Origin of the sequence: Flavobacterium araucananum, assembly GCF_002222055.1 — a bacterium.
In the GTDB taxonomy this organism is placed as follows: domain Bacteria; phylum Bacteroidota; class Bacteroidia; order Flavobacteriales; family Flavobacteriaceae; genus Flavobacterium; species Flavobacterium araucananum.
In genome coordinates this window covers 57,598-115,268 of record NZ_MUGS01000006.1, presented here as the reverse complement: position 1 = coordinate 115,268, position 57,671 = coordinate 57,598, and the positions used below count along the sequence as shown (strand labels likewise).

The window sequence follows — 57,671 nt, the reverse complement described above, 5'->3', positions numbered from 1 at the left end:
AACCGGTGCATCACCTTCTGTTTCAATAATCGCAATGGTTTGTCCTACCTGAACTAAATCGTCTTTACCAAACAATTGCTCAACCAAAACACCTGACACTTCGCTAGGTACCTCACTATCAACCTTATCAGTTGCAATTTCGAGTACAGCTTCATCAGCTTCAATTTTGTCTCCCACTTCTTTCAACCAGTTTGTAATAGTTGCTTCAGCGACACTCTCTCCCATTTTAGGAAGTTTTAATTCAAATCTTGCCATATTATTAATCTAAAGGATGATTTTGATTTTGTGATTGCGAAATTACTGAATATTTTAAATATAAATTACACTTAATATAATTTTTTACTCAATTTTTATAATTTGCCCTCTATCATTTCGGGAATCGCTCCCAATAATAAAATTTGTGTTTTTGGGGAAAATCTTAAAAGTAATGTTCTTATCTTTAAGAGTTTCTATGATTTTGATACATTTTTTGAATGAAACATACTGATTATCCAAAATAATCTCCACTCTTTTGCCCTTAAAAATCAGGGACGAATTTACCATTTTTTCTTTTTTGAAATCGAAAAACAAAGCTTTATTTTTCAAAATATAAGGTAATTTTTCAGACAATTTCTTATTCAAAGAATAAAAAATGACACTTTCAGGTAACGGTTTTGTCTTCGTTTTTCCCTGAAACATCTTTATAAAAGAAAAAAACCAAATACCGACTTGAATAAAAAACTCAAAAAACCATGATTTCCTGAAATGCTTTTGATAGAAAAAATTCATCGCTTCCTGAAACCGCTTCATGTATTTTTCATCTTTTACCGTACTTTCTCCTTTATAATGCAAAACAGTAGTTTGATGAAAATAATAATTTGCCTTTTTTTGCTGCAACACCCGATACGACAGATCGATATCATCAGCATACATAAAACACTTTTCATCAAAACCATGAAGTTCAAGATACAAATCGCGTTGCATAAACATAAAAGCGCCCACCAGAATATCAACCTGTCCCGTTTGATTTTGTCCTAAATGTTGCGCATAATATTGATTAAAAAGATTCCAGTTTGGAAAAACTTTATACAAACCAAAAATCTTTGTAAAGGCAACCCAGGGTGTTGGGATTCCGCGTTTGCTTTCCGGCAAAAAATTTCCTGTTCCATCAATTAATTTACAACCAACGATTCCGAGATTAATTTGCCTTTCGGCGAAAGCCAAGATTTTTACAAATGTGTTTTCTGCAACTACGGTGTCGGGATTTAAAATGCAAATATATTTTCCTGAAGCTTGCTCTACCCCTATATTATTTCCTTTCGGGAAACCAAAATTGGACTTATTCTCAATTAATTTTACGTCAGGAAATTTATTTTTCATCATTAAACAACTGTCATCAGATGAATTATTATCGACAACAATAATTTCGGCATCAAGTGTCGAAAGGGCGCTTTGAACACTTAAAACACATTGTTCCAGAAAGTAACGTACATTATAATTAAGGATAATTACCGATAATTGCATGAAAAATAAAGGAATTGATTTTTTCGAAAGTTAGAAATTTTCTGCCAAACCTAATCGCAATGACCAATCGTTTTTGCTAACTCCAAAATCAAGCACCAAATTGCTATTGTTTTGCTTGTTCCATTTTATGCGTAATCCGGTTCCAACAGCAGGATTCCATTTTTTAAAGTCATACGTATCTAACTTTGAAACTGAGGAGATATTGGTAAAAAAAACTGCTCCAATAAAACCATTTTTAGTAATGTCAGTTCTGTATTCGGTTTCGAAATAAATCAAGGCATTGCTTCTAAATCTATTTCTGGTAAACCCCCTGCCTGTTTTTCCATCCCGATCCCAGCCAATACTTGGTAAATCGAGATAATGGGGCTTTCCGCCAAAAGTAGACCAATAAAAAGCTCTCGAAGCCAGCACTCTGTGTTTGTTTTTATTAAAGGAATAGTATTTTCGGGCATCAAAATAAATTGATTTCCATTTTTCACCTTCTACTCCGCTTGTGTTAATCCTGTAATCTGCTTCGACATATAAACCTTGTTCCGGATTTACATTGTTTTTTCTGGAATCGTATAATGCCTGAATTGCAACACCAAAAGAATTTTCATCGGAAAAATCCCCTTTCATGTATTTTGAATAATCAGTCTCCTCCTCTATATAGGATTTCTCCGAAATATTCTGGTAATTATCTAATAACAGTCCCAGCCCTAAACGAAAATCACCAATCACTTTTCTGGTTGCAAATTGATACAAACGCCATTGTTGATAATCAAGCGTCGACATTTTTTTATCTGTATTATGTCCGCCCAAACCATAAGTGTCCTGCGGATAAATCATAAAACGATAATCACCAATAAAATTCCACTTATTGTCTTTTGTATAAATGTAAGACTGAACAGGAAAAACATATTGTTTGGTAAAACTAAAGTAAGGAGAAAATGAAACCTGCGACATTTTTGTAGTTTCTTTATCACCAAGGTAAAAAGTTGTTAAGAAAGAAATTACTAATCCTGCATTTTTATTGGCATCTACAGGAACCGGAAGCAAAGAAAAAGCGATCTTTTTATCCGGATTTATGCGAAGTGAATCATTTTTATGAAAAAGCTTGTACAAAACATCTAAAATATCTTTTTCATGATTTGCTACTGAATCATTTTGAGAATAACAAAATGGTATCAGAAAAAAGAAATACAAAACAAATAGCAATTTTAGTTTTTTCATTTCGTAAGTTTTTCAGAAACAAGTTCTTACAAATTTAAAATTAAAATCAAAACGGAAGCAGATTTTACAAATAATAAAAAAAGAACGCTTTCAAAGATTCTAAAAAAGCCTATTTTTGATTGGAATAAAAAATCATTTACATGAAATACAAAACAGTCTTTAAGCTTTTAACACTAACAATTGTATTTTTCATAATTGGATTTACATCTCTAGAAAAAGAATCTACTATAAATTTAGTAAAAACCTCAACTTGGTATATCGCAGGTCCAGTTATAGAAAGTCAGGAGATAATTAATCAGGTTCGTCGGGAAAAAAAATTGATTAAGGTTACAGCAAAAGATAATCCTGTTGGCGAAATTGAGTTGAATGTTTTGATTACAGATTCAAACTCCAATGATGGTGCTCCGACAAGTTTATCTCAAAATTCTAAATTTGTGAGTATTACGTATCGATCCTCTCATTTAATAAAATTGCAAGCCCGACAGGGAAATCAAGAAGGAACAGGTTGTGTGCATGGAGGCTCACATCCAAGAGTAGATCTACCGGCTTCACCAAAGAAATTTACAATACTTAAAATTCCATGGTCTGATTTTAAACAAGACGGATTACCAGATGGCAAACCTTTGGACATTCATAATCTTTGCAAATTTAATTTTGTGAATTACAATCCCGTTTCAGGAGCATTTTTAGAAATAAAATCAGTTGTAATTTATTAGAATTCTTTTAGGTCTAAAATTGAAATGAGAATAGTTAACGGCAAAGTTTGTAAAGTTTATTTATTATCTGATTCCTTACTAAAAGCACAAAGATCGCAAAGCTTTGTATTTATAAGCTTTGCGATCTTTACTTAAATCTTAATGTACTTTGCGGTTAAAAAATCATTACAACTGCAATTGAATTTTATACTTGTTGCATAATTTCATTACAAACAACATGATCGTAGAAAATATCAGGGACCAGATAATTCCGGGAACTCCTACTCTAAAATATCCGGGGATAATATGTATTTGAAATGCTTTACAGAAATAATAAATTACGCCGGGTAAAATATAAATCAATAACGGATTTGCAGCTGCAGGCATGAAAAAATTACTCCATTTGGTGTGTTTTTTTATCTCCATTAACCAATATAGAAAATAGAATAAAATGGTACAAGTTGTAGCCGAGAACATTGTCCAGGAAGGTGTTCCTTTTATTTTTGAGATTCCGTAATATGGTCTTAGTAAATACCCTGCTACAAAAAACAAAATAGCAAAACCTATTACTGCCCAATTTATTTTTGCAGCTACTTTTCGATCAAAAAATAATAATGAAATTACGACTCCTGCGGTAACTACTGCAGCATGTGTTAAATGTCCGGCAATAAAATTAAACCAAGGCAAGTGTTGCAATGGAGCTCCCTCTGTCAAATTTACTGCATTACCAACAACACAAATTATCAAAAAGGCGATCATTGCCCATAATCTTCCGCAAGCCAACCAGTAATAAACTACCGTAAAAAGATACGCCCAACCAATTAATCCCAAGATTCCCCACCATTTTGGTGTCATGCCAATTTCGCCGGTATCCTGAACATATAAAAAATATAGCGCAACCAAAACTAACATTCCGCCATATTGCAGGGTATATTTTAACCAAACCGGAAAATCCCGAGCATATTTATTCCAGACCGGTATTGGCATTGCATAAGCTAAAAGAGCCCAAAATACGGGAGAAATTATCATTTTTGAGGCATCAAAACCATATTCGGCATTGACCATAAAAACACCAATTATAATTAATGCCAGCGCTCTTTTTAAGGTGTGCGTCCAAATCGTTCTGGCGCTATCTCCTTTGAGTAAACGTGCATTGAAGGCAAACGGAATCGACATTCCTACAATAAATAAGAAGGCAGGAAAAACAACATCTACAAAGGTCATTGCATCAGCATCAGCCGGCATGTGTCTCATCCATTGTGGAACTTCTTTTATACTGGCAAGTTCATTTACAAAAATCATTACAAAAATTGTAATTCCGCGTAAAGCATCAATAGAAATAATCCTTTGATTGTATAAATTTTCTTTAATTTTCATAAAATATTATATTTTCAGCAATGCAAATTAAAACATAATTAATAAAGCGCAAAATTATTATTGAATAAGTATATTAATATTAATTCCACCATAATAAAACCACTTGAGGGTAAGAGAATCCCAACGAATGCTTTACTTTTGCAAAATGTCAATATTTTTCAAATCTAGACCTTATTTAAAAGACCTTCTCACAGATCATTATGTAGATATTCATTCGCATTTATTACCGGGTATTGATGATGGTGCAAAAACGATTACTGAAACAACAAAACTTATAAAAGCATTTCAGGAAATTGGTATCTATGAGTTTGTAACTACACCACACATTAGCCATTATATCTGGAATAATTCGCCTCAGTCTATTATTGCAAAACAGGCAGAAACTACTCAATTATTGGATAATGATATTCTTAAAATCCCTTTTAGGGTTGCAGCAGAATATTTTATGGACGATTGGTTTCAAGCTCATTTTAAATCAGAAAAACTCCTGACTTTAAAAGACAATTATGTTCTGGTCGAAATGTCGTATATGAATCCTCCCGTACAACTTTACACCCTATTATTTGATCTGCAAGTTGCGGGTTATATTCCGGTTCTGGCGCATCCTGAACGATATTTGTTCTATCATAAAAATTTTGATGAATACGAAAAACTTAAAAAAGCAGGATGTTTGTTTCAACTTAATTTACTGTCTTTGGTAGGTTATTATGGCGAAAGGATTACCAAAGTTGCAGATCTACTTCTAAAAAAAGGGATGTATGATTTTGTTGGAACTGATGTGCATCATAAAAAACACATCGACGCGCTTCATCAAAAAATAAAAGTGAATCATATTTCTATGTTAAAAGAAGTGATAGCCAATAATACGTTTTTCAAATTTTAAAGAAAAAAGGAGTCTACTAATAGGCATTTTCTTCTCCTTTAAAAACATTCATAACAGTACGTACAATAATTTTCATATCCAGCAATAAACTCCAGTTTTCAATATACCAAATATCATAATCTACCCGATTTTCCATATCAATAAGTTCTTTTGTTTCGCCACGATAACCATTAACTTGTGCCCATCCGGTTATTCCGGGCTTGGCATATTGACGAACTAAATAATTATTAATTAAATCACTGTATTCTTTTGCCAGATTTACCATGTGTGGTCTGGGTCCTACAACGGACATATCTCCCCAAAAAACATTGAAAAATTGTGGCAATTCATCGATACTTGTTTTTCGGATAAAAGCGCCAAATTTAGTAATGCGACTGTCTCCTCGTCCTGCTTGTTTTTTATGTGCCAAGTCATTGACATACATACTTCTAAATTTAAAACAGATAAAAGATCGATTATCACGTCCTGAACGTTCTTGCTTAAACAATACTGGTCCTGATGATTCCAGTTTAATAATAATCATAAGTATAGGAAACAACCACGGGAATATAAATAAGATTACTGCTCCGGAAAAACAAACATCAAATACTTTTTTAACAAGTCTGTTTATTGCAAATTCTAAGGGTTCGCGACGAAACATTAAAACTGGTGTATTGTCATAGAAAGTAATCTCGACTTTGCTGGATTTTGTATACAATTGAAAATCAGGAATAAATTTTATCCGCACCATGTTCTGCTCACAGATTTTTACCAACTGGTTAATGATTTCAATATTATCAATATGCAATGCTACATACATTTCGTCTACTTTTTCTTTTAAAATAAATTCCTGGATAGCATCGCATTTGCCCAAAACGGGACTCAGTAAAATAGGTACTGAATCTACATTATCATCAAAAAAACCTAAAAATCTATATCCGTAGGTTAGATCTTTTGATAACGTTTTTCGCATTCGTTCTCCTGTTTCATTGGCTCCAACAATAATGAAGTTTTTAAAATTATATCCTTTGGCTCTTATCAGTTTTAAAAGTTTCATGAATATATAGCGCGAAATCATGATTAATACAAAGAAAAACAAATAAAAATAGAATAATTGGAGCCTTGAAATATCAGAATATTTTAAGAACACAACAAAGGAAACAATCAATGCAGCGTGCATTAATATTTTTTTTATAGTTCTCCTTAATATCGATTCTATATATTCTATTCTAATTATCCTGTAAGAATCTTTATGAAGCAGTAAACCAATCCATACTAGATTTACTAATAGTGAAATTGTTTTTTCTTCTTTAAAAAAAAGTACATCCAGATTTCCAAATCTTGCGTATACGGAAAGAACGATTGCTGTATTTAGCAAAAAAACATCGAAACAAACAAATAAAAGTTTGAAATAACGGGAGATACGGAAACGAGATAATTCTTGTAAAAGCTTCATATTTAAGAACTCTGTTTAATGTTTAAACATTGTTGCTGCAAAATAACATTTTAATTATATTTTAACGCTATTTTAGTGTCAATTCTTTTAAAATTTACATAACGATGGTGAAGCTCGAAATTCAAATATTGATAAATAAAAAAACGACTCAAGTATTTGAGCCGTTTTTAATCTAAAAAATTGAATTGGTTTATGAGATGATTTTTTTTAACCATGATTTTTTCTCTTCTTTTTCGCCATAACCATAACTGTAACCATTTGAATGGGTATCATTAAGTACAATACACATGTTTGGCAGTTTGTTTTCTTTATAAAAGGCATTTGCAATAGATAACATTCGTTTTTCTAGAAAATTTGCACGCATCACATATACAAATGTATCTGCATTTTTAGCTACTAACAAAGTATCTGTAACTAAACTCACCGGTGCTGTGTCAACAATTATATAATCATACTCTTTTTTTAATTTTGTAAAAAGCTGATTTACTTTTTTATTCATCAGTAATTCTGTAGGATTGGGCGGAATAACTCCTGACGGAAGAATAAATAAATTTTGATATTCTTTGAATTTGATAATATAATCGTCAATCTCTGCATTAGGTAATGATAAATAATTCGTTAAACCTAAATTAGGAACATTAAGAAATGTATCAAATTTTGGATTTCTAATATCTAATCCTATCAATAAAACCCTGGAACCTGATAATGCAAATGTGGCAGCTAAATTAGCCGAAACAAATGTTTTTCCTTCTGATGCCAACGTAGAAGTAACAAATATAGTCTTTGCTGTATTTTCGGCTACTTTATTGAGCATAAATTCAAGATTTGTTCGAACAATACGAATGGCTTCGGCTGAACTGGTTCTGCTTTCTGATTTTATTAATTTAGCTGTTTCATTAGACGTAGGAATGTCTCCAATAAACGGAATTCGCGTTTTTCCTTCTAAATCGAGTCTGCTTTTAATCTTTGTATCAAGTAAATCGCTGGTATAAATAAAGCCAAAAGGAATTATTATAGCCATTAATATTGCTCCCAGATATATTATTTTTTTCTTTGGTGCTGCTATTTTTTTATCTGCTTTCGCTTTATCAATTACTCTGGCATTTGCCTCTGTAACAGATAAGGATATTGCAATTTCTTCTCGTTTTTGTAACAGATATAAATACAATTCTTCTTTTACTTTTTGCTGTCTTGCAATTACTCTGAACTGACGTTCCTGCACCGGAATTTTGGCTATTTTAGTGTTCATAGCTCCTTCCTGATTTTTTATATCCCGGTTCTGAATTGCTAAATTGGACTGTGTACGTTTTAAGCTGGTTTCTACATTAGCTTTTAAAGACGTTATTTGCTGATCTAATTTTACTACGGCAGGATTCTCTGTTGTAGCTGACTTTAGTATTCTGTTTCGGTCCAAGACCAACTGATTGTAAGAAGTAATAAGCCCGGAAGTATCACCTTTGTCTGTAATCATATTAGAAGGTAATAAATCTGAATTGGTACTTTTTTTAATAAAATCTAACATCGAAGAGACAATATTTAATTGAATTTCTGTTTCGACATCTTTTTTATCATATTCCGCTACACCTTCAATAAAAAGTTTTGCTTCTGAATCAATGTCTGTCAAATTATTAGATTTCTTAAAGTTCTCAACATGTTTCTCAACCCCATCTAACTCTTGCGTTATTAATGCCAGACGATGGGCTATAAATGCCGAAGTGTTTTCTGAAATAAAATTTTTATCCTCAGCCGCTTCTTTATTATAAATTTCTATCATTGTATTTAAAAAATCCTCCGCCTTTTTAGCAACCGGATCTGATATCGAAACAGTAACAACACTGCTCATTTTACTTACAGGCTCTACTTTTAATTGTTTTTTAAAAACTTCTGATATATCATCCAGAGGTTTTACAACGATAAGAATAGTTTTAAAGCGATCTGTATGATTTTGTTCGTAGTTAACTGTTTTATTAAAAACTAAGTTTCCTAATGTCGTAACGATTATTTCTCCATATTTAAATTCTTTTTTTGGAGATAAAATTATATTCTTCGCATGCGCTTTATCTTTTGTTTGCTCTTCTAAACTAAAGGTCGTCTCGTTTAATAGATTACATTTTAAAACAGTCTTGGCAGTATTGCATAAAGTTGTTTTATTCAAAAAATCAATTTTTATTGGTGTATCGGCATAAATATCACGATCTGTTATATTGCCGTCAAGAAATAAAAACACATTCAGATTTATTTCCTGAATAGTACTTTCAAGTAATGTTCTCGATTTTAAAATTTCAATTTCATTATCAACATTACTTTTTATATTTCCTCCTATTCCTAAATCAGCAAAAGCTGATAACTCAGATAGTATTCCTCCCTTTTTTTCATCCTTAACCAATATTGTTGTAGAAGCCTCATAACTTGGTGGCGTATATCGCAAGTATAAAAAAGCTAAAATAAAACCTATACCTAAACTAATTAAAAACCATCGCCAGTGAACTACATAGGTATTTATTTGTTCTCTAAAATCAATCTTTTCGACCTCATTATCTATAATATCCTTATAATAATTTTTCTTTTGCATTTTATTATTTTATTTAAAAATTAAGACACAAAGCGATACTAGAATAGAAACCGCAGATATGATTACTGAGGTATTTGGACCAACTGCAGATGCATTAACCTTTGTTTTATTAGGTTCAACATATACTACATCATTTTGCGCTAAATAATAGAAAGGGGAATTGATAAAATCAGATTTTGTAAGATCAATTCTGTTATATGATTTTTTGCCATTGTTTTCTCTAATGACCAAAATATTGTCTCTTTTACCATAAATGGTGAGGTCTTTTGCCATACTTAATGCTTCAATTAAGGTAACTCTTTCTGAATTTACAGGATAAGTTCCGGGCAGGTTTACCTCTCCCTGTACTGAAACTTTAAAATTTGTAATACGTATGTTAACAATTGGATTTTTGATATAATTGCCAATTCTGTCTTTCAATAACTGCAATACTTCGCTACGTGTCAGCGCACCAACATGCAGTTTCCCCAATACAGGAAATTCTATATAACCAGCCTGATCGACCAAATATAACTGAATGGTTTCCTGACCACGGGCAACATCTAATTTGCTGCTGGAAATACTATATGTTTTTAGATTGAAAGGAATGGATACCTCCGGATCATCAGCAGAAACGATAATCATTAATAAATCATCAGGCTGAATTTTAACCTCGTAAAAATTTGCATCCTGTGATGCTGAAATAGCCTCTATATTTTGATAATAGACGACATCATGTTTAGAAGCACATGAAAAAAATAAAACCAAAAGTGGTATAAAACCAATTGTTTTTATTCGGGAAAAGTATTTGAGTTTCATTCTATATAATTTTAAAGAAAAGGTTTATTACTAGTAAAACCTTTTTGTTGTAAATAATTTTATTTTAAAAAGTGAAGGGATTTAATTATTAATAGGCATTTTTTTCACCATGCAGGACATTCATAATAGTTTTCAAGATAATTCTCATGTCTAATATTAAACTCCAATTTTCGATGTACCAGATATCAAACTCCACCCTATTTTCCATATCAATAAGTTTTTTCGTTTCACCTCGGTAGCCATTTACCTGAGCCCATCCGGTAATACCCGGTTTTGTATATTGACGAACCAAATAGTTATTGATTAGCTCACTATATTCTTTGGTATGATTGAGCATGTGCGGTCTGGGACCAACTACAGACATGTTTCCAATCAGGACATTAAAAAATTGTGGCAACTCATCGATACTGGTTTTACGCATAAAAGCACCAAATTTTGTAATACGACTGTCCCCTTTTTTAGCTTGTTTAAAATCTGAAAGCTTATTTACGGTCATACTTCTAAATTTAAAACAGGTAAAAGATCTATTGTCTCTGCCTGATCGTTTTTGCCTGAAAAAGACAGGACCGGAAGATTCTATCTTGATAATGAGAATTATTATGGGAAACAACCAAGGAAAAATCAAAATGATGACTGCTAATGAAAAGCACACATCAAATATTTTTTTTATAAACCTGTTCGAGACAAATTCCAAAGGTTCTCTTCGAAACATTAATACAGGTGTATTTTCATAAAAAGAAATTTCGACTTTGCTTGATTTCGTATAAAGCTGAAAATCAGGCACAAATTTAATTCGTACCATGTGATGCTCGCAAATCTCTATTAGCCTGTTTATGACATCTATAGCGTCTATATGCAGCGCAACATACATTTCATCTACTTTTTCTCTGCTGATAAATTCTTCGATGGAATCAAATCCCCCTAAAACATTTACAAAAGCTGTATTTGAACTGTCTATTTCTTCATCAAAAAAACCAAGAAATTTGTAGCCAAAGGTTAAATTTCTGGACAATGTTTTCCGAATCTGTTTTCCGGTAGTATTAGCACCAACAATTATAAAACTTCTAAAATTGTACCCTCTTGCTCTAATATATTTTAGAAGCTTCATTGATAAGAAACGAGAGATCATCAACATTGCGAAGAAAATCAGGTAAAAACAAGTTAAATACGTACATGAAATTTCGGTCTCTTTTAGTACAAAGACAAAAATTGTAACTATAGCACCATGAATGACAATTTTTTTTATGGTTCTTTTCAATATTGTTTCTATTGTTTCTGCCCTTATAATCCCGTATGAATCTTTATAGAATAATAATCCAATCCAGATCAAACTACTTGGTAACGCAATAGTTTGAATTTCTTTTAAGAAAAAAACATCCGGATCTCTATACGTAATAAATAAGGAAAGGAGAGTAGCTGCGTTTAACAAAACCACATCCCAAAGTGCAAACATAATTTTGAAATAACGTGAAAAACTATATTGCGATAATTGCTCTAAAATTTTCATGATAAGGGAATATTATTTTTAATTTTTACAATATCTGCGAAGTGATTTGCATATTGATCTACAATGATTTCCCAATCGTAGGTATTGGTTATTTTTTGGCTATTTTGCGCCAGCATTAACTGGTATTTATCATCCTCATATTTTATATTCAATAGATGATGAGCAACCTCATCTGCATCATTAAAATAAAGGGCATCGTTCGCCAAAATATATTTATTGAAATCGTTATTATTGGCACAAATCAAACTATTGGATGCCATAGCTTCAAGCAAGGAAGGATTTGTTCCTCCTACTGTATGCCCGTGAAAGTATAGGTTAGAGTAATATCGTAAATTGTTTAAAAGATCGATATCATAGATACTACCCATAAATTGAATTGGAGAGTTATCTCTGTACTTTTGTTTTAAATAGTTGCCGTAGGGAGTTTCATGATTCCCAATTATTAAAAACGGACGGACTAGATTTGCTTTTGCAACACCATCTAAGATAATTTCAATGCTGTTTTCAGGTTCTAATCTGGCAATAAGCATATCATATTCGTAGGGTTTCAAATTATAATCTGATAGGACTTCGCTACTATTATTTGTAAAGAGAGCGGCTCCGTATGCAATATAAGTGGAGGATGCTCCATATTTATTTTGCAAATAATTCTGAATCCCAATCGAATCTGAGATAAGATGATCGCTATATTTTACGCCTAACGACTCTGCATATTTCAGGAATTTTTTTACTCTTTCTGAATATTTGGTTCTTTTCCATTCAAGACCATCCATATTGGTAGTCAATATTGCTTTTTTAGGCATTAGAAAACCCCAGACAGAACTACTTGTATAGCCTAATTGCAGAATAATATCGCAGTTGCGTTTTCTAACATCCAGAATACAATTGAAGTCATAAATAAACTGACCTATAGTACCTAATTTATGTTCCGGATCGTACTGATGAATGATCTGAACACCGTTCCATTCTTTTTCCTGATAAGGATGATTGTGGGAATTATAAACAATAACTTCAAAGCCTCTTTTTACCAAACCTAAAGCAAGGTATTGGGCGCATTGTTCAAAACCTCCGTAATGATTAGGAATTCCTCTTGTTCCTATTATTGAGATTTTCATTTATTTAAAATTAAATTATATGCTTTAAATGTGTAGTAAACTATTTAGTTCAAAATAGTCTGAAACAATAGATATGAAAAAGGGATATTAATTTGATACTGTAAAAGCATCGTTATAAATTGTTATCAAATTTTGATAATGTACTTCTGAAGAAAATTCTTGATTAGCGTATAAAAATGCATTATCAGACATTATTTTATATTCTAACTCTGAGAGATTATTTGCTCTCTCTAACTGTTTAATCAAATCTTCTGAATTTCCAGATTCAAATAAAAAACCAGTTGTTCCATTTCTAACAATTTCAGGAATACCTCCAATATTTGCTGCAATTACAGGTTTACCAATACTGTAGGCTTCAATTATTGCCATTGGATTATTTTCATACCATTCTGATGGTACTATCACAAAACTCGCATTAGCAATTGTTTCTCTAAGTTGTTCTCCTTTTTGGAATCCTAAAAAAGCAACATTAGGTGTGGCTAATTCTTTATATTCGATAATATTTTCACCCGTACCAACTATTTTAAGGTTAATGTTAAATAAAAAACTAGCTGCTTTTATTAATGTTTTAATACCCTTTTCTCTAGAAATTCGTCCAGCATATAAAAAATACTCCCCTTTATTTGAGTTATGTTTTTTTAATCCTAAAAGAGGATCAAAATTGTATAGATGTGTGGTGATATTACTTAATTCAGGTTTATATATACCATGAATATTAGCCGAAAATTTACTTACAAATATTAATTTATTAAACATTTGATTTAGCGGAAAAAAGTAATCCCTATAATAAGCTTCTAAAGCAAATATCGAACTAAAAGCATAGCTATTTTTAATGCACTTGTTTCTTATTGCGTTAAAATAATTCTTGCCTTTACAATTTTCACAAACTCTATTTTGACCATCTATTAATATATAAGAAGGACAAATGAATTTGTAGTCATGTACAGATACAACAGTGGGTATTTTTTTTTCTTTTAAAATTTTTAATATAGAAGAAGTCAAACTACCGTAAAAAATATGTAAATGTGCAATATCAGGTTTTTCTGTCTCAATTAAACTCAGTAATTTCTTCTCCGCATTTTTATTGTAAAAAAAAGAAGGAAGATTAGCAACTTTCTTTCTTAACGATGACGTTGAAAAATCTTTATTTTCTGCAAAATATTTTTCTTCCGAACAGGAAACATTCTCATCGAAATTCATTGCAAAATAAATAACTTCATGACCTTTTTTTTTAAGTAATTCTCCTGAATTGAAATAGACACTATCTGAACCTCCTCGTATATAATGATATTTATTTATTTGTAATATTTTCATAGCTATTTATTTAGTATTCTTATCGATGTAGCCAAGCAGAAGCAAAATATTATGACTGCAAAAAAATTATAAAACAAATTTTCTGTAAAAAAGTAAATAAGTATTGACAAGTAAGGTATTATATACTCGGTTTTGCTTAACTTTTTAAAACCAGACCAAACTCCATACACAATTATGCAAAAACCAGAAAACCCCAAATCGACTAACCAAGTCAAATAATCATTGTGAGCGACCAATCCGAAACTATTTATCTGGGGAACAGAACGAAAACCAAGACCAAAGATTAGATTAAAAAAATCTTGATTAAAAAAATAGTAAATAATTTCGGTCCAGATTTTAATTCGAAAAAGGAATGACAAATTACTATCATCTTTTGAATTAGACATCAAAAGCGCATCTTCAAAACTTACACTTGATAAGTTTCCAACAGAACCTTCATTTAGTAAGGATCCGAAAACTGTTATTGAATTTCTTAATTTTTCAAATATGTATATATCTGAATATGTAATAAGAAATACTATTACTATAAGTAAAAAACTTGAACTAAAAATATACTTTAATCTAAAAATTTTGCTTCTAAAATAATAACATACAGCAATCAAAACACTCAATAAAGCACCTAACGTAGTAGTTATTAGAAAACTTATTATTAAAAATGTAAGTATGTATTTTTTCTGAAAATTATAAATCATCATTAACCATACACAACAAATATTATACAATACATAATTATTTGAATTTGGAAAAATAGATATTGAGTATACCGATTCTTGAAAACCTATAATTTTATCAAAAACAAAAATTAATAAGGGCAATAAGGATATTATGCCAACTTCAATTTGATTTTTTTTTGAAATTACAAATCCATTTTTAAATGAGTATAAGGATGCCGAATAAATTGCAATGCCTCCAAATATTTTAAATGCATCATCAATTTTGTTATGTTCATTTAAAAAAAATGTACATGAGACAGATAAAACATAAATTATTAAGTAGGTCATGTTTGCCATACCTTTTTTTGTTTCCTGAATCACAAAATTTAAAGAAAAAAGAATAAATAAAATTTCACATCCATATAGCAATAACTTAACTGATTCTGCCCCTGTATAATGAAAAACAATCTCAATCAAAAGAAAGAGAATTAACAACCGTAAAAAGATATTTTTATTAAACACTAAAAATTATTTTATCTCTTATTTCCATGTCTATTCTAGCAAAGAAGGAAAGAAAATTGAAATTGTTAAATTGCTGTTTTTTGCTAATTTTTGGATACACTATTCAAAAATATTTTCATAATGATCCAATAAAAAAACATTTAGTTTGTGTATCGTTTTAAACAAAGCAATAGGAAAATAGGTACTTAGATAATATAAGCGCCAAAGAAATATTTTTACACCCATTTTGCGATATTCAAAAATGGCAATACGAGCATTTAAAGCGCTATTGGTTTTTAAAATTTCTTTTACATCTTTTATGACTAATTCATTAATATATCTTATTTCAGACTTTTTTGAAAAATTTGCATTTAATTCAATTTGGAAATCATCAATTATTTTTGAAAAGAAATTGTAATTAATATTTCGCTTTACATTACAAATTCTATCATTAGCATCTTGGCAATAAGTAGCACCAATAAGCGGAGTAAAAGCAATATGATATTTTTTTGCTATTCTGTACCACATTTCGAGATCAGGTCCCATAGTAATATTCACATCAAAATCAGAAACTTCCAAAAAAACATTTTTACGAATTACAGCTGTATTTGAAGTTATAACAGGAATATTTCGAGATAATTTAAAGTAGTCCTTAAGTAGCATACATTTATTAAAAATTTTACTTTTCAATGCAATTAATAATTCATTCTGATTATTTTGTATGTAATAATTGCTTGTATATATACCTGCTGCAGGATACTTTTTTATTATTTCACAAATTTCAAATAAAAATTTAGGATCCCATATATCATCTGCATCTAAAAATGCAACAAAGTCATATTTAGCATTTTTTATCCCTAAATTTCTCGCCGAAGATTCTCCTCCATTTACTTTATTTATTAAGGTAATTCTGTTATCCTTAATATCTTTTACAACTTCTTCGCTTTTATCTGTTGACCCATCATTAATAACTAAAAGCTCAAATTCAACTAAAGTTTGATTTAAAACACTTCTTACACTTCTTTCTATATAATTTTCTTTATTATATAATGGAATTACGACAGTAAACATATTTATTCGTATTTAATTAAAGGAAAAGCTGATATATTACTCAAGAAATTCTATTTTGGTTGCATGAAATTCACGCTTATCTTTAGGAGGAATTGTCATAAAATCACCATACTCATCAATTAGATATTGATCAACATTATGCGGTGCATTAAATTCATAATCTTCAAACTTAATTTTACTAACAGGTAAACAAGTCGAAAATTTATGGGGGGCATAAAATCCGATGCCATAACCATGCGAAAATTTATCGTTCGTGAATTGTCCAAATAATCGTAGCACTGGTATGATCAATGATACAACTGAAAACATAAAATTTGAGATTAATTTCCATATAAACCCGGGTCTTGATTCATATTTTAACTTACAATATCTAACATCTAACGCAAGTTTCCATTTTTTCCCCAAGCAGATAGATTCAAATGGAAATATGTCAATAAATAGCCCATTATATTTATACTTCCTAGCTGAAGCTTGATTTTCATAAACAATAGATTTCAAATCTCTTATTTTAGAAAAAAAGAGAGGATAATTAGAATCTGTTTTTCTTGTTTGTAATTTAAGATTTCCAGTCAATTCTCTTTCTAAACAAACTAATAATGCATTATAATCTTCTCTTTTGACTCCAACATCAAAATCATCATCCCAAGGAATAAAACCACCATGACGTCTTGCTCCTAAAAGAGTCCCAGACATTAACCAATAGGTAATGTTATTTTTTTTACAAATTTGATCGAATTCTTTTGCTATTTCTAACATTCGTAACTGCGCTCTTCGCAAGTCAGATCCCTCTGGATTGTAATTTCTTAAATCTTCCATTTTAATTATTTAAAATAAATTTATATACACGTCTGGCTCTTAATACCAAAACTAAAAATTCTGTTATAACCACTAAACCAGCTACTGAATAAACAGTAATAAAATCAAAGAATATTAATGAGACTAAAATTGTGACATGAAATATAGAGGAAATAATAACTGTCAAATTAGTATAACGAGCTTGTCCAAAAGCACCTAGAAGCGGATAGCCTAATAAAATTGATAGTACCGAAATAAGGCATACCCCAAACAGTATTTTTAGCGTAACAACACTTTCAAAAGCAACATTTTTATAAATTAACTGCATTAAAAAATCTGCGTTATACATACAAATGGGTAAACCAATACAATTTATTAAAACCACATAGCCAAATATTTTTTTGAACATACTAATATCTTTATGCTTAATCATGTATGGATAGAGTGCATTGTTAAGAGGACCGTACATACTTTGAACAGCCATATATAATTTCTCTGCTGCTGCATAGTAACCAACCGCAACATTTCCAGCGACCAAACCCAATACAAAAGTGTTACTTACGGTATATATAGAAACCGAAATTCTGGAAACAAAAAAATCAGAGCTATCTTTCATACATTTTTTTATTCCTTTTAAAGATGCTTTCCCAAAATTAAAATCCACATCAAATCGATTACATGCAATATAAAGAGCTATTGAACCGGAGGCTATTGATCCCAAGCCGTAGAAAAGAGGTACTAACAGATAATCGGCATCAGATTTTACAAAGAAAAAAATAGGAATAATAGCTAAACTACGTGTTACAATATTGATTTTAGTAACGTACTTCATTTGTTCCATACCTTGAAAAAACCAGGTTGGTAAGAGTACCGATCCGAGTACTGTTCCGTAAGAAAGTATATAAATCCATTTATTTGCTGCGAACTTATCAATCGAAAATATCAAAATAAGTAAGAATACTAAGCCCGTAATAAATAAAAAAAGTTGTGCAACAACTACATTTACAAGAAAAACATCTCGTAACTCTTTATTATCTTTGTTTATAGAAATAAATTGTACTCCTGACAGATTAAATCCAAAATCAGTTAGAATAACAAAGTATTGCGCAAATGCTGAAGCAAAACTTATTAAACCAAAAGTATCAACTCCAAGAGTTCTAAATAAGTACGGAATTGTTAATAATGGAAATATGTAATTAGCCCCTTGTAATATTACTAAAGAAAAAAAATTAGATATTAAAGTAGAATTTAAATTTATTTTTTTGAAAAGCATTTTTTCAGTTATATATGATAAGTAGCAGTTAAATTTTTTATGACATTGAATATCCGCCATCAACTACCAATATTTCTCCGTTGACATAATTATTACTTATTAAAAACCAATAGGCATCTGTTAATTCAATGGGGTCGCAAAAGTGCCCTAAAGCAATTTTTTTATTTATGCTTACTTTTTGTTCAGATGGTTTAGCTTTTTGCCATTCGGTAGCAACAAATCCAGGAGCGACAGCATTTACTCTAATTTTTCTTGGAGCAAGTTCTTTTACTAAATTTTTCACAAGCGCATGCACTGCTGCCTTAGTTACCCCATAGGATATAGAAACTGAATGAGGATAAATGCCCATTGACGAACCTGTAAAAACAATAGCAGCTCCATCATTTAGTTTAGATGATAATTTCTGCAATAAAAACATTGGGATATTGATGTTGACATCAAAAACTCTCTGCCAATTTTCAGGAGTTATATGACCAAAAAGTGTTCGGTCTGTAGCGCCAACATTGAAGAGAACTGCATCTAAACTTACATTTTTTTTAATGAAATACTTTTCAATAATATTGATTGCTTTAAAATCACTACAATCTACCTTTAGAACTTCAACTTGTGCAGTAGTATTTAAGTTTTCTATATTTTTTTTAAAACTTGCTGCGGCTTCCTCATCAGACCAATACGTTACTATAACATTCCAACCTTCATTTATTAAACGTTCAGCAACTGCTTTACCAATTCCTTTTGTTCCTCCTGTTATTAATGCATTTTTCATTTTTCTTTTATCTCTGGATTTGCATGTTTGTCACTAACATTTTTTAATTCCTTGTACTTATGATAAATTTCTTCTTTTAATTTAGAAGAAGAAACCCCATTTCCATAAGGAAAATAAAATACCTCAATTCCTAACTTCCTTAAATAATCATATTTTCCCACCCAATCATCACCTACTACAAAAGCATCAATATTTAAGTTTTTAACCAACTCGGTATGATCTAAAGATTTTTGCGGAATAATTATATCCGGATATTTTAAAGCTTCTACGATTGCTAATCTTTCTTCAAAAGGGACGATTGGAGCTTTTTTGTACGAACAAACCAGCTCATCAGTACTTACACCAATTATAAGAATTTCTCCCAAACCTCTAGCGTATTTAATCATCTTTAAATGATTAGAATGAAACATATCAAATGTTCCTGATGTATAAATAATTTTAACTTTTGACACCGTTTTTAGCTTATTAATTTATTAGTTAAGAAGTTATTCCTCTATTTTACCCTTGTCAACTCTCTAACCGCCACTTCCTTTCTAAGTCCGCTGCTTGAAAATCGATGATCACGGGCATTAAAAAACAATACAATCCCTTTTTGCTCGCAATAAAGACGTCCTGTAAAATTTTTATCTTTATATTCCTCTCCCAGAATGCGAATATCTATTTTGTACGAACGTAAGATATCTTCTAAATCTCGCTCTGTAGCATAAGGAACAATTTCATCTACAAACTTGCATCCCTTGAGTTGAATGTATCTTTCGACAATAGTTTGAGTGGGGCTATTTTTTTCTGGTCTGTCTAATGTAGGATCTGTTTGCAAACCAACAATTAAATAATCGCAATGACGTTTTGCTTCTTCCAGCATTTTGATATGCCCGGCATGAAGTAAATCAAAAGCGCTAAATGTAATTCCTATTTTCATAACGTATTATTATTTTTTGCAAATTATTAGTTAATTCAGGACACAGCTTCGCTTCTCCAACTCACATAAAGTGAACCTAGAAACAATAGAAAAGAGCACAATGTCATTCAAGACTGCAAACAATTAAAAATCAAACAGATATACTTAAATTCACAATCAAGAGCCCTCTATTTTTTTGCAAAAGTAAGACACGTTATTGGGTTCAAAAAGTCAAAAAGAAAGAAATGTCCTATTCTAACACAATAAAAACGTATCCCTTATAACCTTAATTTTGTTAAAATCAGAAAATATCGAGGCAATAAACAACGCATAATTTGTAAAAAAAAAGACCAATAAAATGCTATTTTTACATCAGAAAAATTGAATTTTTACCCATGAAAAAAGCACTTTTTTTTCTCACACTTCTATATACTGTTTCAACCTATTCGCAAGTCTCAGGGTGTACAGATTCGTATTCCGGAAATTATAATGCCAACGCAACAATAAACGATGGAAGTTGTTCGTATAAAAATCTCAGAATTAAACCTCACTATTCAAAAAAACTAAGCGATTCTATTAAAGAAACTTCCGGATTAATTGCTTTCGATAATTTGCTATGGACGCACAATGACGACCATGACAAAACTATTTATGGACTGGATTCGATAGGAAAAATTAGAAAAAAAATTGTGCTTGATAAAGTCACAAATCACGATTGGGAAGAAATCGCTCAAGACAGTACTTATCTCTATATTGGAGATTTTGGTAATAATTATTCCGGGAACAGAACAGATTTAAATATTCTAAAAATGGAGAAAAAATCTTTAACGCAAGAAAATCCTGTTATTGAAAAAATTTCCTTTCACTATTCTGATCAAACTGATTGGTCTGGTGAGAAAGGAAATACATCAAATTTTGATTGCGAAGCTTTTATCGTTTCCAAAGACAGTATTTATTTGTTTACCAAACAGTGGAGTACTTCTAAAACCAGCATTTATGCGTTACCCAATAAATCCGGAAACCATATTGCACAATTAAAAAATACTCTTGATACAAAAGGTCTGGTAACTGGCGCGACCTATCTTGAGGCGAACAAATTAATTGTTCTTTGTGGTTATTCTAAAGTAGGCAAACCGTTCCTGTATCTTTTATACGATTATAAAAACAACGATTTTTTATCGGGAAACAAACGAAGAATCAACCTTAAACTTCCTTTTCATCAAATCGAAGGAATTGCCACTCTGGACGGCTTACATTATTATTTGACCAATGAAGCTTTGGTTAGAAAACCTATTATCAATATACCTCAGCAAATTCATTTTTTTGACCTGACGCCTATATTGAGTAATTATTTAGATCAAAAAATAAACCATTAAGAAATTAAGTTTAGTCAAATCTCAACCTAAATTTTCTTAATTCCTTAATGGCACAAAATATCTATTTGAACTAGTATTATTTTATTTTTCCTTTTTCGACATAACTCATATCTCCAAAAGATAAAATAGTAAATTTACCATTCTCATACACTACTTTACATACAGAAGCATTTGCCATATGCGAGGTTGCTACTTCTACACCGGTTATATTCGATAGCATCATACCAATCGACATTCCGTGTCCTACCATAAATATATTTCCTCCACCACTGGCTGCTTCTTTCTCGGCAATCGTTTTGAGCGTATTTTGAGTACGTGTTCGTACTTCTTCGTAATCTTCGGCCATATTTAATTTATCGAGTATTTTCACCACCTTCAAGGATTCTTTGACTCCCTTCATTTTTACATTTGCAAAAAGATCATCTGTATTTTGATAATGCAGATAAAGTGCTATATCTCCCCACATTTTCGAATTCAAATCGCCTTCATAACTTCCAAAATTCGTTTCTCTCAATCCTTCTGTTTCTGTAATTGGTATTTTTTTATCTCCTTTTGTCGTTAATACAATATTTGCTGTTTGTCGGGCACGTCCTAAATCGCTTGTATAAGCTGCTTTAAAGTCAATTCCTCTAAGACCTCTGCCTAAAAATTGAGCTACTTCAATTCCTTCCGGAGTCAATGGTGCGTCAGACCAGCCTTGCACCCTGTCAAGGGTATTGAGCATCGTTTTTCCGTGACGAGCAATATAAAAAGTAACAATTTTGTTTTCTGCAATTGGTTCTTTTTTAGATTTTTGAGCTGTAATACCTAAAGTTATTCCAAAAAAGAAAACTAATACTAAAATAATTTTGTGTGTCTTCATGATAATAGATTCTGTTGTTAATAATTATAATTTTACTTTTATTCCAAATTCTACCGTAAAAGGACGAATATAAGTCCCCACTAATGGTTTACCATCAAAAGCCTGAGCTTGCTCTATAGATGTTGTATTTGTTCCGGAAATAGATCCCTGTGCTCCTTTTTGATTCAGGAAGTTGACAACATTAAGGTTTAAATCTATTTTTTTATTCAGTTTACAAGCAACTCCTCCAAAGGTTTCCCAACGACTTGCAAAGAATAAAGTATTAGGATAATTTGCTGCTTCTTTACTAAAGTAGCGCGTACTCACCCATAGTCTCCAGTTTTTATAAGAATAACTAGGATCTAATTCTACAAGAACTTTTGATACACTACGGGCGGTACCGCCACTAAAATCATACACTTTATTTCCTTCGGCAGCTACTTCGCTTAAATCGACGATAAAATTTTTATATTCCGGATTTTGAAGCGTTAACAAAGCATGAAATTTAAACCCTTTAAAAGGTTTTATCTCCATATCTGTTGTCCATCCTATGGTTTGAATATCATAGGTAATCGTTTGTTTGTGTCCGCCCTGAAAAGAAGAGTTATTTTTAAAATTGTTACGTTGTATGTATGTAATCTTAGAAACCAAACTTATTAGCGAATGGTTAAAATAAGTTCCTACAGATGCTCCGGGAATTTGTGACGGAGTAACTTTTGGATCATCAGCTCCGGAATAACTGCTTAGATTTCCTGCTACTTCAGTATAAGATACATCTGCCAAAAAGCCAACATTTCTAAATGTTTTATGAAGAAAACTTGCTGTAAAAGCTTTATTAAACCAATCTTTTTGAATACTTTGTCTTCTCGACATATCGATTTGGTTATTCAAAAAACCATCTGCCTTTGCTGCATCTCTGCTGGATTTAGGATACCACATACCATCAATACGTTGCCATTCTAACCGGGCTCCAAAATCAAGATCTATTTTTTTGTTTACAGACCACTTTTCTGTAGCATAAAGTGCCAGTTTATTTTCTTTTCCAGTATAATATTGCAAGGCACTGTTGTAACCTGAGTTTCCATAACCATCGACTCCTGCTGCGTTTTGCCAGTTTCCATTGGCATCTTTTATTTGCGTAATTAACTTGGCAGGATTTGCTGCTACTTCCTGAATCATATTATAAGTAGTCTGATAATAATTATCGATATCATAGTAATAGTCGCTTAGTCCTGCCAGCCAATGATGTTTTTTTGTTTTTTTACTTAAATCAAATTTTCCCATAATAGTATTTTGAGAAATTTTTGGAGTTGCCAGCATTGCTACTCCCTGTACATAATCTCCCTGATATACCTGATCTTGATTATCTGCATAAACAAAGCGATTTTTTGCAGCATCAATCTTTCCTAAATTCGTATAGTACGGATTGTATAGTCCTGATTTAGCATTTTGAAAACGAACAATATAATCGAGTTTCATTCCATTACCTAATGTATTTTTCCCCATTACATCAATTACATTTGTCGTAGACCCCATATCATTCATTTGGTCCAGCGTTTGTCTTTGTCCTGTAATAGGATTAATAATAGTTGACTTTCCTGTTTGCTCTAAATAAGAATCTCTACCTATTTTAAAATCCCCAAACTGACTTATTGTTCCGTCCAGATTATAGACATAAGGACTTACTTTTGAAGTAATTGATTTAGAATCAGCAAATTTATACTGAACCGAAATTTCGCCTTTACCTCCATTATACTTTTTGGTGATTACCCCTTTATAAATCTGTGTTTTATCAAAATAATCGGTAAAATCAGATCTAAAAGTCCCAGGATCAAAATTCAGGAATGCACTTGCAGCATAATACCAATTGTTTTTTAGAGGACCACTAAAGCTTATATCTCCTCTTAAAAGCCCATAACTATTGGTGTTAAATGCGATATTCTGCTCGTGTTTTTCTGTTCCTCTATTGCTGTATGTACTTACCGAAACTCCCACATCTCCAATAAATATTGCTGTTTCGCCAACTGTTTGCACTTGAAATTTGCTAAAACTCGATGCTGCTCGCCAAACACTTGTAGGACCTTGACCTGACCAATTGTACACTACCGGAAGACCATTTTCTAATATGGTAGTACCGCCAATACTTGCGGGTAAACCAATATTTACATTTCGGGGTCCATTGTCATTAGAAGCATTAAGCATCATATTTTGTGCTTCTTCCTTAACTAGTTTTACTTCTTTTTTATCTTTTTCTACCCGTACAATACTATCCTTTTTTACTTGCGAATAGCCATTTACCGCAAACATCATATTTGCGACAATAATTCCATAAATAATCTTACCCCACATAGCCAGTTAGTTTTAGTTCTTATTATCTCCAATCTTATTTCTTAAATCTCATAGCATCATCAAATGATTTATATGAAATTTGAAACCCGTAATCGCTTCGTATTGAAGCAATGAAAAACGAATATAAGAACATTTAAAACTAAATACTGTTAATTTATACAAATAAATAAGTAAAAACTTATAAAATATTTATATTATGTCTATTTTAAAACATCATAATAAAATAAATCCAGAAGTTTTTGCACGGTTATTAGAACAAACAAATCAGATTTGTTTGCTTAAAAACCTCCTAAAACAAATCGCCTAAAAGGCACTTTTTTTGTTTGCAGCAAAAAGCTATCTTTGCGGCAACTTTTTTAGAAACCTCTATAAAATTTATAGGCTAGTTGAGTTGCGTATTTTAAAATAATAAAAAACTGATTTTCAGTTACAAATTCCCATGAATTACCTATCTGTAGAAAACATATCCAAATCGTTTGGCGAAAAAACACTTTTTGACAACATCTCTTTTGGAATTAATAAAGACCAAAAAATTGCTTTTATTGCCAAAAATGGTTCTGGAAAAACAACCATTATGAGCATTATTAACGGTTTAGACGAGCCGGATACCGGTCAGGTAGTTTTAAGAAAAGGTATTAAAATGTCATTTCTGTCACAAAACAATAACTTGCAGGAAGAGCTGACTATCGAAGAAAGCATTTTTGCCTCAGATAATGAGACTTTAAAAGTTATAGAAAAATACGAAAAAGCACTTGAGAATCCTGATGACGAAGAAGCATATCAAAAAGCTTTTGACGGAATGGACCAACATAATGCGTGGGATTTTGAAACACAATACAAACAAATCCTATTCAAATTAAAGCTGGAAGATTTTAAACTTAAAGTAAAAAATCTTTCAGGAGGACAAAAAAAGCGTCTTTCATTGGCCATTATCTTAATCAATCGTCCTGATTTATTGATTCTTGATGAGCCTACCAACCACTTAGATCTTGAAATGATCGAATGGCTTGAAAGTTATTTTGCCAAAGAAAATATTACCTTGTTTATGGTAACACACGACCGTTTCTTTTTAGAACGTGTTTGTAACGAAATAATAGAACTTGACAACGGAAAATTATACCAATACAAAGGAAATTACTCGTATTATTTAGAAAAAAAAGAAGAACGAATTACCTCTGAAAATGCTAGTGTCGACAAAGCAAAAAATCTATTTACCAAAGAGTTAGAATGGATGCGCCGCCAGCCTAAAGCGAGAACGACAAAATCTAAATCACGTCAGGATGATTTTTATGTAATTAAAGAAAAAGCACAAAGTCGTCGTCGTGAAAACAAAGTCGAGCTTGAAATTAATATGGAACGTATGGGAAGCAAAATTATCGAGCTTCACAAAATTTCAAAAAAATTTAAAGATCACGTTATTCTGGATAACTTTAGTTTCGATTTTCAACGTGGAGAACGTATCGGAATTATTGGTAAAAACGGAACAGGAAAATCTACTTTCTTAAATCTTCTTACCGGGACACTTCCTTTAGATAGTGGTCGTGTCGTAAAAGGTGAAACAATAAAAATTGGTTATTATACACAGTCCGGAATCAATCCAAAACCAGGACAAAGAGTTATTGATATTATCAAAGAATACGGAGAATTTATACCGTTGGCAAAAGGCCGTATGATTTCGGCTTCGCAACTGCTGGAGCGTTTTCTTTTTGATGCGAAAAAACAATATGATTTCGTCGAAAAATTAAGCGGTGGAGAATTAAAACGCTTGTATTTATGTACCGTTTTAATTCAGAATCCTAACTTTTTAATTCTCGATGAGCCAACAAACGATTTAGATATTGTAACGCTAAACGTTCTGGAAAGTTTTCTTTTAGATTATCCCGGATGTTTATTGGTGGTTTCTCACGACCGTTATTTTATGGATAAAATTGTTGATCACTTATTTATTTTTAGAGGTAAAGGTGAAATCGAAAACTTCCCAGGAAATTATTCTGATTTCAGAGCTTATGAAGATAGTGCCGATGTGGCTCAAAAAGAAGAGAACAAAGCCGAAAAGAAAGACTGGAAACAAAATAATCCAACCGGAAATCTAACTTTCAACGAACAAAAAGAATATCAGAAACTAGAAAGAGAAATTAAAGATTTAGAAATCGATAAAACTAAAATAGAACAATTATTCTCTGACGGAAAAGTTCCTGATGCTGACATCGAAAAGAAAGCAAATGAATTGCAAAACATCATCAATAAAATAGACCAGAAAGAAGAACGTTGGTTTGAGCTTTCTGCTAAGATTGAAGGGTAATTTTAGTTTTTAGCTCTAGAATATGATATCGAGACTGAAAACTACGACTGTGACTGAAAACTATTTTATTTATATCAAGCCCTTATAAAAAATACACATCATGAAATACCTTTTAACTTCATTACTGGCTTTAACGCTATTTATCTCTTGCAATAGTGATAAAGAAAAGAACACAGTCCCTCAAAAAACAGATTATACTGTTGAAAACGAAAAAGAAATTACCGATTATATTGCTAAAAACAAATTAGCTGCTGTAAAAAGCGACTCTGGTTTGTATTATGTAATTAACGAGCCCGGAACAGGAGCGCAACCTTCATCAACTTCAAATGTTACAGTAGCCTATAAAGGATATTATACCAACTGAAAAACATTTGATCAAAGTAGTGAAGCAGGACTTTCTTTTGGCTTAAACCAAGTAATAAAAGGATGGACAGAAGGTATTACCTATTTTAAAGAAGGCGGAAGCGGAATTCTACTGGTTCCTTCTCATCTAGGTTACGGAAGTTTTGATTACAATGGTATTCCCGGAGGTTCTGTACTGATCTTTGATGTTAAGCTAATCAAAGTCAACAAATAACAATACTTATAATTTCAATAAAACGAACCACAACAAAATTAAATTTGTTGTGGTTTTTTATTTTTGTAAAAAACAAGAATTTCATTATGTAATGATTGTAATAAATTGTGTAAATGATAATTAATCTATTTAACGAGCTTTGTTAGAGTGAAAATGAATTCACATTTAAACAATATATAAAATGGAAAATTTACATAATCCTGATGGAACTAAACGTGAAGTATTGACTGGAATGTTTTCAGATCGTGATAGTATCGAAAGAGCTTATAGCACTTTAAACGAAAGAGGTTACACAAAAGATGAAATCAATCTTATAATGTCAGATGAAACAAGAAAAAAACATTACTCAGATAAAGATGATCATTCAGAATTAGGGACAAAAGCAGCAGAAACTGCTGGAACAGGGTCTGCCATAGGAGGAACAATTGGTGCTATTGTGGGCGTTATCGCTGCTTTAGGAACAAGTCTGGTTATTCCGGGATTAGGATTAATTATTGCTGGTCCGCTTGCCGCAGGATTAGCTGGCGCTGGTGCCGGAGGAATTACTGGAGGATTAATTGGGGCGCTTGTAGGATCCGGAATTCCGGAAGACCGAGCAAAAGTTTATGAAGACGGAATCAAAGATGGTCATGTTGTATTAGGAGTTCACACTCGTAATAAAGAAGATGCTGAATATTTTGAACAAATATGGAGAGCCAATAAAGGACAAAATATTTACCGTTAATTGATTTGTTTAAAACACGAATTTCACTAATNNATTAGTGAAATTCGTGTTTTCTTTTTCTATTTATTTGGCAAATAACTGTGACCGTGACTAAAAACTAGGTTCTACCAAGGAATCGGGTTATAATCTTTCAGGAATTTTCCGCACCAATGTTTTCCGGTATTAATTCCGTCAAATAAAGGATCCATAACACGTGCTGCGCCATCTACGATATCCAATGGTGGTTGAAAATCTTCTAATTCCTGTTTCTTTTTTGCCAGTTCCGCAGGATCTTCATCAGTAACCCAGCCTGTATCGACAGCATTCATAAAAATACCATGTTTTGCCAAAGTTCCGGACGAAGTATGTGTTAACATATTCAAGGCTGCTTTTGCCATATTGGTATGAGGATGACGATCTTCTTTAAAGAAACGATGAAACTTCCCTTCCATAGCCGAAACATTTATAATATGTTTTTGCCCCGTATTGTCTTTTTTCATTACTTCCGAAAGGCGGTTGCACAGCACAAAAGGCGCAACAGAATTGACCAACTGTACTTCGATCATTTCGGTCGTTTCGATCTGACCTAAACGCAAACGCCAACTATTGGTTTTTCGCAAATCAACTTGTTGCAAATCTGCATCGAGTTCTCCTTCCGGAAAAACTTCGTTCGCTACCAATGCATTATCAAAAGAATACGGAATTTGAGATAATTGTGCCGAAGCGCGCAAACCTATTCCTGGTTCAGGTCCGTGCCAGGTTACCGGCATATTTTCGTTTGAAGAAGCTCCCGTTGTCAGGATCTTCAGTTCATCCAGACAATTAATATGATCTAATAATAATTCCTGCGCTTGTTTAGGTAAGGCACTTATTGGCAATTCTTCATTCTCCATTAGATGGGAATAAAAACCTGCCGGACGTCTCACCGTTTGAGCCGCATTATTAATCAGAATATCCAGACGCTCGTATTTTTGTTCAATAAAATTGCAAAAGATCTCCACACTCGGGATATGTCTTAAATCTAAACCATGAATTTTTAAGCGATGTCCCCATTCCATAAAATCTTCTTCTTTGGCAAAACGCAAAGCCGAATCTACCGGAAAACGGGTTGTAGCAATAACAGTAGCTCCACCACGCAAAAGCATTAGGGTAATATGATACCCAATTTTTAAACGGGAACCTGTAATTATAGCAATCTGTCCTTTTACATTGGCCGTCTGAAAGCGTTTGGCATAATTAAAATCACCGCAATCTGTACACATTGTATCATAAAAATGATGCATTTTGGTAAATTCGGTTTTGCAAACGTAACAATTTCGCGGAGTTTCGAGTTCTAATGCTTCTTTTTGAGCAAGATCATTTAGAGCAAGTAATTTTGGCGCAACAAATATACTAGCCTCACGCGCATGACGAATTCCGGTTTCTTTTCTTGCCGTTTTATCCTTTTTTTCTTTTTTGCGTTTGGCAGCTTGCATTCCATCCTTAACCCTTCTCGAAAATTCATCACGATCAGGACGCGAAAACATTCCTGCTTCTTTGATTAAAGCGATTCGTTGTTCTTTCGGAATATCAAATATTTGATCTGTATTCGTATTCAATTGTGCCAAAACAGCAATGCATCGATTAATTTCTTCCGAGGTTATTACACTCTTACTTTCAACTTCTTCCTTCAACATTATAAAACGTTTTTCTTTTGCTTAAAGCGCAAATATACTCTTTTTAAAAGTCATAAAGTTCAAAGTCAAAAGTCGTAAAGTATCGTTTTATAGCTTTAAAACTTTCGACTTTACGACTTTCGACTTTTTTGTATCTTCGCGCCTACTTGTTAAACATTTATATGCTATTTCAAATTAAATCTTATTTAAAATTCCTTTGGGATTCCAAAAACGAACATGGAGTACATTCGCCATTTGTTTTTAATTTATTGACAAAATGTTTTTACGACAAGAAACCAAAACCCGAATATTCGATCCTGAAAAAGTATCGAAAATCACTTCTCGAAAACAAAAACTTCATCGAGGTAACTGATTTTGGTGCCGGTTCAAAAGTTTTTAAATCAAATAGAAGACAGATTTCTAAAATTGCATCGACAGCAGGAATTTCTCCAAAACGAGCCGAATTATTATTTCGGGTAACGAATTATTTTCAACCCAATACTATTCTAGAGATTGGAACTTCATTGGGATTAGCCACTTCTGCCCTAGCTTTAGGAAACACAAATGCAAAAGTGATTACACTCGAAGGTTGCCCGCAAACCGCAAATGTCGCAAAAAATCAATTAAATAAATTTGACTACAATAATGTTGATCCGGTAATTACCGAATTCGAAAGTTATCTCGAGGATATTCAACTGAGTCTGAAAGCCGAGACTGAAAACTTCGATTTAATATATTTTGATGGCAATCATTCTAAAAAAGCCACTTTAGCCTATTTTGATCTTTTATTACCAACGATTTCCAATGATTCTGTTTGGGTTTTTGATGATATTCATTGGTCTTTAGAAATGGAAGAAACTTGGGAAATCATAAAAAACCATCCAAAAGTTACGGTAACAATTGATACTTTTCAATGGGGATTTGTCTTTTTTAGATACGAACAGGAAAAGGAACATTTTGTAATTAGGACATAATCTCTGACAAAAACAGACGTTTTCTAAGATGTTTTTTTATCTTTGAAATTCACACTTTTTAGTACAGATAGCTTTATCTTTGAACTTTTAGAAAAACGACACTCATTATGGAACAGAAAATTCATCAAGGAAGAAACGTAAAACGTTTCAGAGAAATGCTTGGCATTAAACAGGAAGCATTGGCTTATGATTTGGGAGAAGACTGGAACCAGAAAAAAATTTCTATGCTCGAACAAAAAGAAACTATTGAAGACAATCTGCTTAAACAAATCTCTAATTCTTTGAAAATTCCTGTTGAAGCCTTTCAAAATTTTGATGAGGAAATAGCAGTGAATGTTATTTCGAATACTTTTGGAGACAATGCTTGCGTCGGGAATTATCCTACAGTCAACTTCAACCCTATTGAACAAGTAATAAAACTTCATGAAGAAAAAATTGCTTTATTTGAGCGTATGCTGAAAGAGAAAGACGAAATGATGGCAAAGCTTGAAAAACTAATTAACAAATAACTTTCAGGACGAGATACATTTCATTATCAGAACATAAAAAAAACGACACTCATTATGGAACAGAAAATTCATCAAGGAAGAAACGTAAAACGCTTCAGAGAAATGCTTGGCGTCAAACAAGAAGCATTGGCTTATGATTTGGGAGAAGACTGGAACCAGAAAAAAATTTCTATGCTGGAACAGAAAGATGTAATTGAAGATAATCTACTAAGACAAATATCCAATTCTTTGAAAATTCCTGTTGAAGCTTTTCAAAATTTTGATGAAGAGCAGGCGGTAAATGTTATTGCAAGTACGTTCAATGCCCATGATCACGCAACTGGATTAGTAATTAATAACTACAATCCAATTGAAAAGATTATTCAATTGCATGAAGAAAAAATCGCACTATATGAGCGTATGCTGAAAGAGAAAGATGAAATGATGGCAAAGCTTGAAAAACTAATTAGCAAATAATCGAGCAAATGCTCTCGTCATAAAAAAAGCTATTTAAGAATAACCGTTTTTTGCTGGACGGAATATTTATAATATTTATTTTTATCTGTAAAAACCCCAACGGGGTGAGATATTTATAGAATTACAATAAAACAATTAAAAAAGCTCCAGAGGAGCGGCATATTTTTCTACAGTCTTAATATATCCCGCTCCTCTGGAGCTTTATGTTCTAAACTTTTATTCTTTGCTATAAATATTTCGCTTCTCTAAAGCGTACAAAAAAAAGACAATCATCGCTGATTGTCTTTTTTTGTACTAATTCAATTTACTAAAAATTATTTTTTAGCTTCTTTATTTTCTTCAGATTTTGCTCCCATTCTGTTAAGCGTATACATTGGAGCAAATTTAAATTTTAGACCAGCAATTTTTCTATTGTCTTCAGAGGTAAGACCTTCTTTTTCAACCGTGTTTTTTCGGCTGTCAAGGGCTTCATACATGATTTTAATTTTATCCCAGTCTTCACGGGAATATTTATCTTTATTATTCTCTACAGTATGAACAAATTGTTGGTAGACACTATGGATATTTTTAGCATTAACCCAATCAAAATTCATATCCTCACCAATTTTTCCTTCACCAAATAAGGAATTTCTTAATTGTTGTTGTGGGCTTGGAGCAGGAGGGGCAAAAACGGCGGTCATTTCTTTTTTAAATTCTTCGTATTTAATCTTACTCGCATTGATTTTTTCGGTTGCAGCACTATTGTCTTTTATATCTGTAAGTGCCATTTGAGCTTCGGCAGCTTTTCTGTCATATACAGCTTCAACATCTTTCCAATCTGTTTTCAAATCATCTGCTTTAACATTTTTAACTGAATCGACGTAGGTTACATAAGAGTCGATCGTTTTTTGAGCTTTTTCTTGTTTTTCGTCTTTACACGATGTAAAACCTAATGCAATTAATGCGATTCCTGATAATAATGGTATGTTTTTCATAATTCTGATTATTTAAGATTAGATAACAAATATAAGTCGTAAAACAGTGTTTAATTTTACATAATTATCACTTTTACAATATATAAAACATTATAATTCAACAAAAACAGAAAAAAATGGCAATTATACAAAAATAACTCAAAATCATATAACATCATTTGCTATGATTAATTTATAATTTATAACCCGTTGGGTGTAATTAATAAAAAAAAATAACACATAGAAACATAGGTTTTATGTGTATATAAAGAAACATGCTTCTAATACATAGCAGTCTCTGTGTGTTTAAAATAAGGGAAACGCCTTTTTTGAGAGTATTAAATCTATGTTTCTATGTGGTAAGAATAATTACAACCAAAGGATAATTTATATAAAAACAGTAATAAGGCAAAAGTGATTCCTTAAACACAGCCACTTCTGTAACAAAAATCAATTTCAGGCTACTTATCGTTTATTGAAAAGTGTTTTGTACTTTTAAATCCAAAATTGTAAATCGAAATGGCAAATCCATTAATTAAAATAACAAACATCAAACGAGATTTTGTTTTAGGTAACGAAATTGTTTATGTTTTAAAAGGTATAGATCTAGAAATCAACAAAGGCGAATATGTCGCTTTAATGGGACCTTCAGGATCGGGAAAATCAACTTTAATGAATTTGCTTGGTTGTCTGGACACACCAACTTCAGGACATTACGTTTTAAACGGAAAAGATGTAAGTCAAATGAAAGATGATGAATTAGCCGGAATTCGAAACAAAGAAATCGGATTCGTATTTCAAACCTTCAATCTTTTACCCCGAACTACTGCCTTAGACAATGTTGCATTACCAATGATTTATGCCGGACATTCGAAATCTGAACGTAATGAGCGTGCCGTCGAAGTTCTAAGCCAGGTAAATCTTGCCGATAGAATGGATCACCAGCCTAATCAACTTTCCGGAGGACAACGCCAGCGTGTTGCCATTGCCCGCGCCTTAGTAAATAAGCCTTCGATTATTCTTGCCGATGAACCAACCGGAAACTTAGACAGTAAAACCTCAGTAGAAATCATGAAGCTTTTTGGAGATATTCACGCACAAGGAAACACGGTAATTCTGGTAACCCACGAAGAAGATATTGCTGCTTATGCACATCGTGTAATTCGTTTGCGCGATGGCTTGATAGAAAGCGACACTACTAAATAATTTTAGATTGCTGATTTTAGATTATTTTTCATTTTAGATTTCTGATTGTAGATTATAGATTATTTTCTAAATCTAATTTCTGAACTTTAATTTTTCAATCTAAAATCAAAAATCTACAATCTACAATAACAATGAAAGTATATACAAAAACAGGAGACAAAGGAACAACGGCTCTTTTTGGTGGTACCCGTGTTCCCAAAGATCATATCAGGATTGACAGTTACGGAACTGTCGACGAATTAAACTCTTACATAGGACTTATTCGGGATCAGGAAATGGATTCGCATTATAAAACTATTTTAATCGAAATTCAGGATCGCCTTTTTACCGTTGGTGCTATTCTGGCTACTCCCGCAGAAAAAGAAGTCTTAAAAAACGGAGAACTTCGATTAAAAAACCTCGGAATCATTGATACAGATATTGAATTATTAGAAAACGAAATTGATAAAATGGAAGAAAGTCTTCCGCAAATGACTCATTTTGTTTTACCGGGAGGACATCCAACCGTGTCACATTGTCATATCGCACGCTGTATTTGTCGCCGTGCAGAGCGTTTGGCAGTACATTTAAGCCATAATGAACACGTTCCTGAGATCGCAATTATGTACTTAAACCGACTTTCTGACTACCTTTTTGTCTTGGCACGGAAGTTGTCGTCAGACTTAAAAGCGGATGAAGTGAAATGGATTCCACGAAAGTAAACAGTCGCAGTTTTCAGTTTTCAGACTGCAAGCCAGTACTAAAAACTGAATACGAAAAAACACAGCAATCAGTAACAAATTTCAGCTTTTAAGACTGAAAACTGGCACTGAAAACTGAATACTAAATAGAGACGTTCTTAAATTTTATTAAAATAAATCAAATTTTACTTGTCTTTTTCAGTAAAAAATTTATTTTTGCACAAACTAAACAGATAACAGATGTATTGGACATTAGAATTAGCATCTTATTTAAGTGATGCGCCATGGCCTGCTAACAAAGATGAACTTATAGACTACGCCATTAGAGCTGGTGCTCCATTAGAAGTAGTAGAAAACCTTCAGTCAATCGAAGACGAAGGAGAGATATATGAATCAATGGAAGAAATTTGGCCTGATTATCCAACAGACGAAGATTATCTTTGGAACGAGGATGAATATTAAAAAATAAACCAAAGAAAAAGTCTCATCACCGAGGCTTTTTTTTTGGTTCAAATACACATTTACATAAAATAGAAATACAATAAATCATGAGTTTCATAAACAGTATTATAAAAGTCTTTGTAGGTGATAAATCACAGAAAGATGTCAAAGCTTTACAGCCTTATTTAAATAAAATTAAAACATTCGAAACCAGCTTAATGAGTTTGTCTCACGACGAATTGAGAGGCAGAACCGCATATTTTAAAGAACAAATAAAAGAAGCAAGAGCTGACAAAGATGCTAAAATTGCTTCGCTTAAAGCCGAAGTAGAAAACATCGAAGACATCGACAAAAGAGAAGATCTTTATGATGCTATCGATTCTCTTGAAAAAGAAGCATACGAAATATCCGAAAAAACTTTATTGGAAATTCTTCCGGAAGCTTTTTCTGTTGTTAAAGAAACAGCACGTCGTTTTAAGGACAATTCTTTTATCGAAGTTACGGCTACACCTAAAGATCGTGAATTTTCGGCTTCAAAAACATATATTACTATTGACGGTGATAAAGCGGTTTGGGCCAACAAATGGAATGCTGCCGGTAAAGAAATTACCTGGGACATGATTCATTACGATGTTCAGTTAATTGGTGGTATGGTTTTGCATGAAGGTAAAGTTGCCGAAATGCAAACAGGTGAAGGTAAAACTCTTGTAGCCACACTTCCGTTATACTTAAACGCTTTAACCGGAAACGGGGTTCACTTAGTAACGGTGAATGATTATTTAGCAAAACGTGATAGTACCTGGAAAGCGCCTTTATTCGAATTTCACGGTTTAACCGTTGATTGTATCGATAATCACCAACCAAGTACAGAACAAAGAAAAAAAGCATACGACGCTGATATCACTTACGGAACCAACAACGAATTTGGTTTTGACTACTTAAGAGATAACATGGCACATTCGCCAGGCGATTTAGTACAAAGAAAACATAATTATGCTATTGTCGATGAGGTCGATTCTGTATTGATTGATGATGCAAGAACACCTCTTATTATTTCAGGACCAGTGCCACAAGGAGACCGTCATGAATTTAATGAACTGAAACCAAAAATCGAAAACTTAGTAAGTCTTCAACGTCAGTTAGCAAATGGTTTCTTAGCCGAATCTAAAAGACTAATCAAAGAAGGAAACACCAAAGAAGGTGGTTTCTTATTATTGAGAGCTTACAGAAGTTTGCCTAAAAATAAAGCATTAATTAAATTTTTGAGTGAAGAAGGAATCAAACAATTGCTTCAAAAAACCGAAAATCAATACATGCAGGATAACAATCGCGAAATGCATAAAGTTGATGAAGCTTTGTATTTTGTAATTGAAGAAAAAAACAATCAGGTAGAATTGACTGATAACGGTATCCAATACTTATCCGGAGATACTGATCCTGACTTTTTCGTACTTCCGGATATTGGAACTGAAATTGCAGCAATCGAAAAACAAAAATTGGATAAAGATGGTGAAGCAGAAGCCAAAGAAAGATTATTCCAGGATTTTGGAGTAAAAAGCGAGCGTATCCATACCCTTACCCAACTTTTAAAAGCGTATGCTCTTTTTGAAAAAGATGTAGAATACGTGATCATGGACAACAAAATTATGATTGTCGATGAGCAAACAGGTCGTATCATGGATGGTCGTCGTTATTCTGACGGGTTACACCAGGCGATCGAAGCAAAAGAAAACGTAAAAATCGAAGCTGCTACACAAACTTTTGCAACTGTAACATTACAAAATTATTTTAGAATGTACAGCAAATTAGGTGGTATGACAGGTACAGCGGTTACAGAAGCTGGAGAGTTATGGCAGATTTATAAATTAGATGTTGTCGAAATCCCAACCAACCGTGCTATTTCAAGACAAGACAAAGAAGATTACATCTACAAAACTACACGTGAGAAATTTAACGCTGTAATTGAGGATGTAACAGAATTATCAAATGCAGGAAGACCGGTATTGATTGGAACAACTTCTGTAGAGATTTCAGAATTATTAAGCCGAATGTTAAAAATGAGAGGCGTTACCCATAACGTTTTGAATGCTAAAATGCACAAACAAGAGGCACAAATTGTAGAAGAAGCAGGAAAAGCCGGAGTTGTAACTATTGCAACAAATATGGCGGGTCGTGGTACCGATATTAAATTATCTCCAGAAGTAAAAGCTGCCGGAGGTTTAGCAATCGTTGGCACAGAACGTCATGATTCTCGTCGTGTAGACAGACAGTTACGTGGTCGTGCAGGACGTCAGGGAGATCCGGGAAGTTCTCAGTTTTACGTTTCTCTTGAAGACAACCTAATGCGTTTATTTGGTTCTGAAAGAGTTGCAAAAGTGATGGACAGAATGGGACTTCAGGAAGGTGAAGTTATCCAACATTCTATGATGACTAAATCTATCGAGCGTGCTCAGAAAAAAGTAGAAGAAAACAACTTTGGTGTTCGTAAACGTTTATTAGAATATGATGACGTTATGAACTCTCAACGTGAGGTAGTATACAAACGTCGTCGTCATGCCTTATTTGGTGAGCGTTTAAAACTGGATATCGCCAATATGTTATACGATACTTGCGAATTAATCGTAAGTCAAAACAAACCGGTTAACGATTTTAAAAACTTCGAATTTGATTTAATTCGTTATTTCTCGATCACCTCGCCAATTTCTGAAGCAGATTTCAATAAATTAGCTGATATCGAAATTACAGGAAAAATCTATAAAGAAACTTTAGCTTTCTATACAGAGAAAACAGAACGTAGCGCAAGAGAAGCTTTCCCTATCATTCAGGGAGTTTACGAAGAGCCTAACAATCATTTTGAGCGTATTGTAGTTCCGTTTACAGACGGAATCAAAACTTTGAACGTTGTTACAGACCTGAAAAAAGCGTATGACAGCCAAGGTGCTCAGTTAATTGCTGATTTTGAGAAAAACATCACTTTGTCTATCGTTGATGAAGCATGGAAAAAACATTTACGTAAAATGGATGAATTGAAACAATCTGTTCAATTAGCCGTTCACGAACAAAAAGATCCATTGCTTATTTACAAATTAGAAGCTTTTAATTTGTTTAGAGGAATGTTAGACAACGTAAACAAAGAGGTAATCTCATTCTTGTTCAAAGGTGATTTGCCGGCTCAAAACGTTCCTGAAATTCACGAAGCCAAAGAAGTTCGTCAAAAAGAGAACTATAAATTAAGCAAAGACGAAATCGTAAACAGCGAAGACATCAACCGCGAAGCAGGAGAAACGCAACAACGTCAGGTTACAGAAACCATTGTGAGAGATATGCCAAAAATCAACCGTAATGATACCGTAACAGTTCAGGAAGTTGCAACAGGTAAAACTGAAGAAATGAAATTTAAAAAAGCAGAATCTTTACTCGCTTCTGGCGCTTGGGTTCTTGTTAAATAATAATTTTTCAGTATTCAGTCTCAGTTTTCAGTTTACAGACTGATACTTCAAATTATATATCAAACCCGACAGGTTTTAAAAACCTGTCGGGTTTTGTCTTTTAAAATACTTTTCAGTTTACAGACTGCGACTGAAAACTGAAACTGTAAACTTTTTTTCGGAAAACTTAAAAATAAATTATTTCTAAAACGAATAAACAGTACTTTTGCAATCATAAACAAAGAATCAAACTCTTGAAGAAGTTTTTTATCATAGTACTATCCTGTATGCTATTAGTGCCATCATTTGGCAGTTTCTTTGTTTATACCTCATTCAAATTAAATCAGGACGAAATTACCAAAACCATTTGTGTACAACGCAAACTGGTTTTTAATACTTGTAACGGTCGTTGTGAACTTCAGAAAAGTTTAAAAAAATACGCCGACAATGAAAAGAAAATGCAAAACAATCTGAAAGAAAAATCAGAAGTAGTTTACATTCAGAATACAATCCCAAACGAATTCAAATTAGTAGCTTCAATTGTATCCAAAGCAAACCTTTTTGCTTCATTGGATGCAAAAACTGTTTCGGTTTCGATCGCTACTTTTCGCCCTCCTTCCTATTTTATATAATTTTTTAAATCACATTTCGATATCGTATTGAGATGAGTTTTTCGTTGTTTCCAGAACAATGAAATCGGGTGTACGCACATCACAAATTTAAAATTACAATTATATAAAATTCATAAAATGAAAAATACTCTATACAAAGCACTTTCTATTGTAGCAATCTCTATATCTCTAGTTTCATGTTCAAGCGACGATAACAAAAACGACACAACAGGAACCGGAAGTCTGATCTTAGAATATGATAACGGATTTGGCGCAAACGATTTGATTTTAAACACACAAGGCAACACAACTTCAAACAATGAAGTACTAAAAATAAGCACTATAAAATACATCATCAGTAATGTTGTTTTAACAAAAGCTGACGGAACTACTTTTACCTATCCAAAAAACAAAAGTTACTTTATTGCCGATGAAGGTTCTGCAACCGGACACGAATTTGAACTTACAGATGTTCCGGCAGGAGATTATGTAAAAGTAAAATACGGAATTGGAGTTGATGAAGAGCAATGGAAATTAGGCGCTTCTGGTCAGGGAGATTTTCTTGCTCAGGCAGATAAAGCAGGTATGATGTGGTCTTGGGCTGCGGGTTATAAATTCCTGGCTTTCGAAGGCACTTTTACCTCTCCAACCGTTACAACGGCAACCCCGTTTATGATTCATACCGGCAAAACCGGAACAGATTACAACTATACTGAAGTGACGCTGGATATGCCAACAAAAGCATTGGTGCGTACTACAATTACTCCGGAAGTTCATATCAAAATCGATTTATCTAAAATCATTGACGGAACAAACAAAATCAAACTTTCTGACAACAATATGGGCGGAATGGGCGCTATGATTATGAGCGGGACAAACTTGCCGTTGATTACCCAGAACCTATCAACAATGTTCAAAGTAGACCACGTACATAACGACTAATTTTATTTTCAGGAGCACAACAGTTTCGGTTTCCCAGAAATAAAGTCCCGCTTTACGTTTCAATCTTTTTATCCGCCGCGGCGGATAAAAAGGATTTCCACTTCAATCGGGGCTAAACGACAACTTTTGTACTTCTAAGAACCAAAGAGCAATCACTACAAAGAAATTTTAATCACATTTTAATTTGTGCAAATTTGCGCAATTCGTGGCAAAAATATATTGTTTTGCTTTTTTAAATTAAAAAAATCATGCAGAAAATAAAATATATTCTCTGGCTAATGATTCCGTTGTTATGGAGCTGCTCAGATCAGGACGACCAATATGTAAATATTCCTTTAGAATTTACCGTTCCGTCAAACTTTCCTGCTTTAGCATATAACATTGCACTGAATCCGCCAATAGAAAAAGGATTTGAATTGGGCAAAAAACTCTTTTATGACGGGCGCTTAGCCTCAGACGGAGTAGTATCCTGTGGCTTTTGTCACATACAAGCCAACGCTTTTACACATCACGGGCACACAGTAAGTCATGGCGTAAACGATGCACAAGGAACGCGAAACACACCAGCGATTCAAAACTTAGCGTACCAGCCTATATTTATGTACGACGGAGCCGCAGATCATTTAGACCTGCAACCTATAATTCCGTTGACCAGTATTATAGAAATGAATGGAGATCTGAATGCTATCCTGAAAATGATGAAAGCAGACAAGGAGTATCAAAAATTATTTGGACTGGCTTTTGACGATGGCGCAATTACAACCGAAAATATGCTGAAAGCACTTTCCCAATTTATGGTCATGGTTACCTCATCAAACTCAAAATTTGACAAATACAGGCGCAACGAATCCGGCGGAACCTTGACAACTGATGAATTGGCGGGTTACAATTTATTCAAATCAAAATGCGCTTCTTGCCATGCGACGGACTTACAGACTGATAATTCGTTTCGAAATAATGGCTTAGCCGTAAACCCAATGGTAAACGATGTTGGTCGTTATAAATTGACAGAGTTAGCCAGCGATTATTACAAATTTAAAGTGCCAAGTTTACGAAATGTAGAAGTCTCAGGACCTTATATGCACGATGGAAGGTTTGGAACTCTGGAAGGTGTTCTTGATCATTATGCAAACGGAATTGAATCTTCGCCAACTTTGGACCCAATATTAAAACAGAACGGAAAATTAGGAATCTCCCTTTCTGATACAGACAAAAAACAAATAATAGCGTTCCTGAAAACATTGACTGATAATCAGTATTTAACAGATAAACGTTTCTCAGAATATTAATTTTTTGCCACAGATTAAAAAATTGAAATTATATTTTAAAAAAATCATTTTAATCCGTGTAATCTGTGGCAAAAAATATCGCCAGCTAAAGCTGGAGGCAATTCAAACAATAAAAAGAGAATAAAATTTTGCCACAGATTAACCAGATTAACACCCATTAAAAAATTGAAATCACATTTAAAAAAATCATTTTAATCAATTTAATCTGTGGCAAAAATAAAATCATAATGAAAACCGGAGTCCCAGCCCCGATTGAAGTGAAAAGCCTTTTTGAAAAAAGACCTAATTTTTCTTGGGTTTATAAAGCGACCAACGGAAGCTTTTTAAAAACATAGAAAAATGGGATTTTGAAAAAAGCTTGTAACGAAAAGCGGGATCAGCTCCTAAAAATAATAAAAATGAAAAAAATAATAGTAATGTTTGCCCTTTTGGTTGGTTTTTCGGCCTTTAGTTTTACCGTAAAAGATAGTATTTCAGCGTTTACATTTCAGCGTTTGGCTATGACGGAAGATTTTGACTGCGATGCTTGCGGATGTTCGGCAAGTGGCGGAAGCATGGGTTTTGGCTCGATGCTAAACAACAATTTTGTTGGTCTGAGATACCTAAAACAAAGTTATACAAGTCGCGACGGAATCTTTGCCAATTCGCCTTGGATTGATGAAACCTTTAATACAATTCAGGCTTGGGGACGAATTCCGATTACAGAAAAAATTCAAATTTCGGCCTTAGTTCCGTATCATTTTAATGAAAGGGAATTAACTGCGGGAACCGAAAATATTTCGGGTTTAGGAGATATTACCGTGATGGCTTTGTATACTGTTTTTGAAACAAAAAAAGACAGTACCTTTTTTAGCCATAAAATAAATCTTGGTGGTGGTGTCAAAATTCCGACCGGAAAATTTAAAGAAGCCAATAACCTCGGAAGCGTTAATCAGAGTTTTCAGTTAGGAACCGGAAGCTGGGATTTTCCTGTAGTCTCTGAATATATTATCAAGCACAAAAATCTGGGTTTGAACACAACGATGAACTATATTTTTAAAACTGAAAACAGTAAAAATTACCAATATGGCGATCAGTTTAACTATGCGGGAACATTCTTTTATTTATTCGATTTAAAATCAGTACAGATCGTTCCGCAAGCCGGATTAGCAGGCGAAGTTTATCAAACGAATAAACAACACAGCCTGGATTTACCCAATACTGCCGGTGATATATTGTTTAGTAAATTTGGTATCGAAGCCGGAAAAGATAAATTTTCTGTTGGGGTAAATGTAATGTTGCCCATCAATCAAAATTTATCAAGTGGCAATATGGAGGCAAATTACAGGTGGAGTGTAAACTTGAATTATACGCTGTAACAGAGAAAATTTTCTAAAATACTATTTCAAAAATATAAAAATCCTTAATTGCAAAGCAGTTAGGGATTTTATTATATTTGGGCAAAAAAAGCTACATCAAAAATTGAAAAAAAACCTTTGGCTTTCGTTACGATTCATCTGGATTATTTGTTTTGGCTATTTTTTTATCTTAATGATTAAAATAACCTGTCAGTATATTCCATTCAAAAGCGATGTTGCTTTTCTTCAGATCAAGCAAACCGAGATTAGCCGGATTCCGTTTTACTATCCAATATTTTATGTACATGTATATACGGCAATCTTTGTTTTACTTGCCGGATTTTTTCAATTCAGTTCTGTTCTTTTAAAAAAATTTCCTGTAACACACAGAAATATCGGAAAATTTTATGTTTTGGCAGTACTGTTTTTAAGTGCTCCTTCGGGTTTGTTTATTGGCCTTTTTGCAAACGGCGGACTTTACTCTAAAATCTCTTTTGTGAGTTTGTCAATTCTCTGGTTTTACTTTACTGTTAAGGGTTTTACAGCTATAAAAAATAAAAATATTACAGCGCATAAAGCTTTTATGTTGCGAAGTTTTGCCTTAACCTTTTCTGCCATAACATTACGTTTTTGGAAAGTTATTCTAGTATATTTGTTTCATCCCGCACCAATGGATGTCTATCAGATTATTGCCTGGCTGGGTTGGATTCCCAATTTATTAATCGTTGAATATTACCTTTATAACCAATTAAAAAAATGAAAAAACTTTTTTGTTTATTAGTATCAATACTTCTTTTATCCTGCAATTCTAAAGATAAAAAAACCGTAAAAGACAGCGCTGCAACTCTGCCAAAAGAAATTAGAACTGATTTGTACGGTTCATACGTAGGCGATTTTACTGTTTTGGAACGCGATACCAGCAGACCCGCAAAAGAAAATGACATCAACAAGATTAATATTATTATCAAGAAAATTACAGCCTTAAAAGTTACCGGACAAAGTGTTGTTGCCGGCAATAGCAGACCGCTTACAGGCACAATGACTACAGAAGGAAATACCATTCATTTTATACTGAAAGAACCGGGCGATGATAAAAATGATGGTATTTTTGATTTTGAAATAAAAAATGATACTCTTTTAGTTGGAACCTGGACAGCTAATAACACTAAGAAAGAAGTTACGAAAAGAAAATTTGAGCTTGCTAAAAAAGAATTTAAGTATGACCCAAATGTTATGCTTCCGGAGGAAGGAATGTATATTGACTATGCAAATCCAAAAGAAGAGCAAGTAACAGATTTAGAAAGCGAAGAAGGTACAGAAACGGATAAAGAAGCTCGGACTTATATGGAGACCGTATACAGAGCAGCATCAGAAAGTATTTTGACCCTAAATTCATCCACACAAAAATTAAAAGAATCAGATATAAAAAATCTGAAAAAAATTGATTTGGAGATTCTTAGAAACAGCATTTTTGCCAGACACGGACTTACTTTTAAAACTAAAACAGTACGTCAGTTTTTTGATAATGTAGAATGGTATATCCCCGTTTCAGACAATGTAAATAATGAATTGACAACGGTCGAAAAAGAAAATATAGTTTTACTGAAACGTTTTGAAAAATATGCCGAAAATAATTATGACTCTTTTGGAAGATAAATTTATTTTTTTGCCACAAATTTCACAAATTTTCACAAAGTAATTTACTTCACAAAGTATAATTCATACCGTGAGAAAAGAAAAAAATTGCGAAAATTTGTGAAATTCTTGGCTAATCGTTATTTAGGATTCTCTTCGTAATAACGTGCTTCGATTCGCTTGATATCCTTGATGGAATTCCTGGCCCATGCCAAACGTTTTTCCAGAATTTCGTCGTCGGATAAATGCCAGTTAATAGTTGAATTTTGCAATCTGTTTGTAAGGTTTTGGATAATGATTGCCGCAGAAACAGAAATATTCAGACTCTCTGTAAAACCAACCATTGGAATTTTAAGAAAGCCATCGGCTTTTTCCAGAATTTCCTCTGATAATCCGTCTCTTTCTGTCCCAAAAAATAAAGCACTGGGTTTTGTAATATCAAAATCTTCCAGCAAACAATCATTTTCATGAGGCGTTGTCGCTATAATTTGATATCCCTGATTTTTTAAAGTCGAAATGCAATTGGTAACAGAATCAAACTGGTTGATGTCTACCCATTTTTGAGCGCCCATTGCAATTTCTTTATCTATTTTTTTTCCGTAACGTTGCTCGATTACATTCAGTTCCTGAATTCCAAAAACTTCGCAGCTGCGCATAACAGCACTTGTATTGTGCATTTGAAAAACATCTTCTACAACTACCGTAAAATGTTTTGTTCTGTTTCCCAGTACTTTTAAGAATTTTTCTTTGCGGTTATCTGTCAGTATATTTTCAAGAAAAGCGAGGTAATCTAAATCAATCATTTTATTTGTATTTGAAGCAAAAATACATCATAAATAAAACAGAATGAAAAATTCGTTAGAATTTTCAACGTTCCATATACGCAATAAAATTAGTATTCAATTTTTCATGCAAAATAGCAAGCCTGCTAAAATCAATTTGCAAAGATTCTTTTTTAAAGGTATCACCGACAAAAACAGCAGTTCCGTTTTTAGAATGTCTTTTTAGACGATCATACATTTTGTCGAGTTCAGCATCAGGATACTTAACATTAATAAACGATACAAATTGCGCTATAACCTGTTGCATTCCCTCATTATAATTAAGGATTATTACATTTTGATCTCTTTCATAAAAATCAAGAAATCCCTGGTAATATTTTTCGAGAACCAAAGCTCCATATTGCTGAAAACTAATCTCATGGGTTTCTTTATCCGAGATCCCAAAAAAAACAGACGGCAATACATTAGGAACCATGTGCATTCCCATCATTTTTTGGTGTGATTTTAAAACTTCCTCAGGATTTCTATACAGTAAAGCAAACGGTATTTCAGGAAAAAGAGATCTTAAATAACTGGCTTTAAAAATATGCCAGGCATCAAGTTTTATAATCAAATGTTGTTGTTCCGGAAATCTTTTCTGACCTAATACTGCTATTACTGCTTTTATAAGTATACTTTTTTGCTCTAAACCCAAAAAATCACTTCTTAAAATCTGATCCATAATGGGCGCTTCAGAAACCATTATGTTTTCTGATGATGTTGCCAAAGACTGACTTAACATCGTAGAACCACATCTGGATACATGAAAAACCAGCGATTTTAGTTCGACAGAAATCAATTGTTTAGACCATTCGATAAGATTATCTACGGTACTAATTACTTTGTAGGGCTTAGAATTATAAGCATGGCTCTTGCATTTGGCAATAGTTTCATCAAAAAACGGATCTAAATATTTAATATCAGCCAGGTAAATCCACTCAAAATAAACCTCATTATCTTTTTCGATTAAACTAACCGGAATCCAGTTAAAAAGGGGGTGATGGGTACTTTCCATTTTTTTGTCTTTTATTTTGATTGTAAATCTGCTATAATTTTAGCCGTTGCCTCAGATGGATTTCTGGAAAGTTCCGCAATAATTTGCTCCTTTTCTTCGTCTGAATATCTGTTTTTATCCGGAGACTCGGTTATATCGAACCCCATAGCAGTAAACAATTTGTCTGACCACTCATTTCTTATGCAATCAAGAGTGAGATGAATGCGCGGTTCAGCACTCCTGTTTTCTACACTATGCAAAAGCTGAAAATTAGCATACCAGCACTCCCCCATTTTCATAGGAACGAGTTTTTTATCTACATAAAAAAATACTTCCGGGTTCGTTATTATTGGGATATGAATTCTAAAAAAACCATCTTCATAAGATGTATCATTATCTGTATGTTCTTTTATGTCGCTTTGAGGGTCTAATCTCAGCAATCGCACTGCTTCTTTGTCACACTGAAACCAATCTGTAATTTCTTTAAAATAAGGACAGCGTTCCAGCAAATCCGTATTTTTATAAGTAGCATTTGCAAAAGACATAATATCGTTTGTTAAACCGGATTGTGAGCGTAAAGAAATGCTTGTCCAATTTCCGTCGTATCGATTTGTATTAAAATGCGGTGTCCATAAATTATTTTCGCAGACCACAAAATCAGTTTGTAATTTATCAATCGAAAAAGAAACAGGAAGTTTACTCGAAGAAGGGTTCATAGGCATTTAAAAAATTAAAAATTAGAATTATTTCTTTTGAAATGGCAATACCTAAACTCACAAAAACCGTTTATCATCAGATATATTATCGATAATAAAATCATAGAGTTTATGAGTAGAAAAAAGTTCTGTTTCAAAATCTGTTTTTAAGACCAGATCTGCGTTTAACGGAATCTCGAAAACATCACTTATTCCCGTAAAATTATTGATCTTATCAGGATCGTGATCTGGAAGCAAGGCTTTTTTATACAATCCTTTCGGGTCTCTTTTTATAAGATTATCTACAGCACAATCCAAATATACCGTTCGCACAAATTGATGCGCCCGTAACTCATCCCTGAGATTTTCATACGGATTGATTACTGACATTAAAACGATAGTATCTTCACTAACAAAATTTTGTGCCACATGAAACAACCTTCTGATGTTTTCATACCGGTCTGCCTTCGAAAATCCTAAATCCTTACAAATCGTTTTGCGGTACACATCTCCATCGACTATTTCGACTTTATATTTTTTTTCGATTAGCAAATGCCGGACATTTTGTGCCAATGTCGTTTTTCCTGAACCGGATAACCCTGTAAACTGTATTAAAATCATCAAAAAAATCTTTTTTTTATAGTATAATAAAACTAAATATTTACAAGATCAAAACAATAAGTATAAATACGCTTTTATTGCATCTCAAAAATACGAAAAAGAATTATGCAAGTTAGTCTTACATTTTTTTTAAAGAAAGTAGAGAACTAAATCACTATTTTTATGCTTTAATTGAAGTAGAATGAAAAAGAAACTGGTTGTTTTAACCGGCGCCGGAATAAGCGCCGAAAGTGGGATTAAAACTTTTCGTGACAGCGATGGTTTGTGGGAAGGTCATGACGTAATGGAAGTTGCAACTCCTGAGGGCTGGCATAAAAATCAGGAATTGGTTTTGGACTTTTATAATAAAAGGCGTCAACAACTTAAGGAGGTAAAACCAAATTCAGGGCATGAAATTCTGGCTCAGTTAGAACAGGATTTTGAGGTACATATTATTACTCAAAATGTCGATGATTTGCATGAGAGAGCCGGAAGCACAAAAGTATTGCACTTGCATGGAGAATTGCTAAAAGTGCGAAGTATACAAAACCGAAATTTAATTTTAGACTGGGAAACTGATTTATTTACGGGTGATCTTGACGAAAACGGACATCAGCTGCGACCTCATATTGTTTGGTTTGGCGAAGATGTTCCGGCACTTGAGGAAGCAATCAGGATAACTGAAACTGCTGATTATTTTGCCGTAATTGGCACTTCGCTGCAAGTATATCCCGCAGCCGGATTGATTTCGTATACCTATAGCATTACACCGGTTTTTTATATTGATCCAAAGCCAATTGCCATACCAAATATTCAGAATAAAGTCGAAGTTATTGCAAAAATTGCTTCTCAGGGTGTTGCCGAATTAAGAGACAGATTATTCGAATTAGAAAAAAAATCATGATATTCGAAAGCTGGTTACAACAATTATCTCATTTCAATCTCGTTACGCTTTTCGTTTTCTTTTTGGCAGAAAATGCAATTCTTCTGTTTCTCTCTATAATGTTAGGAAAAATAATTGAATACGAAAATACAAAACTTAATAAAACAGATCGAAAATGGATTTTTTCGACTCTTATGTGTAACACATTCATAACCCTTTTAGGTTATGAATTGTACCTCTTTGAAATCCTGAAGATTGATTTTACACCATCACTTCTGTCGGTACTGGCAGATATGCTGCTTTTGATTTTTATAATGGATTTTTTTATGTTTTGTTTTCATTATCTCGTGCATTATTTAAAATGGTTTTATCCCATTCATCAGCTTCACCATACACATGTTGAAACCAGTGTTTACAGCTTATTTGTGCTTCATCCTATAGAAACTTTTGGATTTGGTATTATATGGCTGTTTTCAATTACAATATTTCATTTGAACTTTATCAGCATTATTATTTACCTAATTCTAAACCTTTTATATGGAATCTTTGGACATCTAAAAACAGATATATTTCCCGGTTTTTGGTCTAAAAATCCTTTTACAAAATGGATATCAACCACAAAATTTCATGCAGACCATCATAAAAATGAAGCTCATAACTTTGGTTTCTATTTTACCATTTGGGATAAAATTTTTAAAACAATCTTTTAATTTATTGGTATAATTAATTCTAACACATAGAAACATAGTTTATGAAACTTCTTAAAGGCGTTTCACTTACATTAACAAACATAGCTACGTGTAAAAACATATTTTTTAACCCGTTGGATGTAAAATTATTTAACACATATCAGTCTCTGTTTGTTTTAAATAAGTGAAACGTTTTTTTTACCTTCTTTTTACAATCCTAATCTTCTGAAAAACTCCTGATATTCAGGATTATCAGGATCTGACTGTTTTAGTTTTATCGCAGTTTCTAAAGTTTTTTCTTTATTGCCTGTTCCTGAATAAACAAAAGCCAATGCATAATACAATTCTGGTGCAGCAGGATTTATTGCTATTCCTTTTTTTAGAATCTTTTCTGCTTCCTTAAACATACCTTTTTGACTGAGCATTAATCCATAATTATAATATACTCTGGGATTATTTGATTTTAATGCTACAGCTTTGGCAAATTGTTTTTCGGCCATCGGTTTATCATTCATTTCATTATAGAGAAGTCCCAGATTATAATAAATCCTTTCATTTTTGGGATCGTTCTTTCTGGCTTTTTCTAAAACTTCTAATGACTGATCATTTTTGCCCTGCATGTTATAAACAGCTGATAAATTAAGTAAGGCATAATTTGCTTTATCATCTTTTTTGAACCCTTTCCAATAAAATTTTTCGGCATTATCATAATCTTTTAGTTTCAGATAATAATCTGCCATCATTACATTTCCCACAGCAAAATCAGTTTGATATTCGAGCAAATTTTTAAGTTCTTTTTGTGCAGACGAAAACGAAATCACATATTGATCCGGTATTTGCTCTTGTGGAATTGTAATATAAAGATCTGCCGCAGCGATACGAACCGCCCTGACTTTATCTGACAATGCTGGTCCAACAACTTCGACCCAGCTTGAAGGCGGAAAATTTGACAAACTACGCAAAACGCGATATCGTACCTGCGAATCTTTGTCCTGAACACAACTCAATAACGTATTCAGGCTGTTTTCTGTCTGGATGCTCCCTAAATAAAATACAGCGGTTGCTTTTATAATGCTGGGCACATTGTTGTCCTTTATTAATTTGACCAGATGCTCTTCGCTATTTTCATCTAACCTGCTTCCCGGAATTAAATCATCGGCAAAATGATATTTTCTGGCAGGTCCGTACCACTTTGCAACAGCTGCTGCCAAAACCTGATTTGACTTCTCAGTATGACAACTGCTACATGCATTAGGAGTCCCGTAAGAAACTGAAAGATCCGGTCTTGGAACTCTAAAACTATGATCATGGCGCAAATCGTTACCCATATAAATTTTTCCGGGCATGTGACAGCTGATACATTCCGTACTTTTTTCTGAAATATGAAACGTATGCGTTGGAACATCGTATTTTTTAGGAGCATGGCAGGCAACACAGGTTTTATTGCCAATCTCACGCTTTAGTTTAGTAGTATGCGGATTATGGCAATCGCTGCATTTTACTCCTTTGCTAAACATTTTACTTTGCAAAAATGAAGTATAAATATAATCTTCTTCTTTAATTTGTCCATCGGCATAAAAGAATTCGGTACTTGGAATTTGCGGAATGTAATTGTCCATAATATCGCTGCTTTCGATATGAGCAGCACTAATTTCAGATGTTCTGGCATGACAAGGGGCACAAGTTATGATTTGTTCTAATTGTCCTGACTTTTTACCCTATTTTAGATAACTCCCCATTACTTTGCTTCCTGAGATATAATCACTGCCTTTTATATAATCAATATGTTGTTTACCACCACCATGACAGCTCTCGCAACTTACATTAATGATACTATAACTCGTTTTATAGGTATCTGTTTTGGTATCATAATTTTTATGCAAATTTGTCGAGTGACAGGACGCGCACATCGTATTCCAGTTTTGCGAATTTCCCGTCCAGTGCAACCAATCGTGCGACGGTATTTGCTGACCTGCGTACTGATTAAACCATTTCTTTTGGGTAACATCCCAACTTAATCTGGGAACCTGCAACCTGCCTCCGGAAAACTGCACTAAGTATTGTTGCAAGGGTTTATAGCCAAAAATATACTTTACCTCAAAGTCATGATTTTTTCCATCATCACCTTCCGTATTGATAAAGAATTTCTCTCCTTTTTTAAAAAACCTGCTCGTAACACCATCTGCTGTAAATGTTACATTATTAAAATCTCCGGATACTGTCGAATCAGCAGGAAGTAGCATTGACTTATAATGATCTGATTTTTTCCACTGGTGATGTTCTGTTTTATGGCACTGCTTGCAGGATTCATCCCCAACATAACTTAAATTACTTGAAAACACAGGCTCATATTTACGATCTTCTGAAGTACATTTCTCTGCAAAAAACACTTTAAAAACAACAAAAGAAGCAACCAGAATAAGAACTAAAAACAAAGCGATAGAAGATTTCCTGAACATACATACATTTTTTCAAAAATAGCATAATATTATCTAAATGTAGTAAAAAACTTTCAAAATAAATAATACAAAAAATGGTGATCAATCTGAATGAAATATTTCTAAACCAAAAATACCCTGAGAACTTTTAGAAACAATCAAAAAAAGATTTTTACCTCAAAAGCTCATTTTTAATGCGCACATTAATAGATTCATGAGCCATAATCCCTAAATTCTGTTTATATTTGTGCCTTTCGAAAAACAACATAACAATGACTACTTTAAACGAATTGAATGCTATATCACCAATCGACGGACGATATAGAAGTAAGACCCTTTCATTAGCCCCATTTTTCTCTGAAGAAGCTTTAATCAAATACCGTGTATTAGTTGAAATTGAATACTTTATTGCCTTGTGCGAAGTACCTTTGCCACAACTTGCAGGCGTAAACCCAGATTTATTCGACAGTTTACGTGCTATTTATAAAAACTTTTCTACTCAGGATGCTCTTTGGATAAAAGAAACAGAAAAAGTAACTAACCATGACGTAAAAGCGGTAGAATACTTTATTAAGGATGCTTTTGAAAAGCTGGGTTTATCTCCATACAAAGAGTTCATTCATTTTGGCTTAACCTCTCAGGATATTAACAATACTGCAATTCCGCTTTCGACAAAAGAAGCATTTGAGCAAGTTTATATGCCTTCGTTAATTTCTTTAATTTCTAAATTAAAAGAATTAAGTGTAGAATGGGCAGCCATTCCAATGTTAGCCCGTACACACGGACAACCTGCTTCTCCAACTCGTTTGGGTAAAGAAATTTTGGTTTTTGTAGAACGTTTAGAAGAGCAAATGCGTTTGTTATTTAATATTCCGTTTGCCGCTAAATTTGGTGGTGCAACAGGAAACTACAATGCACATCACGTGGCTTACCCACAAATTGACTGGAAAAAATTTGGTAATAAATTTGTCGAAACAGATCTGGGTTTACACCACTCTTTTCCAACAACACAAATTGAACATTATGATCATTTTGCAGCATTCTTTGATGCTTTAAAAAGAATCAATACTATCATTATCGATTTAGACCGTGATATCTGGACGTATGTTTCAATGGATTATTTTAAACAAAAAATCAAAGAAGGAGAAATTGGATCTTCGGCGATGCCACATAAAGTTAACCCGATTGATTTTGAAAACTCTGAAGGAAATTTAGGAATCGCTAATGCTATTTTTGAGCATTTGGCAGCCAAGTTACCGGTTTCAAGATTACAGCGTGATTTGACTGACAGTACTGTTTTACGTAATATTGGTGTACCAATTGGGCATACTATTATTGCTTTTGAAGCTTCGTTAAAAGGTTTGAACAAATTGCTTTTGAATGAGCGTAAATTTGCCGAAGATTTAGAGAAAAACTGGGCTGTAGTTGCCGAGGCTATTCAAACGATTTTACGCCGCGAGGCATATCCAAATCCGTATGAAGCACTAAAAGGTTTAACCAGAACAAATGAAGCAATTGACAAAAATGCGATTCATAATTTTATTGCAACTTTAGAAGTTTCTGATGCTGTCAGAGCCGAATTAATGGCAATAACCCCTAGTAATTACGTGGGAATCTAAAGAAAACTCAACATATTTTCTCAAAAAAAGCTATCTTTATCCAGATAGCTTTTTTTATTTAAAATCGTGAATCTAGCCCAGCTTGAAATGAAAAGCCGGATTAGCTCCTTAATAATAAATACCACTTTATGATTGCCTTAAGCGCCGCTGCAGAAACTACACACCACTTACAACCACTTATAAGCGACTTGGGATTGATCCTGATGACCGCCGGAATTGCTGTTTTGATCTTCAAAAAAATGAAACAGCCTCTGGTTTTAGGATATCTGATTGCCGGTTTTCTGGCAGGAAACCATTTCGATTTTTTTCCATCGATTACAGACATGAAAAGTGTCGAGGTTTGGGCTGAAATTGGGGTTATCTTTTTATTATTTAGTCTGGGACTCGAATTTAGTTTTAAGAAACTGATGAAAGTGGGCGGTACATCCTCGATAACCGCCATTACACAAATTATGTTTATGACCCTGATTGGTTATTGCGTTGGGCAATGGATGGGCTGGGGAAAAATGGATAGTATTTTTCTTGGTGCAACACTTTCGATTTCATCAACCACCATTATTATTCGGGCATTTGACGAATTGGGCGTTAAGGGAAAAAAGTTTGTTGGTATTGTGTTTGGAGCCTTAATTGTCGAAGATATTGTTGCCATTTTAATGCTCGTTTTATTGTCAACAATTGCCGTTAGCGATCAGGTTTCGGGCGGTGCATTATTACAATCTGTTTTAAAATTAGTGTTCTTTTTGATCATCTGGTTTTTGGGAGGAATATTTATTATTCCAACCATCCTGAAAAAAGCAAAACACCTTTTGACAGACGAAATGCTGCTTATTATTTCGCTGGCACTTTGTTTAATGATGGTTATGTTTGCTGCAAATGTTGGCTTCTCGCCTGCTCTGGGTGCATTTATTATGGGTTCTATTATTGCCGAAACTACTCAGGCAGAAAAAATCGAACATTTGATCCAGCCTGTAAAAGATTTATTTGGTGCTGTTTTCTTTGTATCGGTTGGTATGTTAATCAATCCTCAAACTCTGGTTACTTATGCGCTGCCAGTTGCACTTATAACACTTCTTACTATTTTTGGTAAAGCATTTAGTTCATCTATAGGAGCCTTATTATCAGGACAACCACTTAAACAATCTGTACAAACCGGTATGAGTCTGGCACAAATTGGGGAGTTCTCGTTTATCATTGCTACTTTAGGTATGACACTTAAAGTGACCAGTGATTTTTTGTACCCTATAATTGTAGCCGTGTCTGCCATTACGACTTTTACAACCCCGTTTTTAATTAAATATTCTGATCCTTTTTCCGGATATCTAGAGCAAAAACTACCTAAAAAATGGGTCAAAAATATCAACCGTTACAGTGTCAATGCACAAGCCATAAAATCTGTTAGTACCTGGCAAATTGTCCTTCGCGCTTCGATCACACAAATTATATTGCACACCATAATTATTACTGCTATTATTTTACTCTCATCAAAGTTTGTTGCACCTCTAGTGGCAGATACCCGTTTTGGCAATACACTGGCAGCACTTATTACACTGGTTATAATTGCACCATTTTTATGGGCACTTTCGTTGCGACGTGTAAAAGTTGCCGAAGTCGATGAATTATGGGAAGAACGAAAATATCGGGGTGCCCTTTTGATGTTAATATTAATTAGAATGAGCCTTGGTTTATTTTTTGTTGGTTTTTTACTCAATATTTTCTTTTCGCCCCTGGTAGCTTTTGTCGCCTTGATAATCGCCATTGGAGCTTATCAATTATTTCCTAAAAAACTAAACGAGCAATATCATAAAATCGAAAATCACTTTTTGAAGAATCTAAACGATCGCGAAAACAAGAAAATCGATAGACGATATGCCAATTTAATGCCTTGGGATGGTCACATGTCTATTTTTGATATTGGCAAAGAATCTAATCTGGCGGGAAAAACACTGGACGAATTGCGCATTCGCGAAAATATGGGAATCAATATCGCTTTTATAAAACGTGGTGAAATCACAATCCCTATACCAACCAAAACGGAACGTTTGTTTCCCGGTGATGAAATTTGTGTTATTGGTACGGATGAGCAAATTACGCACTTTACCAATTATTTGAATCAGAATGAAGTTGAAGCGGCAAAAAATGTAGAAGAATCTGAAATTGTGTTGCGACAAATGGAAATTTTCAATGAAGAATTTATTCAAAAGAGTATCAGTCAGTTCAGAGGAAAAACAGGAGGTCTTGTGGTAGGAATCGAAAGAAATGGTAATCGTATTTTAAATCCGGAATCAAATTTGATTTTAGAAAAAAATGATATTATCTGGGTAGTTGGGGATAAAAAACGAATGGCCGAATTGATGAAGAAAGCTTAGTTTAAGTGACTAAGGTACTACATTTCTAAGGTGCTAAGGCACTAAGTTTTTTCAAAAAAAAAACATTTTAAATCTTAGCACCTTAGAAACGTAGTTACTTAGAACCTTACTTATTAGGTTGCGGTGTTATGCGCAAATAAGGTTTGATAGCGGTATGCCCTTTTGGAAATTTTGCCGGAATATCACTATCCGGAACGGCAGGCGTAATAACTACATCTTCACCATCTTTCCAATTGGCAGGAGTTGCCACACTATAGTTCGCCGTTAATTGCAAGCTGTCGATAACACGAAGTAATTCTTCGAAATTTCGTCCTGTAGAAGCCGGGTAAGTTAAGGTTAACTTTATTTTTTTATCAGGGCCTATTACAAAAACAGAACGAACTGTAAATTTCTCACTTGCATTAGGATGCAACATATCATATAATGTTGCGATTTTTTTATCCTCGTCTGCAATAATCGGAAAATTAACCGTTGTATTTTGGGTTTCGTTAATATCTTTAATCCACTCTTTGTGCGACTCAAGACCATCAACACTTAAGGCTATAACTTTTGTGTTTCTTTTTTTAAATTCAGGAACATAATTGGCAACTGTTCCTAGCTCAGTTGTACAAACAGGCGTAAAATCTGCAGGATGCGAAAATAAAACTCCCCAGGAATCTCCCAACCATTCATGAAAATTGATGGACCCCTCAGTTGTTTCTGCATGAAAATCTGGAGCGATATCTCCTAATCTTAATGTTGACATAATTATATTTTTTTAGTTCCTCTAAAATTAGTCAAAAAAAGAACAAAGAAAACGTCATTTTTTTAAAATAAAGTTAAAATTCTATTTTTCCTATCTAGTTAGTATTTAAAGATAAATAAAACTCACAATAAAATACCAAATAGCAAGGGTTACAAACGAAATTGGGATTCCAAAACCAATCATCATACTGCATAATTTTGGTTTTAAGCCATAAGTCGAAGCTAAAATTGCCCCTGTAATCATGGGTGCCATTGCCATTTCCATAATCGTAATTTTTATGGCTTGGGTATGCTGCCTGAAAACAAAAACGTACAAAACCAAAATTACAAACGGAGTTAGAATAAGTCTAAAAAAAAGTCCAAGTCGGAGAAACCTCCAATGCTGACTTCTGCGGTCAAAAGTTAGTTGCAATCCTACTGAAAGTAAGGCAAGCGGCGTTACCAAACTACCTATCTTTAATAAAATAGCCTGAAGATTTATATCCAGGTCATATTGAGAAATATTCAGGAAACAAGAAACTACAAAGGTTATAAAAGGCGGAAATAAGATTATTTTTTTGAAAATACTCAAAGCATCAGGACTTCCTTTTGAATAAAATGCGGCTACAAATACACCCAAAGTCGAAACTACCACAAAGGTTCCGGGCTGATCGACAAGAATAGCAGTTTCCAGTCCTTTTTTGCCAAATAAAGCTTCTATAATAGGATATCCCAGAAAAGACGAATTGCTTAATCCGGCTGTCAGGATCAAACATCCAATGAGTTTATTAGACCATCCTAACCTTTTGCCTAAAAAATGAAACAATACAAAAGCCATGATAAAACTTATCCAGCCTGATGCTATTGGAAACAACAGTTCGTTACTCCATTTTATTTTTGGAATGTGATATAAGGTAATCGCAGGCAAACAAAAATAGATAACAATCTTGTTTAGAACTTTGTAAATATGGGTGGGAAATTGCTTTATATGTTGCAAAATCAAACCTAAAGCAAGAAAGAAAAATATTAGAATAAAATTATTCATAGCTGTAAAAGCATCAAAAAATGATTAGTATTAAAGTCGACAGGCAATACATAAAAATAAATCCTAATTTCAATTTCATTGTAATAAAGAGATAAGGTTACTTAAGAAATACAAATCTAATATTAACCCGTTGGGTGTAATTAAAAAAATATATATTTAACACATA

The 57,671-nt window shown here is 33.1% G+C and carries 51 protein-coding genes and 1 pseudogene (1 of these 52 running past the window's edge); 23 read left to right on the top strand and 29 right to left on the bottom strand.

Annotated features, from left to right (window positions below):
* The 3 genes from B0A64_RS06195 to B0A64_RS06185 all read right to left on the bottom strand — a co-directional run.
* Positions 1 to 255, bottom strand: the beginning of a protein-coding gene (locus B0A64_RS06195) for a dihydrolipoamide acetyltransferase family protein (RefSeq protein WP_089478656.1). 1,065 nt of this gene lie to the left of the window's left edge; 255 of the gene's 1,320 nt are visible here — the first part of the coding sequence; the start codon lies at positions 253 to 255; its stop codon lies beyond the left edge, outside the window.
* Between the two features lie 84 nt (positions 256 to 339).
* Positions 340 to 1,503 (bottom strand): glycosyltransferase family 2 protein, encoded by a 1,164-nt coding sequence (locus B0A64_RS06190; protein WP_089478655.1) that lies wholly within the window; start codon positions 1,501 to 1,503, stop codon positions 340 to 342.
* Between the two features lie 30 nt (positions 1,504 to 1,533).
* Entirely contained in the window at positions 1,534 to 2,715 is a 1,182-nt protein-coding gene (locus B0A64_RS06185) for a BamA/TamA family outer membrane protein (protein ID WP_244285360.1), read from the bottom strand.
* Between the two features lie 140 nt (positions 2,716 to 2,855).
* Here B0A64_RS06185 and B0A64_RS06180 point away from each other — a divergent pair, with 140 nt between their 5' ends.
* A complete protein-coding gene (locus B0A64_RS06180; protein WP_089478654.1) occupies positions 2,856 to 3,431 on the top strand; it encodes a hypothetical protein in 576 nt (191 codons plus the stop codon).
* A gap of 165 nt (positions 3,432 to 3,596) precedes the next feature.
* On the opposite strand, the gene B0A64_RS06175 is transcribed toward B0A64_RS06180, so the two are convergent.
* Positions 3,597 to 4,787, bottom strand: a complete 1,191-nt coding sequence (locus B0A64_RS06175) for a DUF5009 domain-containing protein (RefSeq protein ID WP_089478653.1) — start codon at positions 4,785 to 4,787, stop codon at positions 3,597 to 3,599.
* Between the two features lie 145 nt (positions 4,788 to 4,932).
* Between B0A64_RS06175 and B0A64_RS06170 the strand changes: the two genes are divergently transcribed.
* Positions 4,933 to 5,670: a tyrosine-protein phosphatase gene (locus B0A64_RS06170; protein ID WP_089478652.1), complete on the top strand. Its 738-nt coding sequence runs from the start codon at positions 4,933 to 4,935 to the stop codon at positions 5,668 to 5,670.
* Positions 5,671 to 5,686: 16 nt separating this feature from the next.
* Here the strand turns inward: B0A64_RS06170 and B0A64_RS06165 are convergent, their stop codons facing one another.
* The 13 genes from B0A64_RS06165 to B0A64_RS06105 all read right to left on the bottom strand — a co-directional run bounded on the left by B0A64_RS06165 (position 5,687) and on the right by B0A64_RS06105 (position 20,389).
* Entirely contained in the window at positions 5,687 to 7,105 is a 1,419-nt protein-coding gene (locus B0A64_RS06165; RefSeq protein WP_089478651.1) for an undecaprenyl-phosphate glucose phosphotransferase, read from the bottom strand.
* 190 nt (positions 7,106 to 7,295) lie between these two features.
* Entirely contained in the window at positions 7,296 to 9,677 is a 2,382-nt protein-coding gene (locus B0A64_RS06160) for a GumC family protein (RefSeq protein WP_089478650.1), read from the bottom strand.
* A gap of 9 nt (positions 9,678 to 9,686) precedes the next feature.
* Positions 9,687 to 10,475 carry a polysaccharide biosynthesis/export family protein gene (locus tag B0A64_RS06155; RefSeq protein ID WP_089478649.1) on the bottom strand — a complete coding sequence of 263 codons (789 nt, stop codon included), beginning with the start codon at positions 10,473 to 10,475 and terminating at the stop codon, positions 9,687 to 9,689.
* Positions 10,476 to 10,563: 88 nt separating this feature from the next.
* A complete protein-coding gene (locus B0A64_RS06150; RefSeq protein ID WP_089478648.1) occupies positions 10,564 to 11,982 on the bottom strand; it encodes an undecaprenyl-phosphate glucose phosphotransferase in 1,419 nt (472 codons plus the stop codon).
* Positions 11,979 to 13,097, bottom strand: a complete 1,119-nt coding sequence (locus tag B0A64_RS06145; RefSeq protein ID WP_089478647.1) for a DUF1972 domain-containing protein — start codon at positions 13,095 to 13,097, stop codon at positions 11,979 to 11,981. The genes B0A64_RS06150 and B0A64_RS06145 overlap by 4 nt, the downstream gene beginning before the upstream one ends.
* Positions 13,098 to 13,184: 87 nt before the next feature.
* The gene (locus B0A64_RS06140) at positions 13,185 to 14,411 is read right to left on the bottom strand and encodes a glycosyltransferase (protein ID WP_089478646.1); all 1,227 of its coding nucleotides are present in this window, start codon (positions 14,409 to 14,411) and stop codon (positions 13,185 to 13,187) included.
* A 2-nt stretch (positions 14,412 to 14,413) separates the two neighbouring features.
* Positions 14,414 to 15,541 carry a hypothetical protein gene (locus B0A64_RS06135; protein ID WP_089478645.1) on the bottom strand — a complete coding sequence of 376 codons (1,128 nt, stop codon included), beginning with the start codon at positions 15,539 to 15,541 and terminating at the stop codon, positions 14,414 to 14,416.
* Positions 15,542 to 15,685: 144 nt separating this feature from the next.
* Entirely contained in the window at positions 15,686 to 16,636 is a 951-nt protein-coding gene (locus tag B0A64_RS06130) for a glycosyltransferase family 2 protein (protein ID WP_089478644.1), read from the bottom strand.
* Between the two features lie 36 nt (positions 16,637 to 16,672).
* On the bottom strand, positions 16,673 to 17,452 hold the full coding sequence (locus B0A64_RS06125; RefSeq protein ID WP_089478643.1) for a LicD family protein: 780 nt from the start codon (positions 17,450 to 17,452) through the stop codon (positions 16,673 to 16,675).
* A 1-nt stretch (position 17,453) separates the two neighbouring features.
* Positions 17,454 to 18,704: an oligosaccharide flippase family protein gene (locus B0A64_RS06120; RefSeq protein ID WP_165769768.1), complete on the bottom strand. Its 1,251-nt coding sequence runs from the start codon at positions 18,702 to 18,704 to the stop codon at positions 17,454 to 17,456.
* 37 nt (positions 18,705 to 18,741) lie between these two features.
* The gene (locus B0A64_RS06115; RefSeq protein WP_089478641.1) at positions 18,742 to 19,470 is read right to left on the bottom strand and encodes an SDR family NAD(P)-dependent oxidoreductase; all 729 of its coding nucleotides are present in this window, start codon (positions 19,468 to 19,470) and stop codon (positions 18,742 to 18,744) included.
* On the bottom strand, positions 19,467 to 19,922 hold the full coding sequence (locus B0A64_RS06110) for an adenylyltransferase/cytidyltransferase family protein (RefSeq protein ID WP_089478640.1): 456 nt from the start codon (positions 19,920 to 19,922) through the stop codon (positions 19,467 to 19,469). The genes B0A64_RS06115 and B0A64_RS06110 overlap by 4 nt, the downstream gene beginning before the upstream one ends.
* A gap of 41 nt (positions 19,923 to 19,963) precedes the next feature.
* Positions 19,964 to 20,389: an adenylyltransferase/cytidyltransferase family protein gene (locus B0A64_RS06105; RefSeq protein ID WP_089478639.1), complete on the bottom strand. Its 426-nt coding sequence runs from the start codon at positions 20,387 to 20,389 to the stop codon at positions 19,964 to 19,966.
* Between the two features lie 374 nt (positions 20,390 to 20,763).
* Here B0A64_RS06105 and B0A64_RS06100 point away from each other — a divergent pair, with 374 nt between their 5' ends.
* Positions 20,764 to 21,744 carry a hypothetical protein gene (locus tag B0A64_RS06100; RefSeq protein ID WP_089478638.1) on the top strand — a complete coding sequence of 327 codons (981 nt, stop codon included), beginning with the start codon at positions 20,764 to 20,766 and terminating at the stop codon, positions 21,742 to 21,744.
* A 76-nt stretch (positions 21,745 to 21,820) separates the two neighbouring features.
* Here the strand turns inward: B0A64_RS06100 and B0A64_RS06095 are convergent, their stop codons facing one another.
* Together B0A64_RS06095 and B0A64_RS06090 are read right to left on the bottom strand one after the other, a co-directional pair.
* Positions 21,821 to 22,606, bottom strand: coding sequence for a histidine phosphatase family protein (locus B0A64_RS06095; RefSeq protein WP_089478637.1), 786 nt, complete (start codon positions 22,604 to 22,606; stop codon positions 21,821 to 21,823).
* A 24-nt stretch (positions 22,607 to 22,630) separates the two neighbouring features.
* Positions 22,631 to 24,934 carry a TonB-dependent receptor gene (locus B0A64_RS06090; RefSeq protein ID WP_123875879.1) on the bottom strand — a complete coding sequence of 768 codons (2,304 nt, stop codon included), beginning with the start codon at positions 24,932 to 24,934 and terminating at the stop codon, positions 22,631 to 22,633.
* A gap of 439 nt (positions 24,935 to 25,373) precedes the next feature.
* On the opposite strand from B0A64_RS06090, the gene B0A64_RS06085 reads away from it, so the two are divergent.
* The 3 genes and pseudogenes from B0A64_RS06085 (at position 25,374) to B0A64_RS06075 (ending at position 28,537) form a co-directional block, all read left to right on the top strand.
* Positions 25,374 to 27,236 carry an ABC-F family ATP-binding cassette domain-containing protein gene (locus B0A64_RS06085; RefSeq protein WP_089478635.1) on the top strand — a complete coding sequence of 621 codons (1,863 nt, stop codon included), beginning with the start codon at positions 25,374 to 25,376 and terminating at the stop codon, positions 27,234 to 27,236.
* Between the two features lie 100 nt (positions 27,237 to 27,336).
* Positions 27,337 to 27,813 (top strand): annotated as a pseudogene (locus B0A64_RS06080) (FKBP-type peptidyl-prolyl cis-trans isomerase).
* 181 nt (positions 27,814 to 27,994) lie between these two features.
* The gene (locus B0A64_RS06075; protein ID WP_089478634.1) at positions 27,995 to 28,537 is read left to right on the top strand and encodes a hypothetical protein; all 543 of its coding nucleotides are present in this window, start codon (positions 27,995 to 27,997) and stop codon (positions 28,535 to 28,537) included.
* 104 nt (positions 28,538 to 28,641) lie between these two features.
* Here B0A64_RS06075 and B0A64_RS06070 read toward each other — a convergent pair whose 3' ends face one another.
* Positions 28,642 to 30,192, bottom strand: coding sequence for an SDR family oxidoreductase (locus B0A64_RS06070; protein WP_089478633.1), 1,551 nt, complete (start codon positions 30,190 to 30,192; stop codon positions 28,642 to 28,644).
* A gap of 161 nt (positions 30,193 to 30,353) precedes the next feature.
* Here B0A64_RS06070 and B0A64_RS06065 point away from each other — a divergent pair, with 161 nt between their 5' ends.
* The 3 genes from B0A64_RS06065 (at position 30,354) to B0A64_RS06055 (ending at position 32,110) form a co-directional block, all read left to right on the top strand.
* Positions 30,354 to 31,145, top strand: a complete 792-nt coding sequence (locus tag B0A64_RS06065) for an O-methyltransferase (RefSeq protein WP_089478632.1) — start codon at positions 30,354 to 30,356, stop codon at positions 31,143 to 31,145.
* 107 nt (positions 31,146 to 31,252) lie between these two features.
* Positions 31,253 to 31,654 carry a helix-turn-helix domain-containing protein gene (locus tag B0A64_RS06060; RefSeq protein ID WP_089478631.1) on the top strand — a complete coding sequence of 134 codons (402 nt, stop codon included), beginning with the start codon at positions 31,253 to 31,255 and terminating at the stop codon, positions 31,652 to 31,654.
* A gap of 54 nt (positions 31,655 to 31,708) precedes the next feature.
* Positions 31,709 to 32,110, top strand: coding sequence for a helix-turn-helix domain-containing protein (locus B0A64_RS06055; protein ID WP_089478630.1), 402 nt, complete (start codon positions 31,709 to 31,711; stop codon positions 32,108 to 32,110).
* 314 nt (positions 32,111 to 32,424) lie between these two features.
* On the opposite strand, the gene B0A64_RS06050 is transcribed toward B0A64_RS06055, so the two are convergent.
* Positions 32,425 to 33,084, bottom strand: a complete 660-nt coding sequence (locus B0A64_RS06050; RefSeq protein ID WP_089478629.1) for a DUF6565 domain-containing protein — start codon at positions 33,082 to 33,084, stop codon at positions 32,425 to 32,427.
* A gap of 498 nt (positions 33,085 to 33,582) precedes the next feature.
* Here B0A64_RS06050 and B0A64_RS06045 point away from each other — a divergent pair, with 498 nt between their 5' ends.
* From B0A64_RS06045 to B0A64_RS06000, 10 genes are all read left to right on the top strand, one after another.
* A complete protein-coding gene (locus B0A64_RS06045; protein ID WP_089478628.1) occupies positions 33,583 to 34,269 on the top strand; it encodes an ABC transporter ATP-binding protein in 687 nt (228 codons plus the stop codon).
* Between the two features lie 131 nt (positions 34,270 to 34,400).
* The gene (locus B0A64_RS06040; protein WP_089478627.1) at positions 34,401 to 34,970 is read left to right on the top strand and encodes a cob(I)yrinic acid a,c-diamide adenosyltransferase; all 570 of its coding nucleotides are present in this window, start codon (positions 34,401 to 34,403) and stop codon (positions 34,968 to 34,970) included.
* Between the two features lie 219 nt (positions 34,971 to 35,189).
* On the top strand, positions 35,190 to 35,411 hold the full coding sequence (locus tag B0A64_RS06035) for a DUF2795 domain-containing protein (RefSeq protein ID WP_007138072.1): 222 nt from the start codon (positions 35,190 to 35,192) through the stop codon (positions 35,409 to 35,411).
* A gap of 86 nt (positions 35,412 to 35,497) precedes the next feature.
* Positions 35,498 to 38,839, top strand: coding sequence for a preprotein translocase subunit SecA (gene secA, locus B0A64_RS06030; protein WP_089478626.1), 3,342 nt, complete (start codon positions 35,498 to 35,500; stop codon positions 38,837 to 38,839).
* A gap of 233 nt (positions 38,840 to 39,072) precedes the next feature.
* Positions 39,073 to 39,450 (top strand): hypothetical protein, encoded by a 378-nt coding sequence (locus B0A64_RS06025; protein ID WP_244285358.1) that lies wholly within the window; start codon positions 39,073 to 39,075, stop codon positions 39,448 to 39,450.
* 117 nt (positions 39,451 to 39,567) lie between these two features.
* Positions 39,568 to 40,371, top strand: coding sequence for an MbnP family protein (locus B0A64_RS06020; RefSeq protein ID WP_089478624.1), 804 nt, complete (start codon positions 39,568 to 39,570; stop codon positions 40,369 to 40,371).
* Between the two features lie 248 nt (positions 40,372 to 40,619).
* A complete protein-coding gene (locus B0A64_RS06015) occupies positions 40,620 to 41,660 on the top strand; it encodes a cytochrome-c peroxidase (RefSeq protein ID WP_089478623.1) in 1,041 nt (346 codons plus the stop codon).
* A 398-nt stretch (positions 41,661 to 42,058) separates the two neighbouring features.
* Positions 42,059 to 43,018 carry a transporter family protein gene (locus B0A64_RS06010; RefSeq protein WP_089478770.1) on the top strand — a complete coding sequence of 320 codons (960 nt, stop codon included), beginning with the start codon at positions 42,059 to 42,061 and terminating at the stop codon, positions 43,016 to 43,018.
* A 103-nt stretch (positions 43,019 to 43,121) separates the two neighbouring features.
* Positions 43,122 to 43,757 (top strand): DUF2306 domain-containing protein, encoded by a 636-nt coding sequence (locus B0A64_RS06005; RefSeq protein ID WP_244285357.1) that lies wholly within the window; start codon positions 43,122 to 43,124, stop codon positions 43,755 to 43,757.
* Positions 43,754 to 44,653, top strand: coding sequence for a YARHG domain-containing protein (locus B0A64_RS06000; RefSeq protein ID WP_089478621.1), 900 nt, complete (start codon positions 43,754 to 43,756; stop codon positions 44,651 to 44,653). The genes B0A64_RS06005 and B0A64_RS06000 overlap by 4 nt, the downstream gene beginning before the upstream one ends.
* A gap of 119 nt (positions 44,654 to 44,772) precedes the next feature.
* Here B0A64_RS06000 and B0A64_RS05995 read toward each other — a convergent pair whose 3' ends face one another.
* The 4 genes from B0A64_RS05995 to cysC form a co-directional block, all read right to left on the bottom strand.
* Complete coding sequence (locus B0A64_RS05995) at positions 44,773 to 45,435, bottom strand: TrmH family RNA methyltransferase (protein WP_089478620.1); 663 nt, start codon at positions 45,433 to 45,435, stop codon at positions 44,773 to 44,775.
* A gap of 64 nt (positions 45,436 to 45,499) precedes the next feature.
* On the bottom strand, positions 45,500 to 46,468 hold the full coding sequence (locus B0A64_RS05990) for a sulfotransferase family protein (protein WP_089478619.1): 969 nt from the start codon (positions 46,466 to 46,468) through the stop codon (positions 45,500 to 45,502).
* Between the two features lie 11 nt (positions 46,469 to 46,479).
* Positions 46,480 to 47,163, bottom strand: a complete 684-nt coding sequence (locus B0A64_RS05985; protein WP_089478769.1) for an aspartyl/asparaginyl beta-hydroxylase domain-containing protein — start codon at positions 47,161 to 47,163, stop codon at positions 46,480 to 46,482.
* 57 nt (positions 47,164 to 47,220) lie between these two features.
* Complete coding sequence (cysC, locus tag B0A64_RS05980; RefSeq protein ID WP_089478618.1) at positions 47,221 to 47,763, bottom strand: adenylyl-sulfate kinase; 543 nt, start codon at positions 47,761 to 47,763, stop codon at positions 47,221 to 47,223.
* Positions 47,764 to 47,944: 181 nt separating this feature from the next.
* Between cysC and B0A64_RS05975 the strand changes: the two genes are divergently transcribed.
* Both B0A64_RS05975 and B0A64_RS05970 read left to right on the top strand, forming a co-directional pair.
* Positions 47,945 to 48,646, top strand: coding sequence for an SIR2 family NAD-dependent protein deacylase (locus tag B0A64_RS05975; protein WP_089478617.1), 702 nt, complete (start codon positions 47,945 to 47,947; stop codon positions 48,644 to 48,646).
* Positions 48,643 to 49,335 carry a sterol desaturase family protein gene (locus B0A64_RS05970; RefSeq protein ID WP_089478616.1) on the top strand — a complete coding sequence of 231 codons (693 nt, stop codon included), beginning with the start codon at positions 48,643 to 48,645 and terminating at the stop codon, positions 49,333 to 49,335. Before B0A64_RS05975 ends, B0A64_RS05970 begins: the two co-directional genes overlap by 4 nt.
* A gap of 188 nt (positions 49,336 to 49,523) precedes the next feature.
* On the opposite strand, the gene B0A64_RS05965 is transcribed toward B0A64_RS05970, so the two are convergent.
* Positions 49,524 to 50,933, bottom strand: coding sequence for a tetratricopeptide repeat protein (locus tag B0A64_RS05965; RefSeq protein WP_089478615.1), 1,410 nt, complete (start codon positions 50,931 to 50,933; stop codon positions 49,524 to 49,526).
* 99 nt (positions 50,934 to 51,032) lie between these two features.
* Positions 51,033 to 51,773 carry a multiheme c-type cytochrome gene (locus tag B0A64_RS05960; RefSeq protein WP_089478614.1) on the bottom strand — a complete coding sequence of 247 codons (741 nt, stop codon included), beginning with the start codon at positions 51,771 to 51,773 and terminating at the stop codon, positions 51,033 to 51,035.
* Between the two features lie 251 nt (positions 51,774 to 52,024).
* Between B0A64_RS05960 and purB the strand changes: the two genes are divergently transcribed.
* On the top strand, positions 52,025 to 53,371 hold the full coding sequence (gene purB / locus B0A64_RS05955; RefSeq protein ID WP_089478613.1) for an adenylosuccinate lyase: 1,347 nt from the start codon (positions 52,025 to 52,027) through the stop codon (positions 53,369 to 53,371).
* A gap of 128 nt (positions 53,372 to 53,499) precedes the next feature.
* The gene (locus B0A64_RS05950; protein ID WP_089478612.1) at positions 53,500 to 55,737 is read left to right on the top strand and encodes a cation:proton antiporter domain-containing protein; all 2,238 of its coding nucleotides are present in this window, start codon (positions 53,500 to 53,502) and stop codon (positions 55,735 to 55,737) included.
* 106 nt (positions 55,738 to 55,843) lie between these two features.
* Here the strand turns inward: B0A64_RS05950 and B0A64_RS05945 are convergent, their stop codons facing one another.
* Positions 55,844 to 56,482, bottom strand: a complete 639-nt coding sequence (locus B0A64_RS05945) for a peroxiredoxin (protein WP_089478611.1) — start codon at positions 56,480 to 56,482, stop codon at positions 55,844 to 55,846.
* A 105-nt stretch (positions 56,483 to 56,587) separates the two neighbouring features.
* On the bottom strand, positions 56,588 to 57,505 hold the full coding sequence (locus B0A64_RS05940; RefSeq protein ID WP_089478610.1) for an AEC family transporter: 918 nt from the start codon (positions 57,503 to 57,505) through the stop codon (positions 56,588 to 56,590).
* Positions 57,506 to 57,671 lie beyond the last annotated feature (166 nt).

What these genes read in the sequence shown, in the direction of transcription:
- B0A64_RS06190 (WP_089478655.1), bottom strand. Translation starts at nt 1,503, where the DNA reads ATGCAATTATCGGTAATTATCCTTAATTATAATGTACGTTACTTTCTG.
- B0A64_RS06185 (WP_244285360.1), bottom strand. Translation starts at nt 2,715, where the DNA reads ATGAAAAAACTAAAATTGCTATTTGTTTTGTATTTCTTTTTTCTGATA.
- B0A64_RS06180 (WP_089478654.1), top strand. Translation starts at nt 2,856, where the DNA reads ATGAAATACAAAACAGTCTTTAAGCTTTTAACACTAACAATTGTATTT.
- B0A64_RS06175 (WP_089478653.1), bottom strand. Translation starts at nt 4,787, where the DNA reads ATGAAAATTAAAGAAAATTTATACAATCAAAGGATTATTTCTATTGAT.
- B0A64_RS06170 (WP_089478652.1), top strand. Translation starts at nt 4,933, where the DNA reads ATGTCAATATTTTTCAAATCTAGACCTTATTTAAAAGACCTTCTCACA.
- B0A64_RS06165 (WP_089478651.1), bottom strand. Translation starts at nt 7,105, where the DNA reads ATGAAGCTTTTACAAGAATTATCTCGTTTCCGTATCTCCCGTTATTTC.
- B0A64_RS06160 (WP_089478650.1), bottom strand. Translation starts at nt 9,677, where the DNA reads ATGCAAAAGAAAAATTATTATAAGGATATTATAGATAATGAGGTCGAA.
- B0A64_RS06155 (WP_089478649.1), bottom strand. Translation starts at nt 10,475, where the DNA reads ATGAAACTCAAATACTTTTCCCGAATAAAAACAATTGGTTTTATACCA.
- B0A64_RS06150 (WP_089478648.1), bottom strand. Translation starts at nt 11,982, where the DNA reads ATGAAAATTTTAGAGCAATTATCGCAATATAGTTTTTCACGTTATTTC.
- B0A64_RS06145 (WP_089478647.1), bottom strand. Translation starts at nt 13,097, where the DNA reads ATGAAAATCTCAATAATAGGAACAAGAGGAATTCCTAATCATTACGGA.
- B0A64_RS06140 (WP_089478646.1), bottom strand. Translation starts at nt 14,411, where the DNA reads ATGAAAATATTACAAATAAATAAATATCATTATATACGAGGAGGTTCA.
- B0A64_RS06130 (WP_089478644.1), bottom strand. Translation starts at nt 16,636, where the DNA reads ATGTTTACTGTCGTAATTCCATTATATAATAAAGAAAATTATATAGAA.
- B0A64_RS06125 (WP_089478643.1), bottom strand. Translation starts at nt 17,452, where the DNA reads ATGGAAGATTTAAGAAATTACAATCCAGAGGGATCTGACTTGCGAAGA.
- B0A64_RS06120 (WP_165769768.1), bottom strand. Translation starts at nt 18,704, where the DNA reads ATGCTTTTCAAAAAAATAAATTTAAATTCTACTTTAATATCTAATTTT.
- B0A64_RS06115 (WP_089478641.1), bottom strand. Translation starts at nt 19,470, where the DNA reads ATGAAAAATGCATTAATAACAGGAGGAACAAAAGGAATTGGTAAAGCA.
- B0A64_RS06105 (WP_089478639.1), bottom strand. Translation starts at nt 20,389, where the DNA reads ATGAAAATAGGAATTACATTTAGCGCTTTTGATTTACTTCATGCCGGG.
- B0A64_RS06100 (WP_089478638.1), top strand. Translation starts at nt 20,764, where the DNA reads ATGAAAAAAGCACTTTTTTTTCTCACACTTCTATATACTGTTTCAACC.
- B0A64_RS06095 (WP_089478637.1), bottom strand. Translation starts at nt 22,606, where the DNA reads ATGAAGACACACAAAATTATTTTAGTATTAGTTTTCTTTTTTGGAATA.
- B0A64_RS06090 (WP_123875879.1), bottom strand. Translation starts at nt 24,934, where the DNA reads ATGTGGGGTAAGATTATTTATGGAATTATTGTCGCAAATATGATGTTT.
- B0A64_RS06085 (WP_089478635.1), top strand. Translation starts at nt 25,374, where the DNA reads ATGAATTACCTATCTGTAGAAAACATATCCAAATCGTTTGGCGAAAAA.
- B0A64_RS06075 (WP_089478634.1), top strand. Translation starts at nt 27,995, where the DNA reads ATGGAAAATTTACATAATCCTGATGGAACTAAACGTGAAGTATTGACT.
- B0A64_RS06070 (WP_089478633.1), bottom strand. Translation starts at nt 30,192, where the DNA reads ATGTTGAAGGAAGAAGTTGAAAGTAAGAGTGTAATAACCTCGGAAGAA.
- B0A64_RS06065 (WP_089478632.1), top strand. Translation starts at nt 30,354, where the DNA reads ATGCTATTTCAAATTAAATCTTATTTAAAATTCCTTTGGGATTCCAAA.
- B0A64_RS06060 (WP_089478631.1), top strand. Translation starts at nt 31,253, where the DNA reads ATGGAACAGAAAATTCATCAAGGAAGAAACGTAAAACGTTTCAGAGAA.
- B0A64_RS06055 (WP_089478630.1), top strand. Translation starts at nt 31,709, where the DNA reads ATGGAACAGAAAATTCATCAAGGAAGAAACGTAAAACGCTTCAGAGAA.
- B0A64_RS06050 (WP_089478629.1), bottom strand. Translation starts at nt 33,084, where the DNA reads ATGAAAAACATACCATTATTATCAGGAATCGCATTAATTGCATTAGGT.
- B0A64_RS06045 (WP_089478628.1), top strand. Translation starts at nt 33,583, where the DNA reads ATGGCAAATCCATTAATTAAAATAACAAACATCAAACGAGATTTTGTT.
- B0A64_RS06040 (WP_089478627.1), top strand. Translation starts at nt 34,401, where the DNA reads ATGAAAGTATATACAAAAACAGGAGACAAAGGAACAACGGCTCTTTTT.
- B0A64_RS06035 (WP_007138072.1), top strand. Translation starts at nt 35,190, where the DNA reads ATGTATTGGACATTAGAATTAGCATCTTATTTAAGTGATGCGCCATGG.
- secA (WP_089478626.1), top strand. Translation starts at nt 35,498, where the DNA reads ATGAGTTTCATAAACAGTATTATAAAAGTCTTTGTAGGTGATAAATCA.
- B0A64_RS06020 (WP_089478624.1), top strand. Translation starts at nt 39,568, where the DNA reads ATGAAAAATACTCTATACAAAGCACTTTCTATTGTAGCAATCTCTATA.
- B0A64_RS06015 (WP_089478623.1), top strand. Translation starts at nt 40,620, where the DNA reads ATGCAGAAAATAAAATATATTCTCTGGCTAATGATTCCGTTGTTATGG.
- B0A64_RS06010 (WP_089478770.1), top strand. Translation starts at nt 42,059, where the DNA reads ATGAAAAAAATAATAGTAATGTTTGCCCTTTTGGTTGGTTTTTCGGCC.
- B0A64_RS06000 (WP_089478621.1), top strand. Translation starts at nt 43,754, where the DNA reads ATGAAAAAACTTTTTTGTTTATTAGTATCAATACTTCTTTTATCCTGC.
- B0A64_RS05995 (WP_089478620.1), bottom strand. Translation starts at nt 45,435, where the DNA reads ATGATTGATTTAGATTACCTCGCTTTTCTTGAAAATATACTGACAGAT.
- B0A64_RS05990 (WP_089478619.1), bottom strand. Translation starts at nt 46,468, where the DNA reads ATGGAAAGTACCCATCACCCCCTTTTTAACTGGATTCCGGTTAGTTTA.
- B0A64_RS05985 (WP_089478769.1), bottom strand. Translation starts at nt 47,163, where the DNA reads ATGAACCCTTCTTCGAGTAAACTTCCTGTTTCTTTTTCGATTGATAAA.
- cysC (WP_089478618.1), bottom strand. Translation starts at nt 47,763, where the DNA reads ATGATTTTAATACAGTTTACAGGGTTATCCGGTTCAGGAAAAACGACA.
- B0A64_RS05975 (WP_089478617.1), top strand. Translation starts at nt 47,945, where the DNA reads ATGAAAAAGAAACTGGTTGTTTTAACCGGCGCCGGAATAAGCGCCGAA.
- B0A64_RS05970 (WP_089478616.1), top strand. Translation starts at nt 48,643, where the DNA reads ATGATATTCGAAAGCTGGTTACAACAATTATCTCATTTCAATCTCGTT.
- B0A64_RS05965 (WP_089478615.1), bottom strand. Translation starts at nt 50,933, where the DNA reads ATGGACAATTACATTCCGCAAATTCCAAGTACCGAATTCTTTTATGCC.
- B0A64_RS05960 (WP_089478614.1), bottom strand. Translation starts at nt 51,773, where the DNA reads ATGTTCAGGAAATCTTCTATCGCTTTGTTTTTAGTTCTTATTCTGGTT.
- purB (WP_089478613.1), top strand. Translation starts at nt 52,025, where the DNA reads ATGACTACTTTAAACGAATTGAATGCTATATCACCAATCGACGGACGA.
- B0A64_RS05950 (WP_089478612.1), top strand. Translation starts at nt 53,500, where the DNA reads ATGATTGCCTTAAGCGCCGCTGCAGAAACTACACACCACTTACAACCA.
- B0A64_RS05945 (WP_089478611.1), bottom strand. Translation starts at nt 56,482, where the DNA reads ATGTCAACATTAAGATTAGGAGATATCGCTCCAGATTTTCATGCAGAA.
- B0A64_RS05940 (WP_089478610.1), bottom strand. Translation starts at nt 57,505, where the DNA reads ATGAATAATTTTATTCTAATATTTTTCTTTCTTGCTTTAGGTTTGATT.